51 protein-coding genes, 1 pseudogene and 1 riboswitch (2 of these 53 running past the window's edge) are annotated in these 57,671 nt (G+C 42.6%); of the genes and pseudogenes, 32 read left to right on the plus strand and 20 right to left on the minus strand.

The window, feature by feature from the left end; genetic code table 11:
• The 4 genes from tamA to VRUMOI_RS01650 form a co-directional block, all read left to right on the plus strand.
• Positions 1-784, plus strand: the 3' end of a protein-coding gene (gene tamA / locus VRUMOI_RS01635; RefSeq protein WP_089140034.1) for an autotransporter assembly complex protein TamA. It extends 953 nt beyond the left edge of the window; 784 of the gene's 1,737 nt are visible here — the last part of the coding sequence; its start codon lies off the left edge, out of view; its stop codon occupies positions 782-784.
• On the plus strand, positions 784-4,572 hold the full coding sequence (gene tamB / locus VRUMOI_RS01640) for an autotransporter assembly complex protein TamB (protein WP_089140035.1): 3,789 nt from the start codon (positions 784-786) through the stop codon (positions 4,570-4,572). Before tamA ends, tamB begins: the two co-directional genes overlap by 1 nt.
• A gap of 21 nt (positions 4,573-4,593) precedes the next feature.
• Positions 4,594-4,956, plus strand: coding sequence for a gamma-glutamylcyclotransferase family protein (locus VRUMOI_RS01645; protein WP_089140086.1), 363 nt, complete (start codon positions 4,594-4,596; stop codon positions 4,954-4,956).
• Positions 4,957-5,051: 95 nt separating this feature from the next.
• Positions 5,052-5,429 (plus strand): DUF2799 domain-containing protein, encoded by a 378-nt coding sequence (locus tag VRUMOI_RS01650; RefSeq protein WP_231897473.1) that lies wholly within the window; start codon positions 5,052-5,054, stop codon positions 5,427-5,429.
• Positions 5,430-5,499: 70 nt separating this feature from the next.
• Here VRUMOI_RS01650 and ppa read toward each other — a convergent pair whose 3' ends face one another.
• Together ppa and fbp are read right to left on the minus strand one after the other, a co-directional pair.
• Entirely contained in the window at positions 5,500-6,027 is a 528-nt protein-coding gene (ppa, locus tag VRUMOI_RS01655) for an inorganic diphosphatase (protein WP_089140036.1), read from the minus strand.
• A gap of 199 nt (positions 6,028-6,226) precedes the next feature.
• A complete protein-coding gene (gene fbp, locus VRUMOI_RS01660) occupies positions 6,227-7,237 on the minus strand; it encodes a class 1 fructose-bisphosphatase (RefSeq protein WP_089140088.1) in 1,011 nt (336 codons plus the stop codon).
• Positions 7,238-7,515: 278 nt separating this feature from the next.
• Here fbp and mpl point away from each other — a divergent pair, with 278 nt between their 5' ends.
• The 5 genes from mpl (at position 7,516) to thiQ (ending at position 13,247) form a co-directional block, all read left to right on the plus strand.
• Positions 7,516-8,871 (plus strand): UDP-N-acetylmuramate:L-alanyl-gamma-D-glutamyl-meso-diaminopimelate ligase, encoded by a 1,356-nt coding sequence (mpl, locus tag VRUMOI_RS01665; RefSeq protein ID WP_089140037.1) that lies wholly within the window; start codon positions 7,516-7,518, stop codon positions 8,869-8,871.
• A gap of 96 nt (positions 8,872-8,967) precedes the next feature.
• Entirely contained in the window at positions 8,968-9,597 is a 630-nt protein-coding gene (locus VRUMOI_RS01670; protein ID WP_089140038.1) for a flavin prenyltransferase UbiX, read from the plus strand.
• Between the two features lie 109 nt (positions 9,598-9,706).
• Positions 9,707-9,804: riboswitch (TPP riboswitch) on the plus strand.
• Between the two features lie 93 nt (positions 9,805-9,897).
• Positions 9,898-10,860: a thiamine ABC transporter substrate binding subunit gene (thiB, locus tag VRUMOI_RS01675; RefSeq protein ID WP_269459979.1), complete on the plus strand. Its 963-nt coding sequence runs from the start codon at positions 9,898-9,900 to the stop codon at positions 10,858-10,860.
• Positions 10,861-10,918: 58 nt separating this feature from the next.
• A complete protein-coding gene (gene thiP, locus VRUMOI_RS01680) occupies positions 10,919-12,508 on the plus strand; it encodes a thiamine/thiamine pyrophosphate ABC transporter permease ThiP (RefSeq protein ID WP_089140040.1) in 1,590 nt (529 codons plus the stop codon).
• Positions 12,509-12,527: 19 nt separating this feature from the next.
• Positions 12,528-13,247, plus strand: a complete 720-nt coding sequence (gene thiQ, locus VRUMOI_RS01685; RefSeq protein ID WP_089140089.1) for a thiamine ABC transporter ATP-binding protein — start codon at positions 12,528-12,530, stop codon at positions 13,245-13,247.
• Between the two features lie 87 nt (positions 13,248-13,334).
• Here thiQ and VRUMOI_RS01690 read toward each other — a convergent pair whose 3' ends face one another.
• Together VRUMOI_RS01690 and VRUMOI_RS01695 are read right to left on the minus strand one after the other, a co-directional pair.
• A complete protein-coding gene (locus VRUMOI_RS01690) occupies positions 13,335-14,210 on the minus strand; it encodes a hypothetical protein (RefSeq protein WP_197712949.1) in 876 nt (291 codons plus the stop codon).
• Between the two features lie 41 nt (positions 14,211-14,251).
• Positions 14,252-15,667 (minus strand): PhoH family protein, encoded by a 1,416-nt coding sequence (locus tag VRUMOI_RS01695; protein WP_089140041.1) that lies wholly within the window; start codon positions 15,665-15,667, stop codon positions 14,252-14,254.
• Positions 15,668-16,104: 437 nt separating this feature from the next.
• Here VRUMOI_RS01695 and rapA point away from each other — a divergent pair, with 437 nt between their 5' ends.
• From rapA to VRUMOI_RS01710, 3 genes are all read left to right on the plus strand, one after another.
• Positions 16,105-19,029, plus strand: coding sequence for an RNA polymerase-associated protein RapA (gene rapA / locus VRUMOI_RS01700; protein WP_089140042.1), 2,925 nt, complete (start codon positions 16,105-16,107; stop codon positions 19,027-19,029).
• A gap of 217 nt (positions 19,030-19,246) precedes the next feature.
• Positions 19,247-19,984: a bifunctional tRNA pseudouridine(32) synthase/23S rRNA pseudouridine(746) synthase RluA gene (gene rluA, locus VRUMOI_RS01705; RefSeq protein WP_089140043.1), complete on the plus strand. Its 738-nt coding sequence runs from the start codon at positions 19,247-19,249 to the stop codon at positions 19,982-19,984.
• Positions 19,985-20,046: 62 nt separating this feature from the next.
• A complete protein-coding gene (locus VRUMOI_RS01710; protein ID WP_197712955.1) occupies positions 20,047-21,018 on the plus strand; it encodes a D-2-hydroxyacid dehydrogenase in 972 nt (323 codons plus the stop codon).
• A 16-nt stretch (positions 21,019-21,034) separates the two neighbouring features.
• Here VRUMOI_RS01710 and VRUMOI_RS01715 read toward each other — a convergent pair whose 3' ends face one another.
• Both VRUMOI_RS01715 and argR read right to left on the minus strand, forming a co-directional pair.
• Positions 21,035-22,027 (minus strand): TAXI family TRAP transporter solute-binding subunit, encoded by a 993-nt coding sequence (locus VRUMOI_RS01715; RefSeq protein ID WP_089140045.1) that lies wholly within the window; start codon positions 22,025-22,027, stop codon positions 21,035-21,037.
• Positions 22,028-22,266: 239 nt separating this feature from the next.
• Entirely contained in the window at positions 22,267-22,737 is a 471-nt protein-coding gene (argR, locus tag VRUMOI_RS01720; protein ID WP_089140046.1) for a transcriptional regulator ArgR, read from the minus strand.
• 378 nt (positions 22,738-23,115) lie between these two features.
• On the opposite strand from argR, the gene mdh reads away from it, so the two are divergent.
• On the plus strand, positions 23,116-24,051 hold the full coding sequence (mdh, locus tag VRUMOI_RS01725) for a malate dehydrogenase (RefSeq protein WP_089140047.1): 936 nt from the start codon (positions 23,116-23,118) through the stop codon (positions 24,049-24,051).
• Positions 24,052-24,167: 116 nt separating this feature from the next.
• On the opposite strand, the gene ispB is transcribed toward mdh, so the two are convergent.
• Complete coding sequence (gene ispB, locus VRUMOI_RS01730) at positions 24,168-25,139, minus strand: octaprenyl diphosphate synthase (protein WP_089140048.1); 972 nt, start codon at positions 25,137-25,139, stop codon at positions 24,168-24,170.
• Between the two features lie 273 nt (positions 25,140-25,412).
• Between ispB and rplU the strand changes: the two genes are divergently transcribed.
• From rplU to VRUMOI_RS01765, 7 genes are all read left to right on the plus strand, one after another.
• On the plus strand, positions 25,413-25,724 hold the full coding sequence (gene rplU / locus VRUMOI_RS01735; RefSeq protein WP_089122172.1) for a 50S ribosomal protein L21: 312 nt from the start codon (positions 25,413-25,415) through the stop codon (positions 25,722-25,724).
• 21 nt (positions 25,725-25,745) lie between these two features.
• Positions 25,746-26,003, plus strand: a complete 258-nt coding sequence (gene rpmA, locus VRUMOI_RS01740; RefSeq protein WP_017026335.1) for a 50S ribosomal protein L27 — start codon at positions 25,746-25,748, stop codon at positions 26,001-26,003.
• A gap of 202 nt (positions 26,004-26,205) precedes the next feature.
• Entirely contained in the window at positions 26,206-27,375 is a 1,170-nt protein-coding gene (gene cgtA / locus VRUMOI_RS01745; RefSeq protein WP_089140049.1) for an Obg family GTPase CgtA, read from the plus strand.
• A 189-nt stretch (positions 27,376-27,564) separates the two neighbouring features.
• A complete protein-coding gene (locus tag VRUMOI_RS01750) occupies positions 27,565-28,332 on the plus strand; it encodes a threonine/serine exporter family protein (protein ID WP_089140090.1) in 768 nt (255 codons plus the stop codon).
• Positions 28,314-28,796, plus strand: coding sequence for a threonine/serine exporter family protein (locus tag VRUMOI_RS01755; RefSeq protein ID WP_089140050.1), 483 nt, complete (start codon positions 28,314-28,316; stop codon positions 28,794-28,796). Before VRUMOI_RS01750 ends, VRUMOI_RS01755 begins: the two co-directional genes overlap by 19 nt.
• 11 nt (positions 28,797-28,807) lie before the next feature.
• Complete coding sequence (gene folA / locus VRUMOI_RS01760) at positions 28,808-29,293, plus strand: type 3 dihydrofolate reductase (RefSeq protein WP_162598325.1); 486 nt, start codon at positions 28,808-28,810, stop codon at positions 29,291-29,293.
• A 4-nt stretch (positions 29,294-29,297) separates the two neighbouring features.
• Positions 29,298-30,365, plus strand: a complete 1,068-nt coding sequence (locus tag VRUMOI_RS01765) for an FUSC family protein (protein WP_089140051.1) — start codon at positions 29,298-29,300, stop codon at positions 30,363-30,365.
• Positions 30,366-30,378: 13 nt separating this feature from the next.
• Here the strand turns inward: VRUMOI_RS01765 and VRUMOI_RS01770 are convergent, their stop codons facing one another.
• The 6 genes from VRUMOI_RS01770 to lptD form a co-directional block, all read right to left on the minus strand.
• Positions 30,379-31,191 carry a symmetrical bis(5'-nucleosyl)-tetraphosphatase gene (locus VRUMOI_RS01770; RefSeq protein WP_089140052.1) on the minus strand — a complete coding sequence of 271 codons (813 nt, stop codon included), beginning with the start codon at positions 31,189-31,191 and terminating at the stop codon, positions 30,379-30,381.
• A gap of 10 nt (positions 31,192-31,201) precedes the next feature.
• Positions 31,202-31,582 (minus strand): Co2+/Mg2+ efflux protein ApaG, encoded by a 381-nt coding sequence (gene apaG, locus VRUMOI_RS01775; protein ID WP_089140092.1) that lies wholly within the window; start codon positions 31,580-31,582, stop codon positions 31,202-31,204.
• 97 nt (positions 31,583-31,679) lie between these two features.
• Positions 31,680-32,486: a 16S rRNA (adenine(1518)-N(6)/adenine(1519)-N(6))-dimethyltransferase RsmA gene (gene rsmA, locus VRUMOI_RS01780; RefSeq protein WP_089140053.1), complete on the minus strand. Its 807-nt coding sequence runs from the start codon at positions 32,484-32,486 to the stop codon at positions 31,680-31,682.
• The gene (pdxA, locus tag VRUMOI_RS01785) at positions 32,483-33,523 is read right to left on the minus strand and encodes a 4-hydroxythreonine-4-phosphate dehydrogenase PdxA (protein ID WP_089140054.1); all 1,041 of its coding nucleotides are present in this window, start codon (positions 33,521-33,523) and stop codon (positions 32,483-32,485) included. The genes rsmA and pdxA overlap by 4 nt, the downstream gene beginning before the upstream one ends.
• Positions 33,520-34,815, minus strand: coding sequence for a peptidylprolyl isomerase SurA (gene surA, locus VRUMOI_RS01790; RefSeq protein WP_089140055.1), 1,296 nt, complete (start codon positions 34,813-34,815; stop codon positions 33,520-33,522). Before surA ends, pdxA begins: the two co-directional genes overlap by 4 nt.
• Positions 34,816-34,901: 86 nt before the next feature.
• The gene (lptD, locus tag VRUMOI_RS01795) at positions 34,902-37,208 is read right to left on the minus strand and encodes an LPS assembly protein LptD (RefSeq protein ID WP_089140056.1); all 2,307 of its coding nucleotides are present in this window, start codon (positions 37,206-37,208) and stop codon (positions 34,902-34,904) included.
• 190 nt (positions 37,209-37,398) lie between these two features.
• Here lptD and djlA point away from each other — a divergent pair, with 190 nt between their 5' ends.
• Positions 37,399-38,241 (plus strand): co-chaperone DjlA, encoded by an 843-nt coding sequence (djlA, locus tag VRUMOI_RS01800; protein WP_089140057.1) that lies wholly within the window; start codon positions 37,399-37,401, stop codon positions 38,239-38,241.
• 15 nt (positions 38,242-38,256) lie between these two features.
• Here the strand turns inward: djlA and VRUMOI_RS01805 are convergent, their stop codons facing one another.
• The 5 genes from VRUMOI_RS01805 to leuA all read right to left on the minus strand — a co-directional run bounded on the left by VRUMOI_RS01805 (position 38,257) and on the right by leuA (position 43,963).
• Positions 38,257-39,036 (minus strand): DUF547 domain-containing protein, encoded by a 780-nt coding sequence (locus tag VRUMOI_RS01805; protein WP_089140093.1) that lies wholly within the window; start codon positions 39,034-39,036, stop codon positions 38,257-38,259.
• 138 nt (positions 39,037-39,174) lie between these two features.
• Positions 39,175-39,795, minus strand: coding sequence for a 3-isopropylmalate dehydratase small subunit (leuD, locus tag VRUMOI_RS01810; RefSeq protein WP_089140058.1), 621 nt, complete (start codon positions 39,793-39,795; stop codon positions 39,175-39,177).
• 10 nt (positions 39,796-39,805) lie between these two features.
• Complete coding sequence (gene leuC / locus VRUMOI_RS01815; RefSeq protein WP_089140059.1) at positions 39,806-41,212, minus strand: 3-isopropylmalate dehydratase large subunit; 1,407 nt, start codon at positions 41,210-41,212, stop codon at positions 39,806-39,808.
• A gap of 20 nt (positions 41,213-41,232) precedes the next feature.
• On the minus strand, positions 41,233-42,327 hold the full coding sequence (gene leuB / locus VRUMOI_RS01820; protein ID WP_089140060.1) for a 3-isopropylmalate dehydrogenase: 1,095 nt from the start codon (positions 42,325-42,327) through the stop codon (positions 41,233-41,235).
• 85 nt (positions 42,328-42,412) lie between these two features.
• Complete coding sequence (gene leuA, locus VRUMOI_RS01825; RefSeq protein ID WP_089140061.1) at positions 42,413-43,963, minus strand: 2-isopropylmalate synthase; 1,551 nt, start codon at positions 43,961-43,963, stop codon at positions 42,413-42,415.
• Positions 43,964-44,469: 506 nt separating this feature from the next.
• Between leuA and VRUMOI_RS01830 the strand changes: the two genes are divergently transcribed.
• From VRUMOI_RS01830 to VRUMOI_RS19570, 6 genes are all read left to right on the plus strand, one after another.
• The gene (locus tag VRUMOI_RS01830) at positions 44,470-45,003 is read left to right on the plus strand and encodes a phosphatase PAP2 family protein (RefSeq protein ID WP_089140062.1); all 534 of its coding nucleotides are present in this window, start codon (positions 44,470-44,472) and stop codon (positions 45,001-45,003) included.
• On the plus strand, positions 45,004-46,059 hold the full coding sequence (locus tag VRUMOI_RS01835) for an MJ1255/VC2487 family glycosyltransferase (protein WP_089140063.1): 1,056 nt from the start codon (positions 45,004-45,006) through the stop codon (positions 46,057-46,059).
• A 273-nt stretch (positions 46,060-46,332) separates the two neighbouring features.
• Complete coding sequence (gene leuO / locus VRUMOI_RS01840; RefSeq protein ID WP_089140064.1) at positions 46,333-47,298, plus strand: transcriptional regulator LeuO; 966 nt, start codon at positions 46,333-46,335, stop codon at positions 47,296-47,298.
• A gap of 498 nt (positions 47,299-47,796) precedes the next feature.
• Positions 47,797-49,515, plus strand: a complete 1,719-nt coding sequence (locus tag VRUMOI_RS01845) for an acetolactate synthase 3 large subunit (protein WP_089140065.1) — start codon at positions 47,797-47,799, stop codon at positions 49,513-49,515.
• A 1-nt stretch (position 49,516) separates the two neighbouring features.
• Positions 49,517-50,011 carry an acetolactate synthase small subunit gene (gene ilvN, locus VRUMOI_RS01850; protein WP_089140066.1) on the plus strand — a complete coding sequence of 165 codons (495 nt, stop codon included), beginning with the start codon at positions 49,517-49,519 and terminating at the stop codon, positions 50,009-50,011.
• A gap of 162 nt (positions 50,012-50,173) precedes the next feature.
• Positions 50,174-50,305 carry a hypothetical protein gene (locus VRUMOI_RS19570; RefSeq protein WP_089140094.1) on the plus strand — a complete coding sequence of 44 codons (132 nt, stop codon included), beginning with the start codon at positions 50,174-50,176 and terminating at the stop codon, positions 50,303-50,305.
• 94 nt (positions 50,306-50,399) lie between these two features.
• Here the strand turns inward: VRUMOI_RS19570 and pykF are convergent, their stop codons facing one another.
• Positions 50,400-51,812, minus strand: a complete 1,413-nt coding sequence (gene pykF, locus VRUMOI_RS01855) for a pyruvate kinase PykF (protein WP_089140067.1) — start codon at positions 51,810-51,812, stop codon at positions 50,400-50,402.
• 400 nt (positions 51,813-52,212) lie between these two features.
• On the opposite strand from pykF, the gene VRUMOI_RS01860 reads away from it, so the two are divergent.
• The 5 genes from VRUMOI_RS01860 (at position 52,213) to VRUMOI_RS01880 (ending at position 56,675) form a co-directional block, all read left to right on the plus strand.
• Positions 52,213-52,974 carry a DeoR/GlpR family DNA-binding transcription regulator gene (locus VRUMOI_RS01860; protein WP_089140068.1) on the plus strand — a complete coding sequence of 254 codons (762 nt, stop codon included), beginning with the start codon at positions 52,213-52,215 and terminating at the stop codon, positions 52,972-52,974.
• A gap of 76 nt (positions 52,975-53,050) precedes the next feature.
• Positions 53,051-54,883, plus strand: coding sequence for a glutamine--fructose-6-phosphate transaminase (isomerizing) (gene glmS / locus VRUMOI_RS01865; protein WP_089140069.1), 1,833 nt, complete (start codon positions 53,051-53,053; stop codon positions 54,881-54,883).
• An 824-nt stretch (positions 54,884-55,707) separates the two neighbouring features.
• Entirely contained in the window at positions 55,708-56,148 is a 441-nt protein-coding gene (locus VRUMOI_RS01870; protein WP_089140070.1) for a PTS sugar transporter subunit IIA, read from the plus strand.
• Positions 56,149-56,160: 12 nt separating this feature from the next.
• Entirely contained in the window at positions 56,161-56,433 is a 273-nt protein-coding gene (locus tag VRUMOI_RS01875; protein WP_089140071.1) for a PTS sugar transporter subunit IIB, read from the plus strand.
• A gap of 14 nt (positions 56,434-56,447) precedes the next feature.
• Entirely contained in the window at positions 56,448-56,675 is a 228-nt protein-coding gene (locus VRUMOI_RS01880; RefSeq protein WP_231897474.1) for a PTS transporter subunit IIC, read from the plus strand.
• A 6-nt stretch (positions 56,676-56,681) separates the two neighbouring features.
• Here the strand turns inward: VRUMOI_RS01880 and VRUMOI_RS01885 are convergent.
• A pseudogene (locus tag VRUMOI_RS01885) lies at positions 56,682-57,671 on the minus strand (IS256 family transposase); it runs 212 nt beyond the window's last position.

The following is a 57,671-nucleotide window of genomic DNA, read 5'->3' on the forward strand; positions in this document are numbered from 1 at the left end:
CTATAAAATCCCATTAGACGATGTCCTAAAAGATTACTATTTAGTGCAATACGGATTTAAAGATGAAAATGATAATGACACCGATAGCCAAGAGCAAAATTTGTCATTTGAAAGGCATTGGCTCTACGATAATGGTTGGCATCGAACCATTTATTTACGCTTATTGTATGAAGACTATATTCAAGCATCTGAATCTGGGCATTCATTATTTGCCTTGCCGGGGATTTCTTTTTCGCGGGTAAGATCGCGCGGTAACACCATGCCAATGTGGGGCGATAAACAAAGCATTAGTTTTGAATATGGTGACCCCACCTTGTTTTCCGATACTCGCATTATTCGTGTGCTCGGTCATACTGGCTGGATTCGAGGTATTGGCCGTAACCATCGCTTTTTAACTCGAGTGGATGCGGGAGGTGCCTTTGCCGATAATTGGTCGGAAGTCCCACCGTCCTTGCGTTTCTTTGTAGGGGGGATTAACTCGCTAAGAGGTTATGGTTACGAAGAAATTTCACCTAGAGATGAAAATAATGAATTAGAAGGCGGTGCCTATATGGCGACGTCGAGTTTCGAATATCAATATCGAGTCACTGGCAATTGGTGGGGGGCGGCATTTTTGGATGTTGGTGATGCTTGGACCGATACTCCAAATTGGAAAAAAGGGGTTGGCTTAGGCATTCGTTGGGGATCGCCCGTTGGTCCGGTTCGTCTTGATTTTGCTTATGGACTAGATGCCGATAGCGGTGATGAATTCCGTATCCACTTTACTTTAGGTCCAGAGTTGTAATGAAACGATTACTCAAATGGCTACTTGGTATTATTTTGTTGATACCGACAACGGTGCTGATTGCGCTTTTATTGGTGGCGGTGCTGCTGTTTACCAATGTGGGTTTAAACAGTGGTTTATGGGTTGCGCAGAAATTGGTACCAGAGTTTAAAGTCGGTTCAACTGAAGGGAGCTTATTACCGGCTTTTACGTTGCACGATCTTGAATATAAAAGCCCTGACTTAGGTATTGCCACTGAGCTGAAACGCTTTGATTTTTCAACCTCATTGGATTGCTTATTCGAACATTCGGTATGTCTTGATACTATCGCGATCAACGGGTTAACGTTTGATATGCCAAACTTGCCCGCGTCTGAAGGCGAAGAGGTCGATGAGGGGAGTTCGAGCATGCCGACGATTTTTATGCCTATTCCTGTGTCACTGACTCATCTCGCTCTTAACGATATCGATCTTAATATCTTAGGTTATAAAGCCTCTTGGCATCAGTTCTCAACAGGATTGTATATGCAAGGTCGCACATTGACATTGCGACCAACACATTGGCAAAAAATTCGCCTAACGCTCGCCCCTGATGATGGTCAAAAGAGATCAGAACCCGTCGATAATACGCCATTGGCTCAACGACCAGATATTACCCTTCCCACTGTTACGCTTCCGATCAATTTGAAAGTCGAGCAATTTGATGTTGACGATTTTATTTTGCAGCAAACCGCTCCGATTAAGGTGAATCATTTGGGTTTTAAAGGCTCACTGATGGGGAGCCAGTTAACTATTCCAGAACTCAAACTTGATATGCCAGAGGCCGATTTAGACTTAAAGACTAAACTAACGATGTCTGGTGACTACCCGTTAACGCTTCAAGCAAAAGGACTGGTTAAAATGCCGGACTATTCTGGTCAAGCGATTCATCTTGATGCCAAGGGTAGTGTGGCTAACCTCAATATGACCGCAGCGCTTTCTGGTGGTGTTGAGGCAAAAATCAAAGCGAATCTTAAGCCTTTGAAAGCGACGTTACCTTTTGGTTTGTCATTGCAAAATGGTAAAGCTCAATGGCCGCTTAAAGGTCAATCTGACTACAAAGTGAATATCGAGCACCTAGATGGTCATGGTTCATTAGAGGGTTATCAGTTTACTTTGGAGTCGCAAGTTTCAGGGGCTGATATACCTGCGTCAGATATTGTTCTTGATGCCCAAGGAAACCTTGATCAGATTGATTTTCATAAACTGAATATCGATACCTTAGGCGGTAATGTAACTGGCCAGGCGATGGTCAATTGGAAAGCGCCATTAAATTGGAAAGCCACTTTGGGGTTAACGGATATTCAACCGGGTTTGCAATGGCCGCAAGCGGAAGGGATGTTAAATGGCAGTTTAATCACAACTGGAAATTTGACCTCACAAGGTGGCTGGGTTGTGCATTTCCCTAGCCTTGCCATTGATGGGAAACTGCGGAATTATCCACTGTCGTTAAAAGGGCAACTCAATGCCAGTGATAAAACCGGTAAAGGAAAATATATTGTTCGCACCCGAGGGTTAAGATTATCTCATGCGGCAAATAGTCTAAAAATAAAGGGCAAGTTAGATCAGCAATGGGATATGGATATTGCTGTTAATATGCCGAAATTATCAGAAACGATTCCCGACCTTAAAGGCCAAGCGATAGGGGATATTCAGCTGCGTGGTGAACAACGGTCTCCGCAGGTTTTAACGGACTTATCCTTAAGTGACATCGATTGGAATCAAGGTGAAGCCAAACTTCAATCTTTGCTATTAAAAGGACAAGTCTCGCCATTGCCGGCACCGAGTGGCGATATTCGCTTGAGTGCACAAGGTGGCTTATATCAAAACCATCAACTGAAAGATTTAACCTTAGCATTCAAAGGCAATGAAAAGTCGCATCAACTTGATCTTGATATGATGACGGACTTATTTTCAACCACCATGGCAGTACAAGGTGGCATGGTCAATAAGCCTAAACAAGCTTGGAAAGGGCAATTAACGTCGGCTCAGGTTACTTTAATGGAACCGAATACCAATAAAAAAACCAACCCTATGTGGCAGATTGATCACGCCGTTGCGATTGGCTATCAATTGGCCTCTCAACGTGTCGATGTTCAAGCGCATTGTTGGCAGCACCTCCCCTCGAAAATTTGTTTAGATAAGGATCTTTCAGCAGGCAGTGATGGCGAAGCGACATTGTCGGTGCAACAATTTTCATTTGATGAATTGGCGATATTTCTTCCACAAGATACTGAGATTAACGGTGAGCTAAACGTGAATGCTTGGTTGAAATGGGCGAATAATCAAGCCCCTCAAGTCAAAGTGAAAGTGGATATTTCCTCAGGCAATATTGTGCAGAAGCTGGATACACCACTCACCATTCCTTGGGACAAGATTCAATTATCGGCTAATTTGCAGAAAAATAAGCTCGATATGAGTTGGCTATTGGCATTAACCAATAATGGTCAAATTAAAGGCCAAGCCACCATTCCTAATGTTCAAGCTCAGCAGATGTCGATTGATGGTGACAATACTATCGAAGGCATTCATTTAGGTTTTTTACGACCTTTACTCGGAGAGCAAAACCGTCTTAATGCCAATGTGAATTCTAACCTTGATTTTAATGGGCCGATTTTAAACCCTAAAGTGTTGGGTAATTTTGATATTGAAGATTTCCAATTAGAAGGTCCGATGTTCCCTGTAGATATTCACCAAGGGGAAGTCAAAACGAAGTTTAGTGGCTATTCGGCGACCTTGAGTAGTGTATTAGAAACTGATGATGGTGATTTACAGTTACAAGGGGATGCTAATTGGGCGCAACGTGATAATTGGAATGCCCATTTAAGAGTTTTTGGGGATGAACTGAAAGTCGAATCTCCACCAATGGTGGCACTGAAGGTGAAGCCTGATTTAACCATTTCGATAACCCCTCAATTAGCCAAGATAACCGGTAATATTGATATCCCTTGGGGAAGGATATTGGTTGAAGATTTACCCGAGAGTGCGATAGGTGTATCCAAAGATGAAGTGATTCTTGATGAGAATTTAGAACCAGTAGAGGAGAATAATGGTCTTCCAATGGCATTGGAGAGCGATGTCACTATCAATATTGGTGATGATGTGAGCTTGTCCGCTTTTGGCTTAAAAGGTTATTTGGTGGGAAGTTTGAAAGTCTCTCAGAAAGATAAAGGTCCCTTTATTCTAGGCGAAGTGAGGATCGAAAAAGGCTACTACCAATCCTTTGGTCAAGATTTGATTATCCAAGAAGGTAAGATCTTGATGAATGGCCCTGCTGATCAACCTTATGTGGCGATTAAGGCGATCCGTAATCCAGAGAATACGCAAGACGATGTGATCGCTGGGATCCAAGTGAGTGGCCCTGCTGATGCACCTGAAGTGACGGTGTTCTCTGAGCCATCAATGTCACAAACGAATGCGCTATCTTATTTATTACGAGGCCGAGGGATTGAAGATGGGGCCGGAGGCAGTACCATGACGACGGCTTTAATTGGTTTGAGTTTAGCGAAAAGCGGTAAGTTAGTCGGGGAGTTGGGCGAAGCTTTTGGGGTTCAAGATTTACAATTAGGTACGGCTGGTTCTGGTGATGATTCTCAAGTAACCGTAAGTGGGTATATCGCTCCTGGCTTGCAAGTGAAATATGGTGTTGGGATCTTTAATGCGTTAGGGGAGTTTACCGTGCGTTATGAGTTACTCACCGATTTCTATGTCGAAGCGGTGACGGGGGTAGATAGTGCCGTCGATTTCCTTTACCAGTTTAGTTTTAATTGATGTCCTTAGGAAAGGAAGATGATGCAACATCAAGTGTTGGTTTACGGGACATTACGTCAAGGTGAGTCGAATCACCATTTATTATCTCACAGCCAATTTTTAGGCAAAGTTATCACGCAAGCGCAATTTCAATTATTTGATTTAGGGCCTTATCCTGCGGCGATAAAAGGTGAGCAAGCTTTAGTCGCAGAAGTTTATTTGGTTGATGACGAGACTATGAAGCAATTGGATATATTGGAAGATTATCCCCATGAATATGATCGAGAGTTAATCAATACGCCATACGGACACGCTTGGATATATCTATATCAAAACAAAAGCTTATTGAAGAAAGTGCTGCATTCTGGTGATTGGTGTCAACGTGGTGACCATTCTTTTGGCTAAAAAAGTGAACTGTCTTGTCGTTCAAGCGTATTTAACAGTACAGCAAATACGTTGTTATACTTAACAAGTCACCTTTATTGCTAATGGAGACAGACATGAAACAGATAAATGTAATGAAACAAGCCCTCGCAATATTTGCGCTATTGGTTGTGGCGGGTTGTGCATCTCATCATAGCGACACCCCAAACACTGCCGATAGTCAAGCATGGCAAAGTTATGGTGAGCAAACTGCCGCGAAAGGTTTGGTTGAACATAGCCAACATCAGCTTGCTAAAAGCTCGGCGAATTTAACGGATGAAGCTTATATGGCTTACCAAGAAGGTTATGCGACCGGACAAAAACAATATTGTAGCCAGAATGCTTCTTGGCTAGGTTCGACCGGACAGGCGTATCGAGGTATTTGCGATAATATCGATCCGTTTTTCCGCCAAGATTATATGGCAGGAGTTCAGTCTCATGCCGGAGGAATGTAGTGTTACTACTCGCTATTCATCCATAAAAAAAGAGCCCAGGACGGGCTCTTTTTTCATCATGAAAAAACGCTTATTTTTGTGCGCGTTGGTGAGATTCTAGAATCTCTTTACGTGCTGATGCAACATCTTCCCAGCCATCGACTTTGACCCACTTACCTTCTTCAAGGTCTTTGTAACGCTCAAAGAAATGAGTGATTTGAGATTTTAATAACTCAGGTACATCGTTGATGTCTTGAATATGATCGTATTCTTTAGACAACTTGCTGTGCGGTACCGCAATTACTTTCGCGTCTTCACCTGACTCATCGGTCATTTTAAGTACGCCAACCGGACGGCAACGAATCACAGAACCTGGCATGAGTGGAAAAGGTGTCGGAACCAATACATCTACTGGGTCACCATCTAGAGATAATGTGTCGTTCACATAACCATAGTTGCATGGGTAGAACATTGGTGCAGACATAAAGCGGTCAACAAACACTGCGCCGCTGTCTTTATCAACTTCATATTTAATTGGATCGGCATTCGCAGGGATTTCGATTACTACATATAAATCGTCTGGTAGTGATTTACCCGCAGGTACATTATTCAAGCTCATTGGGCTTCCTTTCTCGGTTTCGCTATCTTGGGATAACTTAGATTTAAAATTAACGTTTTGATTATACCGTGACTTGTAATGGACTTGTAAAGAACTTGGGTAAAATATGCGAAGGAAATTATGGCTAGCTAGGGCGACAAGAAGCAAAAGATAAGAGAAATAGGTTCCTCTTATCTTTATCCCTTACAAAGGCAAGCGGTTATTCTGGATATTGCTCTAAAAAGCTTTCCACTTTATTTACCATCAGTGGTGAGCCAACCACAAAAGGAACCCGTTGGTGCAATTCGGTGGGTTTTAAATCTAGGATGCGGTTTTTACCGTCGGTTGCTTTACCGCCAGCTTGCTCCATCAAAAAAGCCATCGGGTTACATTCATACAATAAACGCAGTTTACCATTTGGGTGACTTTCCGTGCTTGGGTAAAGATACACCCCGCCTTTTAATAAATTGCGATGAAAATCGGCTACCAAAGAACCAATATAACGCGAGGTATAAGGGCGATTATCTTCAGGCACATTTTCTTGGCAATATTTGATGTATTTTTTGATCCCAGTAGGAAAGCGAATGTAATTGCCTTCATTGATCGAATAGATGGTGCCAGTTTCAGGAATCATCATTTGTTCATGAGACAAACAAAAAACACCTAAGGATGGGTCATACGTAAAACCATGAACGCCATTGCCAGTAGTATAAACCAACATGGTCGATGAGCCGTAAATGATATAACCGGCCGCAACTTGTTTATGGCCAGGTTGTAAGAAATCTTCCTCGGTAGGCGGCGTACCAATTGGAGAGACGCGGCGATAAATAGAGAAGATGGTACCGACTGAAACGTTAACATCAATATTGGAAGAACCATCGAGTGGGTCCATCAATACGACATATTTGGCATTTTTATTGAGATCTTTATTAAAAGCGACCGCTTCATCTTCTTCTTCACTGGCCACGCCACACACCTGATCGCGCGCTTCTAGTGCCGCTTTGAATTTGTCATTGGCATACAGGTCGAGTTTTTGCTGTTCTTCTCCTTGAACATTTTCTGCGCCTACTGAACCGGTAATGTCGACTAATCCCGCTTTATTGATTTCACGGTTGACTATTTTGGCGGCCAATTTTATTGAGCCAAGTAAAGATGATAAATCACCACTTGCATGGGGAAAGTGATGTTGATTTTCTACGATAAATTCACCAAGCGTGCGCATGTTCGACATGATTTGTCCTTTTAAAGTGTCGTTAAGCGTAATAAAGCCTGTAAGGTTTAGGCTTATCGCATTGTAAGGTGGCAAACTTTTTAATGGTAATGAAGTAACTTGTGAAATTTCACAAATGTGACATTTGAAGTTTTCTAAAGGGTTACCTCGAAAATCAACCATACTTTTTCGCTGGTTTGAGGTACTATGCGGAATAATCGTACATTTATTTATAGACCCTATGGGCTGTTGACTTCACAGGAGTCACAGCCCTTAGCATTTAGGTTGGAAACACTGTTATGCATATTCATATTCTTGGTATTTGTGGCACTTTTATGGGTGGCGCTGCGGTTTTAGCTCGTCAGTTAGGGCATAAAGTCACGGGTTGTGATGCCAATGTTTATCCACCCATGAGTACATTGCTTGAATCTCAAGGTATTGAAATTATTGAAGGGTTTGATCCTGAACAACTAAACCCTGCACCTGATTTGGTGGTGATCGGTAATGCGATGAGCCGTGGTAATCCATGTGTTGAATATGTATTGAACAATAACCTTAAATACACGTCTGGACCGCAATGGCTACAAGAGTTTTTACTGCATGATCGTTGGGTTCTGGCGGTTTCTGGCACTCATGGTAAAACCACCGCATCCAGTATGTTGTCTTGGATTTTAGAAGATTGTGGCTACGCACCGGGCTTTTTAGTCGGTGGCGTGTTGGGTAACTTTGGCGTGTCGGCCCGTTTAGGTGAAAGCATGTTCTTTGTGGTGGAAGCCGATGAATATGACAGTGCTTTTTTCGATAAGCGTTCTAAGTTTGTGCATTACCACCCACGTACATTGGTGATGAACAATTTAGAGTTCGATCATGCGGATATCTTCGATGATCTGGAAGCGATTAAGCGCCAATTCCATCATTTAGTGCGTACAGTACCGGGCAATGGCCGAATTCTGTCACCAAGCAATGATGACGGCTTAAAAGATGTTATCAAGCGTGGTTGCTGGAGCGAATTAGAATACATTGGGGACGATGGCCATTGGAAAGCCGAGAAAGTGAAAAAAGATGGCAGTCACTTCCAAGTGTATTTAGATGGACAGCATCATGGCGATGTGGTGTGGGATTTAGTCGGCGATCATAATGTGAATAATGCTTTAATGGCGATTGCCGCCGCGCGTCATGTGGGCGTGACCCCCGATTTGGCTTGTGAAGCATTAGGCAAGTTCATCAATACTAAACGTCGTCTAGAGCTAAAAGGCGAAGTGAAGGGCATTAAGGTCTATGATGACTTTGCTCATCACCCAACCGCGATTGATCTCACTTTAGAAGGTTTACGTAATAAAGTCGGTGATAGCAAAATTATTGCCGTATTTGAGCCTCGTTCAAGTACTATGAAAATGGGCGTGCATAAGAAGACGTTAGCCGCCGCCTTTAAACATGCAGATCAAGTCTGCCTATATCAACCAAGTAACATTCAATGGTCGGTAGAAGAGGTGGCTCAGCAATGCCCACAACCAAGTTATGTCGATGACAATATTGACAGTTTTGTCGAGCATATCGTGGCGCAAGCGCAAACAGGTGATCAGATCTTAGTGATGAGTAACGGTGGCTTTGAAGGGATCCACGCCAAGTTATTACAAGCTTTACAGCAAAAATAGTAAAAAGATCATCATAAGCAAAAAGATCATGGTAGGTATAAAGATCACTATGATCCTTTTGCTTTGAATTTGTCTCTTTTTATTGAGGGAAATATTATGTCTCAATTGGTGGAAAAGAAGATCACGTTGGCGTTTACTGGCGCATCAGGTGCGCCTTATGGGTTGCGTTTGTTAGAGTGTTTGTTAGCCGCAGACTATACCGTTTATTTGCTCATCTCATCGGCTGCCCGTGTCGTGATGGCTACCGAGCATGATTTAAAACTGCCAAGTGGACCGGAAGCTGCGCAAAAAGCGTTGGTTGAACATCTTAATTGTCGCAGTGAGAAATTGGTGGTTTGCGGTAAAGAAGATTGGTTTTCTCCGGTAGCATCAGGATCGGCTGCGCCAAAACAAATGGTGGTCTGTCCGTGCTCTGCGGGGAGTGTGGCTTCGATTGCTCACGGTATGTCGGATAACTTAATTGAACGTGCTGCCGATGTGGTAATGAAAGAGCGTGGGCAGCTTTTGCTGGTGGTACGTGAAACACCATTTTCGACGTTGCATCTAGAAAATATGCACAAGCTTTCGCAAATGGGTGTCACCATTATGCCGGCCGCGCCGGGCTTTTATCATCAGCCGAAAACCATTGAAGATTTAGTCGATTTTATGGTGGCGAGAATTCTTGATCATTTAGGTGTCGAGCAAGGTTTAGTGCCTCGTTGGGGTTATGATCAACGCTCTAGCTAACATTATTGTTATTAATCGCGGAGAACTGCTCGCCTCCTGCTAAGCAACAACTTACAATTTATATGCCCAAGTAACGTCAAGAGACGAGTCCCATAAGATTACTTGGCCATACAACTCATCGGGGTGCTGAATCATGTGATTTGGCTGAGATAACACCCGTGACCTGAACCAGATAATGCTGGCGTAGGAATTGAGTAGGATTTGTTTCCTTTTCTCCTTATTCCCTGTGCCGCTCACTAAATAAGGATTGATCTAGTGAACTTCACATCTAAAGCTATTACTTTTCTTTCGCTCTCTTGTATTGCCGCTTTGTCTTCTTCGGTAATGGCTGATCAAAAGCCTACCTTAACCGTTTATACCTACGATTCTTTTACCTCTGATTGGGGACCCGGTCCTAAAATTAAACAAGCTTTTGAAAGCCAGTGTGGATGCAACTTGAACTTCGTCGCCTTGGATGATGGCGGATCGGTGCTCAGTCGTATTCGTTTAGAGGGTAATAACACTAAGGCGGATGTCGTACTCGGGCTAAATAACAACATTATGGCGCAAGCTCAGCAGACAGGGTTGCTTGCCAAGCATGATGTTGATACCTCTCAAGTGACTATTCCCGGTGGTTGGAATAACCCTTATTTTGTGCCTTTTGATTATGGATATTTCGCGTTTATCTATAACAAAACCAAAATGAACCATCCGCCGAAAAGTTTAAAAGAATTAGTGGAACGTGATGATTTCAATATTATCTATCAAGATCCACGCACCTCGATTACCGGCCAAGGTCTATTACTGTGGGTGAAAGCGGTGTATGGCGATAATGCGGCGCAAGCTTGGCAGAAAATTGCTGACAAAACCGTTACCGTGAGCAAAGGGTGGTCAGATTCTTACCCGATGTTTTTAAAAGGGGAGAGTGACATGGTGTTGTCTTATAGTACCTCTCCGGCTTATCACATTATTGCTGAAAATGATGATCGCTATGCTGCTGCTAATTTTTCAGAAGGCCAATACGCGCAAATAGAATTGGCAGCTAAAGTGGCAAGTACCAAGCATCCTAAGTTGGCCGATGAGTTTATGCACTTTATCTTAACGGATGATTTTCAATCGGTAATGGCAACCGGTAATTGGATGTACCCAGTGACAGACGTTAAATTACCAAAAGGTTATGAGCAATTAACGGTGCCAAACAAGATGTTGTCGTTAGAGCCAGAAGTGGTGGCTAAACAGTTGAAAGGTTGGACGCGAGAATGGCAAATGGCTTTGTCACAATAAAAGCATAATAAGTACATGAATCGATTTTTATTTTTCAAGACGACAACAGGTTGGCAACGTGGTTAATGTTTCTGTTCCTAAGCTCGGTATTGCGGTTGCGCTGACTATCGGTTTGTTTGTCTGCGCAACCATAGGGGCGTTGGTTCAGCACGCCCCTAGCTTGAATATCAGTTGGATTTTATCGGATCCTTATTATCGACATATCACTTTTTTTAGCTTTTATCAGGCGGTGTTTTCTACGTTACTGAGTGTTGGCTTCGCGATACCGGTGGCTCATGCGCTATCTCGACGAGAATTTATAGGTAAGTCGCTGTTATTAAAGCTGTTCGCTTCAACATTGGTATTGCCAGTGTTGGTTGGGGTATTCGGTATTTTAGCGATCTTAGGGAATAGTGGTTTAGTCGCCGAGGTATTTAAAGCCTTCGATGCGCGTTTGCCATTTTCGATTTACGGGCTAAATGGCATTTTAATTGCCCATGTCTTTTTTAACCTGCCTTACGCCTGTCGTTTGTTATTGCATGCCTTAGAGTCGATCCCTAATGAGCAACATAAATTGTGTTCTCATTTGGGAATGAATGGATGGCAGAAGTTTTGCCAAGTTGAATGGCCACGCATGCGGCAGCAATTACCGCATGTTGCTGGCCTAGTGTTTATGTTGTGCTTTACCAGTTTTTCAACCGTCATGGCATTAGGTGGCGGGCCTAAATCCACCACCATTGAGCTGGCCATCTACCAAGCCATAAAGTTTGATTTTGATTTGCAAGCGGGGGCGATTCTGGCGCTATGGCAAATGTTGTTATGTGGTGGGTTAAGTTTATTATTATTGCGTTTGGCCAAGACGTTGCCAGCCTCTACTCAGGCTAGTCAGCAAGTTTTACCACGATGGATAGATTCTCGCTCAGCGAAAATTTGGGATAGCATTTGGATCATGGCGGCAATATTGCTCGTTCTACCACCGTTGTTGATGGTGATATGGCAAGGCTTGAATCCTCAATCATTAATGGTGCTACAAGATGCCAAGTTCTGGCAGGCGTTAATGGCCTCGCTTAAAGTGGCGACGCTAGCCAGTTCGCTTGCTTTAGTCATGGGCATTGCGATTTTATTAACGAGTCGAGCTTGGCACTTGAAAGGACGACGTCAGCGCGCTGGGCGTTTAGAATTGATGGGAACGATTATTTTGGTCACCCCTGGGATTGTAATTAGTACCGGATTATTTTTATTGCTGCGTAATTACGTTGACGTCTTTAGTCTCGCTTTTGTGATGGTGATTTTAGTCAATAGTTTAATGGCGTTGCCTTACATTATTAAAACCTTGTCGCAACCGATGTTGCAAACCGCGCAGCAATATCAATTTTTATGTCAAAGCCTAGGCATGATGGGCTGGACTCGTTTTAAAATGGTCGAGTGGAAAGCGCTTAACAAGCCAATTGCTCACGCCTTTGCGATCAGTTTTATGTTTTCGATGGGGGATTTAAGCGCAGTGGCACTGTTTGGTAATCAATCTTTTACGACTTTGCCTTTGTATTTATTTCAACTGCTTGGTAGTTATCAAATGCCAGCGGCAGCAATGGTGTCACTGTGTTTGTTGGTGTTTAGCGTCATCTGTTTTAGCTTGATTGATGTCGTGTTTAAACGAAGTAGTCGTTAATTAATGAAGAAGAATGACCATGTCTAATCGTGCTATTGAGATCCAAAACATTATTTATGATTATCAAAGCGAAACCTTTTACTTTGATTTACAGGTAGAACGTGGCTCTATTATGGCTTTGATGGGACCTAGTGGCTCAGGGAAATCCACCTTGCTCAGTTTAATTGCAGGTTTTATTGAACCCAAGCAAGGGGAGATTAAAGTCGATGGTTTGTCTGTGCTTGGTTTACAGCCTCATCAAAGGCCATTATCGATGTTGTTTCAAGAGCATAATTTATTCAGCCACTTAACGGTCAGGCAAAATATTGGACTTGGTTTGCATCCGGGTTTGAAATTAACCACTGAACAAAAACAGCAAGTCGAACAAGCGGCGCAGCAAGTCGGGATTGTGGAACTCTTGGATCGTCTACCTGAGCAGTTATCGGGTGGGCAACGGCAGCGGGTTGCGCTAGCAAGGTGCTTTGTTCAGCCCCATTCAATTTGGTTATTGGATGAGCCTTTTTCTGCGTTAGACCCAGTTTTACGTCAAGAGATGTTATCGCTGGTGGCCAGTTTAGCCAAAGAGCGCAATATCACCGTATTGATGGTGACGCATCATTTATCCGATGCCAAAGCGATTAGCAGTCATTTTGCGTTTATGGAGCAAGGTCGAGTGACTGAATGTGCCACCATCGATGCACTGACTCAAACTAGTGAAAATGCCCATCTACGCGCTTTTCTTCAAGCCAGTGGGGCTTAGTGATTTTTCTAAAATTTCTGATGAGTTACTTACCGGGCTCTCTCTTTTTCGTACTTTAGATTCACAGAATATATTTTTTATCTTCTATTATTTGGATAAACGATCTGTGAAAAACTGGTGACTTTTATCGATGTAATCTGAGTATTCTTCACCTTCAAGGCGGTATTTACACCAAGTTAAGTAGTTTTGGAAATAACCCACGGCTGAGTAAAAAATAATGGTGTAGCCTAAAACCTCTACACTTTCTTCTGCTGTTAGCTTTACTAATCTATCGTATCCATCTCCCAGTATTCCTTGCCAAAATGATCCCATGCCGAATAGGCGGGAAAAAACTAATAGCAATGCCATGCCTAAACATAAAGATAGAAAGTGACGGCTTCGGGTAAAATGAGCAAAAGTATGAATGGTTTGTTTGATATTTTTTGATGCGTACGCTATTGCCATCGCGGCAACAAATAAGGCTGGGTAAACCCAAAATCCGTGAACAATAAGATCTAACAATTCATCAAACTCACGAATTAACATACAGGTAAAAAATCCCGTCACTAGTACACAAAAGTGTCGGATTGAAGACTCTTTTATAGCAATATAACCAAAAGATAAAACCGTTAAAAATAGTAAGGTTTCTTGAAAATATTCAGTCAATGAATTTTCAGATAAGCCATTGTGTAGATAGATGAGATCATAAGAAACAGCCAGCACCGGTAGAGCTACAAGTACAGCTAAAAAGAAGAATTGGCCAAAACCTTTGAGAATAAAACGCAGATCAGTAGACATAATCACTCCGAAAATAAAACTGCCGCTTAAAAATTTAATTCCATTTAGATTTGCAGTCCGTGTGTCGGCGGGAAGGGGGGCGATTCTATAAGTGATGGTGCTTGGCGGTCTAATATTTTTTGGTTTTATAAAATAAAGTTTAATAATAATCAGTTCTATTATTATTACTAGACAATGACGGTGCATTGTGTGCACCGTCAGAAGTGTGAGTGGTATTTATTTGATTGTTATAAGTTTTCTTCGGCAAATTCCGCTAAGCGGCTACGGACTACGCCATTTAAGTGGATGTTGGCGCTGCCTTCGAAGTTTTTAAAACGCTCAACCATATAGGTTAAACCAGAGGTCACCGGGGTTAAATAAGTGGAATCTATTTGGGCTAGATTACCTGAACAGACGATTTTGGTGCCTTCACCACAACGTGTGATGATGGTTTTGATTTGTGAGGCGGTTAAGTTTTGGCATTCGTCCAATAAGACAAAAGCATTTTGGATTGAGCGGCCACGCATAAAGTTGATGGATTTAAATTGAATATTGGCTTTATCGCAGATGTATTTTAGCGACCCTTCGGTGCAGTGATCATTTTTATGCAGCGCTTCTAAGGTATCGGTGATCGCCGCAAGCCATGGCATCATTTTCTCTTCTTCAGTGCCGGGTAAGAAGCCGATCGCCTCGCCGATATCAGGGGTGTTACGAGTGACGATGATCTTATCGAACATTTTCTTTTCGATGGTCATTTCTAATGCTGCTGCCATGGCTAACATGGTTTTACCACTCCCTGCAGCGCCGGTTAAAATCACCAGATCGATTTCAGGATCGAGTAAGGCATCCATCGCCATACCTTGATAAATATTTTTCGGGTAAATATCCCAAGCATGACGGTGTAGCAGACGCTCTCGGCTGAGATCTTTGATTTTGGCTTTGGTCGGTTCAAGAGCTTCGACTCTGCCTGCAAAATCGCTATCTTCATCAATTAAATATTGGTTGATAAAGGTCGGTTCTAGCCCTTCACGATCCACGGTATGAAATGTTTTACTGCCACAATTTTGGCTTTCAACTTGTTTAAAGTTATCCCAAAAGTTGCCTTGGTATTCATTAAACCCTTTGGTGAGAAATTGCACATCATCAATTAATTGGTCGGTGCGGTAGTCTTCGACAAATTGGACACCAGCGCCTTTGGCTCGCAAACGCATATTAATGTCTTTGGTGATCAATACGACTTCACGAGGAGCACGGCGGTTTTGCAGCGCAATCACACCATTTAAAATTCGATTATCGCCCGCCTTGTCAGCAAACGCTTTGTCGTTATCGGGGATGTCAAAATCGGCCAGAATCGAAATGGTCCCGGTAGATTGATGCTCTGTGGCTAACGGGATCCCTTGGGAGATTTCTTCAGGCGTCGCATCATGGAAAATCGCTTCCAGAGCTCGGATGGCCACTCGAGCATCGCGCGCGACATCGCGTTTGCTGTCTTTTATGCGATCCAGTTCTTCCAATACGGTCATTGGAATCACGACATCGTGTTCTTGGAAAGAGTATATAGCGTGGGGTTCATGGAGCAGGATGTTGGTATCAAGGACAAAGATTTTTCGCGATGATTTATCGTGTGAGTTACGGCTGGTTAGCGTTCTGTCAGTCGAGCCCATAGCGTCTCCTTGTTCCGCGGTGCGGAAGGCTAGCAATGTTTGATTGCTATAGAGGCAGCTGGGAACATCCTGTTCCTATTTTTCGCTATCGAGAGTGTCGGTAGCGTGCTGCTACATAACGATCAAATCCTTTTCATTGATAAGCAACGATAGTTTTTTTAATCCACAACTATCTGAATGCTTATGTTGAGTATATGAAAGATTTTTACTTTCATCCTTACTTTAGATCTCAAATATTGACAGTTTTATGTCAGTGTTAAATTTTCCCCCGAATCATGGTGATATATCCCTTATCATCAAGTAAGATGTGCGGCTTTTTGTTAATAGGTCTTTTCGCCTATTTAGATCAGGTTTGTGACGAATTTTTCTAAGAAAATAATGTCAGAAACCACTAAAATAGATTTCAATAAAGTTAGATTCATAAGGTAGTCGATTACATGGCATTTGCGTTAGGTCAGCGTTGGATAAGTGATACAGAAAGCGATTTAGGATTAGGGACAGTGGTTGGGCTTGATGCTCGCACTGTGACTTTGATGTTTGCTGCATCAGAAGAAAACCGTTTATATGCCCGTAATGATGCACCGATTACACGTGTTGTATTTAATGTTGGTGATGTGATTGAAAGCCAAGAAGGTTGGACATTAAAAGTTGAGCAAATCGGTGTTAAAGATGATGTGATCAGCTACATCGGAACTCGCCAAGATAATCAAGAAAGCGATGTCGTATTACGTGAGATTTTCTTAAATCACCAAATTCGCTTTAACAAGCCCCAAGACAAATTGTTCGCCGGTCAAATTGATCGCATGGATAACTTTGTATTGCGTTACAACGCACTTTCTAACCAATATCAACAACATAAAAGCCCAATGCGTGGTTTATGTGGTATGCGCGCTGGATTGATTCCTCACCAGCTTTATATCGCTCATGAAGTTGGTCGCCGTCATGCACCTCGTGTTTTGCTTGCCGATGAAGTCGGCCTAGGTAAAACCATTGAAGCGGGCATGATCATTCACCAGCAAGTATTGACTGGACGTTCTGAACGCATTTTGATTGTGGTACCAGAAACACTGCAGCACCAATGGTTAGTGGAGATGATGCGTCGTTTCAACTTACACTTTTCGGTGTTTGATGAAGAGCGCTGCCTAGAATCACAAGCGGATGCTTTGAATCCATTTGATACCCAGCAATATGTGTTATGTTCGTTAGATTTTTTGAAAAAGAATGAAAAACGTTTTAATCAAGCATTGGCTGCAGATTGGGATTTATTGGTCGTCGATGAAGCGCATCACCTAGAGTGGAGTGTCGATGCACCGAGTCGTGAATATCAAATGATAGAAGGCTTAGCGGCGAAAATTGCCGGTGTACTTCTTCTTACTGCAACACCTGAACAGTTGGGCCATGAAAGTCACTTTGCTCGCTTGCGTCTGCTTGATTCTGATCGTTTCTTTGACTACGCCACTTTTGTTAAAGAAGAACAGCAATACGCGCCGGTTGCTGAAGCGGTAGCGAGCTTGGAATCGGGTAAGCCACTTACTAACGATCAAAAAAATAGCATCACTGAATTATTGTCAGAGCAAGATGCCGAGCCATTATTTCGAATTTTAGATGGTTGCAGTTCACAAGCTGAATTTGATGTTGAACAGAAAACCTTAGCGCGCCAAGAATTGATTGATAACTTAATGGATCGCCACGGCACAGGGCGTATTTTGTTCCGTAATACTCGTGCCGCGATTCAAGGTTTCCCTGAGCGTCATGTACACATGTTAGAAATGCCAATGCCTGAGCAGTACACTCGAGCGATGCGCGTGTCTAAAATGATGGATGGCGATCTCCCTGAGCAAACTCAAGCTCTGAAAAACTTATATCCTGAAGAGATCTTGCAAGATCTGGAAGGCGATAAAACGTCATGGTGGACGTTTGATCCTCGCGTTACTTGGCTTATCGATAAAGTGATGGAAAAGCGTTCTGAGAAGATCTTAGTGATCGCCTCTCGCTCTTCTACTGCATTGCAATTAGAACAAGCTTTGCGTGAGCGTGAAGGCATTCGTGCTACCGTCTTCCATGAAGGTATGTCGATTCTAGAGCGTGATAAAGCCGCGGCGTATTTTGCACAAGAAGAAGGTGGAGCACAGGTACTGATTTGTTCGGAAATTGGCTCTGAAGGGCGTAACTTCCAGTTTGCTAATCAGTTAGTGATGTTCGACTTGCCATTCAATCCAGATCTACTCGAGCAACGTATTGGTCGTTTAGACCGGATTGGCCAAACGCGCGATATCGAAATTTTTGTGCCGCATTTAGAAAATTCGGCTCAGTCGATTTTGGCTCATTGGTATCACCAAGGTTTGAACGCATTTGCAGAAACTTGTCCAACTGGCCGTGCCGTGTATGATGAATATTCGGCAGCCTTAATTGCCATGCTAGCGTCTGGTGATATGAGTGAGTTAGAGCATTTAGTTGAGCACTCAGCCGCGCTCAATAAACAGTTGAAATCTAAGCTAGAGCAAGGGCGCGACCGTTTGCTAGAAATTCACTCTAACGGTGGTGAAAAAGCGCAGAAAATCACGGAAACTATCGCCAGCGGTGATAATGATACCAATCTTGTTACTTTTGCCCTTGGTCTATTCGATACCATTGGCTTAAACCAAGACGATAAAGGTGAGAATGCTTTGGTGGTAACGCCATCTGAGCACATGATGGTGCCAAGCTACCCAGGTTTGCCTTATGAAGGGGCGACCATTACGTTTGATCGTGATACGGCGCTGTCGCGTGAAGATATGCACTTTATGAGCTGGGAGCACCCGATGATTCAAGGTGGCATTGATTTGCTGCTCAGTGAGAATGTCGGCACCAATGCGGTTTCTTTACTAAAGAATAAAGCGCTACCCGTTGGCACTATGTTCTTAGAGTTAGTGTACCTAGTGGATGCGCAAGCGCCGAAACGCAGTGGGATTAACCAATTCCTACCGAAAACCCCGATTCGTTTATTGATGGATGCCAAAGGTAATGAGCTTTCAGAGCAAGTACCGTTTGATACCTTTAACCGCCAACTTAGCCCGATTAACCGTCATATGGCGAGTAAAGTGGCCAGTTCGGTGCAAGATCAGATCCATGCGTTAATTGAAAGTGCTGAGCAAGCAGTATTGCCAAAATTGGATGAAGTGCGCCAAAGTGCTAAATCAGAAATGCAGCAAAAGCTTAACTCTGAATTAGAACGTTTACTGGCACTTAAAGCCGTCAATCCAAACATTCGTGATGAAGAAATTAGTGCGATTGAAACGCAAATCGAAACGCTATCAGGTTACATCGAAACCGCGCAATTGCAGCTTGATTCTCTGCGTTTGATCGTCGTTGCTCATCAGTAAAAAAGCAGTCCCTAGTTCCTAGTTTTTAGTCCCTAGAGGTTAACTTCTAGGAGCAGGGATGTTTTTATATATTTTATTTGCTAGCTTTCCATCCTGAATATTATTCCTTGAACTATTTCCTAGAGACTAGAGACTAGAGACTAGAGACTAGAGACTAGAGACTAGAGACTAGAGACTAGGAACCAGGAACTATAACCCAGAAACCAGGAACCTTTTCATGGCTTTACTTGAATACCTCCCACCGACCGATCCTTGGACGGAGATCGTCTATCAAGATGAACATATTTTGGTGGCTAATAAGCCGGCGGGGTTGTTGTCGGTTCCTGGACGCTTGGCAGAGCATTACGACAGTATTTGGAGCCGATTACGTGAGAGCTACCCCAATATTGAAGTGGTGCATCGTTTAGATATGGCGACCTCTGGTTTGATGTTATTTGCATTAACGAAAGAAGCCGAACGACATATTAAAAAGCAGTTCCAATATCGTCTCACCCATAAAATTTATTATGCACGCGTATGGGGACATGTTGAACAAGACCAAGGTGAAATCGATTTACCGTTAATTTGTGATTGGCCGAATCGCCCAAGACAAAAAGTGTGTCATCAAGATGGCAAACCGTCGTTAACCCGTTATCAAGTGGTGGCGCGAGAAGAGCAGACTACCATCGTTCGCTTACTACCGATCACAGGACGATCACACCAGTTACGGGTACACATGATGGCGTTAGGCTACCCAATTGTTGGCGATGAATTCTATGCGACTCAAGAGGCCCTAGAGTATTCCGAACGGCTGCAATTGCATTCTGCTGAGCTGAGTTTCTATCACCCTAAAGATAATCAATTAGCGACGGCGTTTGTTGAGTGTGATTTTTATCCCGATGTGAGCGCGCAAATTTTGCAACACTTTTCGGCTGAACCAGAGTTGCCAGATTATAAAACTTTGGTATCGTCGTAATTTGAACTTGATGGTTTATACCCACTTTTGGCCGAAAAGGACTTCTTATGCCGATAGCCCCAATGCATTTACCCAGTAAACCGACCGTGGTTTTTCTCGACCATGCGACCATTCCTGAGCACATTTCAGTTCCGAACTTAACCTTTGAGCATCAATGGCAGCAGTTTGATTTAACGCCTGCAGATAAAGTCGTGGAACGTATTAAGTCCGCCGATATTGTGATCACCAATAAAGTACAATTGACGGCAGATGTGTTAGCTCAAGCACCTAAATTGAAGATGATTGCGGTCGCGGCAACGGGCACGAATAATGTGGATGTAGACTACTGCCGTGAGCATGGGATTGTGGTGACTAATGTGCAAGGTTACGGTACGCGTTCAGTGCCGGAACATGTGATTGCCATGATGTTTGCTTTAAAGCGAAACCTAGTGGGCTATCATCAAGATATTGCCGCAGGAGAATGGCAAAAGCAGAAGCAATTTTGTTTCTTTACTCATCCTATCACCGATGTCGCCGGCTCAACCCTTGGCATTATTGGCAGTGGCAGTTTAGGGCAAGCAGTGGGCGTATTAGCTAAAGCGATTGGTATGCATGTCGTGTTTGCCGAACGAAAAGGGGTCACTCCGGCTCGTCCCGGTTATATGGCATTTGATAAAGTGATTGAAACTTCGGATGTGCTCACGCTCCATTGCCCATTAACCGCTGACAGTGAAAACTTGATCGCCATGCCACAGTTCCAAGCAATGAAAAGCAGTGCGGTGTTAATCAATGCGGGAAGAGGTGGCTTAGTGAATGAGTCGGACTTGATTGAAGCTTTGAAGACCAAGCAAATCGCTGGCGCAGGATGTGATGTCTTTACTCAAGAGCCTGCTGATGAGTCGAATCCGCTTATTGCTAATATGGACTTACCGAACTTACTTCTCACGCCACATGTTGCGTGGGGGAGCCATTCTTCTATTCAGGCGCTGTGTAATATCTTGATGGATAATATTGAAAAATACCAACAAGGTGTGGAGCAAAATCGAGTTTGCTAACGATTTAGCTTATTCTTTAAGGCAATAATCCGACTTCTTTATAATAACGAATCGCGCCCGGATGGAGTGGCGCAGATATGCCATCTTTAATCATATTTTCTTTTTTTAATGTCGCGAATGCTGGGTGTAAACGCTTAAAGGTATCAAAGTTTTCAAATACCGCTTTAGTGATGTTGTACGCCACATCATCGGGCATACGTTTATCGGTAAACACTACCGATAATGTACCAAAGGTTTTGATATCTTTATCGTTGTTTGGGTAGAGATTGGCCGGAATACTGGTGTTGGCATAATAGGACGTATCATTAACGAGTTGATCGATTTTAGGGCCCGTAACCGGAATCAACCTAGCCTGACAAGCGGTGGTCGCTTCTTTGATCGAGGCATTAGGGTTGCCAAGAATTGAGACAAAGGCATCAATCTGATTATCACATAACGCTTGGGCTCGGCTTGCTCCAGTAAACTCTGTCGCCAAAGAGAAGCTTTTTGACGACCATCCAAACTGCTTCATAATTCGCTCCATCGTGGCGCGATCGCCTGATCCTTTATTACCAATATTGACCCTTTTTCCTGCTAAATCTGCGACGGTTTTGATGTTTGAATCATTACGGACAATTAAATTAAACGGTTCGCTATGTAGAGAGAATAGGGTCCTCATATTGGTATAAGGTGAACTTGGCGTGAATTCACTACTACCTTGATAAGCTAGATATTGCCAGTCTGATTGAGCAATACTGACATCATTTTTGCCAAGCCTAACTTGATTAATATTATCAACAGAACCGGCAGAGGATTCGACGGAGCAACGAATATGATGTTGCAAACGTCCTTTATTGATTAGCTTACAGATGGAGCTCCCCGCCGGATAATAAACGCCCGTTACGGCACCCGTTGCGATGGTAATGTAGGTTTTATTCTCTTCAGCTTGGACTGCTACTGTTGAAGTTATGAGTAAGGTAGCGAGCAGTAATGTATAGATGTGTTGAAAATAGGATGAAGGGGTAAGCATGGCGTATTCCTTAAGGCCAATAATGCGAGAAAATGGCGATCCTTCGCCATTTACTACCTAGACCAGTATAGCCGAGTCTTATTGAGAAGTTGGTAGATTGTGAATAAGCATACTGATAATAAGTGTTTAAAGTATAGGGAATGTTAATTTTTTATATGAAAAGTGAGAAGGCGTTCACGACATCTTCATTTCTATTCGAAATTAGAGCGGAAGAACGCCTTTATAACTGAAGAATGAGCTTAACCCGCGTATTCAAATAGCTCACAAACTGAGTCAAATAATTGCTTGGTGGTAATATTTAATGTTGGCGTAATGAAAATAGTATCATCACCAGCAACGACGCCTAGAATACCTTCCGATTTACCTAGAGAATCAAGTAGACGAGCAATTAACTGTGCGGCACCTGGTCCAGTATGAATGACAACAAGGGCGTCATTATGACCAACATCGAGTACTAATTCACGTAAAGAACTTGAGGCGGTTGGAACACCTAACTCGGCTGGTAAGCAGTACACCATTTCCATTTTTGCATTGCGTGTTCTAACGGCACCAAACTTAGTCAGCATGCGAGAGACTTTAGACTGATTAATATTTTCAAAGCCTTCTTCTCGTAATGCATCAACAATCTCGCCTTGAGATCCAAAGCACTCTTCTTTTAGTAAAGCTTTAAAAGAGCGGACTAAATTATCTTGTTTGTCACTATTTCGCATAATGGATTCTTTTAGTGGTACATATAATTTCAATATTTTCGCATAGATGCTCACTAATCACCAAACGATTAGGTCAAGTTTTCAGTAAAAAAAATTGTGAAACTTATGTTTAAATATTCGCCACAAAATGATGTGAATACCATGTTGCGTTTTGTTTTGTGATTTAATTTAACCATTGATTTTTATTATGATTTAAAACTTGATGAGTGCAGTATCGCAAAGCTGATGTTGAATAATTGTAATTAGAATCGACTTATTGTACTTTCGAAGGCATTAAGATTAGGCACAACTAAATTCTTAGGGTGTGTAGTTCCAACTCTCTAAGCTCAGACCTAAATAATGTAAAAAGATAATTAATTTTTCGAAGGAGAAAGGCTCATGAAAGTAGCTGTAATTGGTGCTGCTGGCGGTATTGGACAAGCACTTGCTTTATTACTGAAAAACGGACTTCCTGCAGGATCTGATCTTGCCTTATACGATATCGCTCCAGTTACACCAGGGGTTGCTGCTGATTTAAGTCATATCCCAACGCCAGTTTCAATTAAAGGTTATGCTGGTGAAGATCCAACACCGGCACTAGAAGGCGCAGATGTCGTATTGATTTCTGCTGGTGTGGCGCGTAAACCAGGTATGGATCGTTCTGATCTTTTCAATGTGAATGCGGGGATCATTAAATCTCTAGCGGAAAAAATTGCTAACACTTGCCCAACTGCATGTGTTGGTATTATTACTAACCCGGTAAATACTACGGTGCCAATTGCTGCTGAAGTACTAAAGAAAGCCGGTGTTTACGATAAGAAGCGTCTGTTTGGTATTACAACACTCGATGTGATTCGTTCTGAAACATTTGTTTCTGAGCTAAAAGGCGTTCCACTTGATGGTTTGGAAGTGCCTGTTATCGGTGGTCACTCTGGGGTAACAATTCTACCTTTGCTTTCTCAAGTTGAAGGTGTGGAGTTCTCTGATGATGAGCTAGCTTCTCTAACGAAACGCATTCAAAACGCGGGTACTGAAGTCGTTGAAGCAAAAGCGGGTGGCGGCTCGGCAACACTTTCGATGGGACAAGCGGCGTATCGCTTTGGTTTATCACTAGTGAAAGCATTGAATGGCGAACAAGGTATTGTTGAATGCGCTTACGTTGAAGGTGATGGCGAGCACGCACGTTTCTTCGCACAACCTATTCGTTTAGGTAAACAAGGCGTAGAAGAAATTTTAAGCTTTGGTGAGCTAAGTGCATTTGAACAACAAGCGTTCGATAGCATGCTAGATACGCTAAAAGGCGATATCGCTTTAGGTGAAGAGTTCGCGAAGTAAAATTAGGCGAATCTCGTTTCTCGAAAGCTCGTTTCTTGAAAAAGAGACGAGCTTTTTTATTTTCGGTAAACGACTAGCGAAGCAAACGAGAAGCTTTGCGTTCGAGCTTCGAAAATCTATTTCGTTCTTCTGACTGCCATATGTGCCAGTGTGATTAAGGCTTGTTTATAGTAGGATTCGGGAATAATCGTCAGTTCAGCAATTGCCTTATCGGCCTCTTCTTCTGCACGTTGAGTGGTGTATTCGAGTGAACCAGTCTCATGCATAGCTGCCATAATGGCATCCAGTTTTTCCATACCATTAGAGTGCTCAATCGCCTCACGAATCATAGCTGCTTGCTCTGGTGTGCCGTTTTGCATGGCATAGAGCAGTGGTAGAGTAGGCTTGCCTTCTGCAAGATCATCGCCGACATTCTTACCCATTTCTTTGCCATCTGAAGTGTAGTCCATCACATCATCAATCAGTTGAAATGCCGTGCCTAGGTACTTGCCATAATTTTGCAGTGCGACTTCCGTTTCTTTAGGCGCATCGACTAATAGTGCGCCAATTTGAGTTGCTGCTTCAAATAGACGAGCCGTTTTCGAGTAAATTACTTGCATGTAGCTTTCTTCGGTCGTATTAGGATCGTTGCAGTTCATTAACTGCTGTACTTCACCTTCTGCGATCACGTTTACCGCGTCACTCATCAACTTGAGGATCTTTAAAGATCCTAAGCTGGTCATCATTTGGAAAGAGCGAGTATAAATGTAGTCGCCAACTAGCACACTAGCGGCATTCCCAAACGCTGCATTAGCGGTTTCTTTACCACGACGCATATCCGATTCATCGACCACATCATCATGCAACAATGTAGCGGTATGAATGAATTCCACAAATGCAGCGGCTGTGATGTGATCTTGACCTTGGTAGCCTAAAGCCTTAGCGGATAGTAATGCTAAAAGAGGGCGTAGGCGTTTGCCTCCACCACTAACAATGTAGAAACCGAGTTGATTAATAAGGCTAACTTCTGAGTTCAATTGTGCATGAATGGTTTCATTCACTTTTACCATGTCGTCGGCAGTGAGTGCCTGGATAGCTTTAAAATCCATTGTTCTTCCAGCTGAGAATAGGGCGTGCTAGGCCTAAATTTAAAAAATAATCATGGATTCTACACTAAAAAACATTGATAAACACGAGTGTAAACGGCATCATTAGCGCACTTTAATCAGGCGATGATCTTTTCGCCATTTTTTTTAATATTTATCTTGTCAAAGGCCAAGCTCTCAAGTAGAATCTGCGCCCTATTGATGACAAGTTTAAGCGCACACCTGATATGTTTAAAATAACTAACATGATGCTGTGCGGAAAAAGCGGAGTAAAATATGTACGCTGTTTTCCAATCTGGTGGTAAACAACACCGTGTAAGCGAAGGTCAAACTCTTCGTTTAGAAAAATTGGACGTAGAAACTGGCGCAAACGTTGAGTTTGATTCAGTTCTTATGGTTGCTAATGGTGAAGAAATCACTATTGGTGCACCTCTGGTTGCTGGCGGTAAAGTAACTGCGGAAGTAGTTAAGCACGGTCGTGGCGATAAAGTAAAAATCGTTAAGTTCCGTCGTCGTAAGCATTCTCGTAAGCAAATGGGCCACCGTCAGTGGTTCACTGAAGTCAAAATTACTGGCATCAGCGCTTAATTTAACTAAGGAGAAGCTAACATGGCACATAAAAAAGCTGGTGGTTCTACTAATAACGGTCGCGACTCAGAAAGCAAACGCCTAGGTGTTAAGCGTTTTGGTGGCGAATCTGTTCTAGCTGGTAACATCATTGTTCGTCAACGTGGTACTAAATTCCACGCTGGAACGAATGTTGGTATCGGTAAAGACCATACTCTATTTGCTTTATCTGAAGGTAAAGTTAAATTTGAAGTTAAAGGTCCTAAGAACCGTAAGTTCGTAAGCATCGAAACTGCATAAGTTTCTGTTTACAATTGAATTCAAAGCCCTGCCTTTATGGCGGGGTTTTTTATTTATAGCAAAGTTATATAATAGACCTTAGACCTTAGACCTTAGACCTTAGACCCTAGACCCTAGACCCTAGACTTCAAATATATACTAGGATTTACAGTCTGTGGTCTACACTCATAATAACTTGCCAATAATGCAGGTGGAGTAGCAAATGAAGTTCGTTGATGAATCAACCATAAAAGTAGAAGCTGGTGATGGCGGTAATGGCGTTGTTAGTTTCTGGCGTGAAAAATTTGTTGAAAAAGGCGGTCCTGACGGCGGTGATGGCGGTGATGGCGGTGATGTTTACATGCAAGCCGACGAGAACCTCAATACGCTCGTTGATTACCGTTTTGAGCGTTTCCATAAAGCGGAGCGTGGTAAAAATGGTAGTGGTGGTAACTGTACTGGTAAACGTGGTGCAGATAAAACCATTAAAGTGCCAGTCGGAACTCGCGCTATTGATATTCATACCAATGAAGTAGTGGCTGAAGTGACTGAACATGGTCAGAAAATCATGATCGCGAAAGGTGGTTGGCATGGTTTAGGTAACCAACGCTTTAAATCTTCGGTTAACCGTGCACCGCGTCAAAAGACCATGGGTACTAAAGGTGAAGTACGTGAGTTACGTCTAGAGCTATTGCTACTTGCAGATGTAGGGATGCTTGGTTTGCCAAATGCTGGTAAATCGACCTTTATTCGCGCTGTATCTGCGGCTAAACCAAAAGTAGCAGATTACCCATTTACAACTTTGATCCCAAGTTTAGGCGTTGTTCGAGCAGGCTCTGAACGCAGTTTTGTTATTGCTGATATTCCTGGCCTCATTGAAGGTGCTGCCGATGGTGCCGGTCTTGGTGTTCGATTCTTAAAACACTTAGAGCGTTGTCGCGTGTTATTGCATATGATCGATTTGTTGCCGATTGACGGTTCAGATCCAATCGAGAATGCATTGACGATCATTGATGAGCTTGAACAGTACAGTGAAAAAGTAGCGGCTAAACCTCGTTGGTTGATCTTTAATAAAGTCGATCTACTTCCTGAAGAAGAAGTGGATGAAAAGATCCAACAGATCATCGATGCATTAGGTTGGGATGGTCATTACGCTAAGATCTCTGCTTCTAATAAATTAGGAACTAAAGAGCTCGCTTACCAATTAGCTGAGTTTATGGAAACACTACCTAAAGAAGAGCAAGTGATTGAAGAAGAAGAGAAAGTCGACTTCAAGTGGGATGATTACCATAAAGATGCCATGAGCGGTAAAGATGTGATTACCGAAGAGTGGGATGATGATGACTGGGATGATGACGAAGATGATGGACATGTCATTTACGTTCGTGACTAGTTCATAGATAACGTTGAATAAATAAGCTGTGATTCTTTGTGAATCGCAGCTTTTTTTTTATCCTAAATCATGCTACTGGGGGGCATTTTAGTGCACACTTTAAGCGCTAACTCCAATTGTCGATAAGGTGATTATTCTTATCAGCAATAGAGGTTAATTAATTATCAATGGATTGATGAGAATATAATGATGGATGAAAAACAACGAATAATTACTCGGATGATTATTCAAGCGGGCCAAATGCTTCTGGCACATGGTGCTGAAAGCACTTTAGTCGGAGATTTAATTCGAAGGTTAGGACTGGCAAGTGGAATGACGGATGTTGAAGTATCAATGTCAGCCAGCTCACTAGTGGTGACCACTGTTATGAATGAGCATTGTATTACTACTGCCCGGCGTTGTCCTGATCGTGGTATCAATATGAAGGTGGTTACGGAAGTTCAGCAAATCTGCATTATGCTCGAGCGACAAATTATTGATTACCGGTTAGCACTCTATAAACTCGAGCAGATTAAACCCATTAGATATAACCGTTGGTTGGTTTTATTTATGATTGGTTTATCTTGTGCCGCGTTTGCTCGTTTAGCGGGTGGGGATGTAACGATATGCGTGATCACCTTTATTGCGTCTTGTTGTGGGATGTTTGTTCGGCAAGAAGTCGGTCATCGTAACTTTAACCCATTAGTCAATTTTGCAGTGACAGCATTTGTAACCACCCTGATTTCTTCTCAAGCGGTTATTCACCAACTCGGCAATGTTCCATTCACCGCTATGGCATCTTCAGTACTGATGCTGGTTCCTGGTTTTCCTTTGATTAATGCGGTTGCAGATATGTTGAAGGGTTATATCAACATGGGAATTGCTCGATTCTTCATGGCAAGTTTATTGACCTTTGCTACTTGCTTAGGGATTGTTGCCGCAATGACAGTAACAGGAACATGGGTATGGGTGAGATAATGGATTTTTTGATTGCTTTACTTACTGATATGTCTCTTGCTGCTATTCCTGCTGTTGGGTTTGCTTTGGTATTTAATGTTCCGGTTAAAGCGCTAAAGTATTGTGCTTTAGGGGGAGCGATAGGGCATGGAATTCGATTTGTACTTATGACGTATAATATTCCTATCGAATGGGCCACATTCTTTGCTGCAACGAGTGTGAGCATGGTTGGGGTTCATTGGTCACATCGTTTTTTAGCGCACCCCAAGGTCTTTACGGTGGCGGCGATGATTCCTATGGTACCGGGAGTTTATGCGTTTAAAGCGATGATCGCTCTAGTTGAAATAAACCAAAATGGCTATGATGCACAATTATTTAGTATTCTTATCGATAACTTTTTACAATCCATGTTTATTATTGCTGGATTAGCAATAGGCCTCGCTATGCCGGGGTTGTTATTTTATCGAAGAAGATCAATTGTTTAAAAGGACGATATGTGAAGATTAGCATGATTGCTGCGATGGCAAACAATCGTATTATCGGTAAAGATAATCAAATGCCGTGGCACTTACCCGCCGATTTTGCTTGGTTTAAACGCTGTACAATGGGAAAGCCAATAGTGATGGGCCGTAAGACCTATGAATCGATTGGTCGTCCACTACCGGGGCGTTTAAATATTGTGATTTCAAGAGATGCTTCACTTTCTATTGAGGGAGTTACTACCGTCACTAGTATTGAACAAGCAAAACAAGTCGTTGGTAATGTTGATGAATTAATGATTATCGGGGGAGGCACTATTTATGATTACTGCTTACCTCTGGCTGATTGTCTGTATTTAACCTTTATTGATGCCGATATTGAGGGTGATACTCAATTTCCAGATTGGGGAGATAATTGGAAAATTGTGGAGCAAGAAGAATATCTTAAAGATGATAAAAATGCCTACAACATGCGCTTTATTTGTTTAGAAAAGATTTGCTGACCCAATGAAACGCTCATCGGCTATTTCTAGTTCGGAACTGTGGTTTTTCAAGTATTACCGCTTGGTGCATAGCGCACGTATTGCAGTGGCTTTCGTGCTGATGTTCGCTGCAACGCGTACTCTCGATCTCCATGACATCACTTGGCCACTCATTACATTGGTTGTTGTGATGGGGCCAATTTCTTATTGGGGAAATGTGTTCCCAAGAGCGATTCAGCGTATTTCAGGAACTTGTATAGGCGCGCTTTCCGGTATCGTAGCTCTTTATCTGGAAACCATTTCTATTCCATTACTGATGGTTTGGTGTAGTGCCGTCATGTTTGTTTGCGGCTATTTAGCATTGGGTAAACAACCTTATGCCGGCTTATTAATTGGTATTACGCTTGCGGTAGTATTAGGGGCTCATGAAGGGAGTTTTACCCAAGCTTTATGGCGCAGTGGTGATGTGGTTTTAGGGTCAGCCGTTGCATTGTTTTTTTGCAGTATTTTTCCTCAAAGAGCTTTTATTCATTGGCGTTTAAAGTTGAGTGATAACTTACTGGAAATCAGTAAGGTTCATCACACGCTGCTTTCTCCTAATATGGTGGAACGACCGAATATTCAATCAAAACAAGATCAGTTACGTAGAAATATTATTGGATCGCGTAGTTTATTGTCCGCCGCCAGTGCTGAGACTAAGTTAAATCTTTCTCTGCTAAGCCGGATTCAAACGGGTATCGTGAATAGTCTCTATGCCATTGAACGTTTATCGGATACTTATTGGAGTGACCGAAAAAGTCATTTTACTCTTTTGAATTCATCGGCATTAAAAGAGTGTCATCAGGCGACCGAGTCGATGATAATTCAACTATCTGAGATGATAAAAACAGGCAAGGTTGAAGCTGATGAGTGGCAGTTTGATAACATTAATGAGGTGATTGAAGAGCTGCAAGTATTAGCGAAAGCCAATCAAGTGCAGTCTCAAGCTTCATTATATGGTTATGTTTGGTTGAGTATTCAGTTAATGGAAGAAATCTCACGCTTACATAAGTTAATTGCTCTGGCTCTAAATTTGACCAGTAAAGCACGATAAGTGAATGAGAGGCTTATTGTAAGCTTGCTTGAGTGAACATTTTTTTGTCTTCCCAGCGCAACATAGACAGATGCTCTCCCCACACACAACCCGTATCCAACCCTATCACATTTGCTTTTTGATCATGGCATCCCATCAAAGCCGCCCAATGGCCAAAAATGACGGTTTTATTTAATGGGATACGCTCGGTTACTTTAAACCAAGGTACTAGACGACTCGTATCGACTTTTGCTGGAGGTAGTTTGCACTCCATTTCTAATTGCCCTTGTTGATCACAAAAGCGCATTCGAGTGAACGCATTGATAATAAAACGGTATCGCTCAATGCCTTGTAAATTAGCATCCCACACTCTTGGTTGGTTAGCGTACATGTTCTTAATTAACCAAGCCCAATCATCACTTTGTAAAATAGCGCTGATTTCTTGGCTCGATTGTCTGGCCGTTGCGAGATCCCAGCTAGGCGCAATGCCTGCATGACACATTACAAACTCTTCATGTTCTGCCATCAAGGGTTGTTGACGTAGCCAGTTGATTAATTCTTGGCGATCAGGTGCTTGCAGGATAGGGAGAGTTTGATCTTTAGGCTTAGCATTGAAGTAGCCTAAATTTACCGCCAGTAGGTGTAGGTCATGATTACCGAGAATGCATTTTGCTGAGTCACCTAAGCTTTTGACAAAGCGTAATGTCTCTAGCGACTTGGGACCTCGAGCAACAAGATCTCCCGCTAACCACAGTTGATCGACTTGAGAGTTGAAGTCGACTTGCTGTAGTAGGGCTTGTAATTCATCAAAGCAACCTTGTATGTCACCAACGATATATGTCGCCACAAAGCCTCACTTAATTCAAAATATTGGGGATCGCCATGCGAAAAGGCGCGACTTCTGCTAAGAATTGCTCACTCCTCTCATCTAGCATGACATAGTGCCCCTGCATGATGCCTAGTGGCGTTTCTAAAGCAGTCCCACTGGTATAAGTATACTCTTGCATAGGTTCAATCACGGGTTGCTCACCGACTACACCATCACCTTCGATGGTTAACTGTTTGCCATTCGCATCGGTGATTAACCAGCGGCGACTGATGAGTTGAACGGATTGTTGGCTTAAGTTACGAATAGTGATGGTGTAGGCAAAAATATAGCGACTCTTCTCGGGTTGAGATTGCTCTTCTATATATCGAGTATGAACTTGGCAAGTAATACTTGGTGATTGTTCTTGAATCACAAATCTCTCCTATCCTTAGAGAATTTATGTATAAGTAAAATAAGAGCACGTTATGGTGCCCTTATTTTTTTAGTGATAACTGAACGTGACTGAGTTATTTATCTTTAGCGTCAAGGTAGTTTGCCAGAGCAACAAATTGCACTAAGGTTAAGTTCTCAGGACGTACGCTTGGTTTAATGTCTAATTGCTCGAGCTCTTCGGCTGACACTAAGCTTTTAAAGCAGTTTCTAACGGTTTTACGGCGTTGGTTAAAACCTTCACGACATACTCTATCTAACCATTTCAGGTTAGTAGCAGGATGAGGTAAAACTTCATAAGGCATCAAACGCACGACAGCAGAATCCACTTTTGGTGGTGGGATAAAGGCGGTCGGCGGTACTTCAAGAACTGGCATCACTTTACAGAAGTATTGAGCCATTACCGTTAAACGGCCGTATGCTTTTGAACCCGGGCCTGCCGCGAGACGATTAACCACTTCCTTTTGCAGCATAAAGTGCATGTCTTGAATGTCTTTATGAAATTCAAACAAGTGGAACATCAATGGTGTTGAGATGTTGTAAGGTAAATTACCGAAAATACGTAACTTATTATTCGGTTTCACTAATTCATTGAAGTCAAAGCGCATGGCATCGCCTTCATGAATCGTTAATTTACTAGATAGCTCTGGATGGTTTCTTAGGCGTTCAGCCAGATCGCGGTCAAGCTCGATAACCGTTAATTTATCAACTTCACGACCAACTGGCTCGGTAATTGCGCCTAGACCAGGACCAATTTCAACCAGATTTTGCCCTGGAAGAGGGTTTATTGCAGAAACAATACCATCAATAATATAGGGATCATTTAAAAAGTTTTGGCCAAAGCGTTTACGGGCTTTATGACCTAGATGGACATCATTACTCATTGATTACTCTCTTGTTGCTTCTTTTCTGGCTGCTTTGAGCTTTCTACCAGTTGTAAAGCATGGGTGATTGCAGTTAAAAAACTGCCTATATCGGCATTCCCTGTGCCAGCTAGATCCAGTGCAGTACCATGATCGACTGAGGTACGAATAAAAGGTAACCCCAAGGTTATATTGACTGAATTACCGAAGCCCTTGTATTTTAGCACGGGTAATCCTTGATCATGATACATTGCCAATACGGTATCGGCTTTTTCTAAATATTTTTGGTTGAAAATGGTATCAGCAGGAAGTGGGCCGACTAAATCCATGCCATCTTGCTGACGCATTTTGTCTAAGGTCGGCGTGATAGTTTCAATCTCTTCACGTCCGAGGCAACCGTCTTCACCTGCATGGGGATTGAGACCACATACGTAGATGTTAGGTTTGTCTATGCCAAATTTATTGACTAAATCGGCATGCAAAATTCGAATGATACTTTCAAGGCGTTCGGCGGTCACGGCTTGACTGACATAGGCCAAAGGAATATGGGTCGTGACAAGTGCAACCCGTAATCCTTCTGTTGCCAGCATCATCACAACTAATGGGGTATTCGAACGTTCCGCAAAAAATTCGGTATGACCACTAAAGGCAACGCCAGCGCGATTGATCACACCTTTATGGACTGGACCGGTCACAATCGCATCAAACTCACCGCTCATACTGCCTTGGCAAGCGCGCTCTAATGTTTGCAGTACATAATGGCCATTAGCTTCGTTAAGTTGGCCTGCCACAACCGGTTGAGAGACCGCAATATGCTCAACGTATAATTGACCTTTTTGTTGTACTTGAGCGGGGAGAGCTGAATCATAATCGAGGACTTGTACCTCAATCCCAAGTTGATGAGCACGTTCAGCTAACATCTCTTTATCCGCACAAATGATCAATTGATGTGGCCAATCATATTGGGATAGAGCTAATACAAGATCAGGGCCAATACCTGCAGGCTCGCCGGCAGTGATCACAAGACGACGAATAGGGTTGATTAGTTGATTACTCATTGGTTATCTTGCTCGTCTTGTTGGTCTAGCATTTCAACATAGGCACTGGCGCGAATTTCTTGTAGCCAAGCGCCGGCTTCTTCATTGAATTTACGTTTGAATAATATTTGATAAGCACGATTTTTCATCGCAGACTCAGTGCGGTCAACCGTGCGGCGTCCAAGTACTTTTACAATATGCCAACCATGAACCGTTTTGAATGGTTCGCTAATTTGCTCAATAGGTAAGGTCTCAATTTGATGCTTAAATTCAGGCACGTAAGAATCGGCTGTTTGGTAACCTAAAATACCGTCAGCCACCGCTGAGCCTGTATCTTGGCTGTATTGTTGAGCAAGTTCACCAAATGTGCGTTTCCCAGATTTAATTTCGTCAATGAATCGGTTGAGCTCTTCTTTCGCACCTTCATCACTTAAGATGATCGAAGGCTTGATCAAAATATGTTGCGCATTAACTTCCGTGACAGCTACTGTTTTTAAGCCTTTAACATCGTCAATCTTCATGATGTGAAAGCCAACACCACTACGGAATGGCCCAATAATCGCGCCTTTGCCTTGGGTGCTGATTTGATCGGCAAAGATAGTCGGCATTTCTTCCTTACGCATCCATCCCCAATCGCCACCTTGTAAGGCTTTTGGGCCTTTTGAGTAGGCATAGGCGAGAGTTGAAAAGTCTTCACCTTGATTCAATCGCTCGAGTAAATCCTGAGCTTCTTTTTCTGTGGCGTCTTTGTCGTCACCAAAACGTAGCTGTATTTGAGATATTTTATATTCAACATTTTGAGTCGTTTGTTCTGCCAACATGGATGCCAGCGTATCGACTTCTGATGGTGAAATATTCACTCGACGACGAACTTGTGCATTACGCGCTTCGCTAATGGCGATTTCCTTGCGGATTTGCTCGCGGAAAACGGGGTAGGTAATGCCTTGTTGTTTGAGTGATGTTCGAAGCTGATCTAATGTTTGTTTATTGTCTTGAGCAATGCCTTCAATCGCTTGATCTAAACGCTGGTCATCAATTTGAATTCCCATACGCTTGGCTTCTTGCAACTGAATTTCATCGAGTATTAACTTTTCAATGACTTGCTCTTTTAACGTATCGGTATCAGGCAAAGATTGATTTTTTTCTTGAGCATTGGCTTGTACCGTTTTGAGTGCGGTATCGATGTCCGTTTGTAAAATGACGCCGTCGTTAACAATGGCAACCACATGGTTGAGTGGTTGAGGTGCGGCTAGAGTAGCCGAGGCTGTAAACAGACTCATTATTCCAAGTAATGCGGGAATCCATGTCTTCATGTTCGATATCCAATTAGTACAACAAATTAAGTATGAGAAATAAGGAAACCAGTCATAAATATTATCATGACTGGTTTTTTGCTTCATTAGTCAGCGAGGCTAAATGGACGGCCATAACCCAGTGAGTTTCCGCCATCACTGTAGGTTACGCCGGCACTTTGGCCTAAGCCTTTAATACCAATGTTGAGGCTCACTTTCGATTCATATTCAGGGCCCGGTTCAGGATACACAGTATCAAGGTAAACATTTCCAGGTGACATTTGGTGACGAGAATAAGTCAAGCCTAAGAACCAACAATCATCGTTATAGGTGACGCCAACTAAACTCTCTAACATGTAGTTTTCAGTTAGATCATGGTAGTAATTTGCTTGTACGCTCCAACGTTGTGCTATGGTAAAGCTGTTAACAATACCGGCTTGAGATATACCGTCACGAGTATACTTATCAATGTTATTACCAATATTCCCTGCATTGTCTTCGATATAGTTTTTAGAGATATAACGATAACTCAACTGAGTATGGCCACCACTTGGCAGTTTGTATTCAAGGGTGCTGTTGGCAAGCTGCAATTCAGAGGCGTCGCCATCGTACTGAATGCCACCTTTAAATAACCATTCATCGTTGATATTCCATTCATTTTCCAAAGCCCAGGCCGACAAATTGGTTTCGCCATTATTTGGATTAATGTAATAAATTTGCCCGAGTGAAATATTAAAACGCTCTTTATAGTTGCCATCGTAAAAACGAGAAGTAGCACCGTAGCTTAACTGGTTAGCGGGTGCAATGTAGTCGACGCTACTGTATCTGGTATCACGGAACAAACCATAATAATCTAACTGCAATTGTGTGGTGTCATAACCTTGGTAGATATCATCTTGATCAACCTCAGGAATGTACAAATATTGCAGACGAGGCTCAAGCGTTTGAGTATAACCACCCAACCATTGCTGGCTGTTGTCTAAAAATAGCGTACCTGTCATTCGATATTCTGGCACGGTACGGCTAGCATTTTTTTCTAGATCTGGATTCGTGACGCTACCATCTTTTAGATCTTGATCATAGTAGGTGTACATCAGCTTAGCTTCAGAGGTTAATTGCCCCCATGGCGCGTAAAATGGTACAACAACGCCAGGCTCTAAATGAACTCGAGTGGCGTCAGGAAGTCGGTCGTCATCGGTTTCAAAACGGCTAATATGGCTATTCCACTCCATATCTATATGTGGTAGCACATCAGGTCGATTATATTCATATTGTAGCTGCGGCATTAAGCGATATGGTTTCGAATTAGACAGAATTTGGAAGTCACGTACTTTTAACGTGGTATCGGAGTAATCCGTACGGTATGACACTTCGCCCGCTTGCATCAATTGGCCATCTTCACGATTACCGATATTGGAATCGAGATCAGCAAAGTAATCGTTGTCACTCACGCGAGAGTAATCGACAGAAAACTTCCAGTGGCGATCATAAATACCATCGTGAGAGACGCTTACTCCCCAACGTGCGCCTTTTTCGGTATACAGATCATCACGGTTTAGATATTCAAAATCGATGGAACCAGCACCGAAGCCATCGGTTAAGTAGCGGAATTCATTTTCAAATTGAACTCCACGACGTTGCATGTAGTTTACCGTGGTGGTGAGATCATATTGTGGCGCTAAGTTGAAATAAATAGGGACATTAATTTCTAGGCCGTTTTTAGAGTCATAGCCACCCGATGGGTATAAGAAACCGGTTTTACGCTTGTCGCCAATTGGAACCGTAATATACGGCCAGTAAAATACAGGGAAGTCTAAAATCTCAAAGCGAGTATTATAAAAGGTCGCTTCTTCTTCGTTATTATCGATATCAATATCTGACGCTTTTACTCGCCATGATTTGTTACCTTCAGGACAGGTGGTTAATGAGCCATCTTCCATGGTATAGATGCTTTGGCCATCTTTTAAGATATAAGTCGCTTCACCACGGGCAGGCTGGCAGAGTAATTTGTATTGCGTGTCATGTAGCTCAACCCGTTCACCTTTTAGGTCGGATTTTACTTTATTTGAATTGGATTTAATTTGGCCATCATTCATCTTCACATTACCATCCGCAGTGATGGAGTTATCACCTTGATTGATGGTCACTTTATCTGCAGTGATTTTTTTGTGGCCTTGAGTGATGATGACATCACCTTGATAAACCGCTTTGTTTTTTCCTTCCGCATTAATGCTATCAGCTTCAATGTTGACCGTTTCTTGTTCTGGATCAGATGCGTTTTTTTCTGGCGCAATACATTGATCTACAGGGACGATTTCCGGCACACTGTCGCTACTACTTTCATCCGCGAAAGCAGTAGGCAGGAAAGCAGCACTTATGAGCGTGGCAAGAAAAGTGCGAGAAATAGGTAGCATGGAATAAATGTGTCCTGTGAAACTGAGTGAGATTATCGTTTTTAATACATGTGTATAAATAAAGGTTATTTACAGAAATAAGACGAAATATACACAGATTTCTATATCATATAAGAATCTTGCAAGAATCGACACTATACAGACAATAGTTAACAATAAAAATTCATAGTTTGGGATTTGGAATCAACATATGTTAGGTAAATTACTGGGTATTTTGTTTGGCTCGATGATTGGGAATATTCCCGGTGCAATCATTGGTTGCTTTATCGGTCATCAATTTGATAAGGCTCGTCGTCGTCAGCAAGGGTTTCAATCTGCCTTTGGCTCTGGTGCTTCTCAGGCAGAGCGTCAAACCGAATTTTTCCAAGCCGCTTATGCGGTAATGGGTCATGTTGCGAAAGCCAAAGGGCAAGTGACCAAAGAAGAAATTCAATTAGCTTCCGTTATGATGGATCGCATGAACTTAACGGGTGAGCAGAAAAAAATCGCACAAGAAGCGTTTCGTCAGGGGAAGGAGTCGAGCTTTCCTTTAGAAGAGACGTTACGTAAAGTACGTTTTTCCGCGGGTCGTCGACGTGATTTGTTACAGTTCTTTTTGGAATTACAAATTTCAGCTGCCTTTGCTGATGGCTCGCTGCATCCTAGCGAAATTAATGTCTTGCAAATTGTCGCAGCAGAGCTTGGTTTTACCGCGCAATATCTGCAACAACGTCTGCGTATGCAAGAAGCGGCGTTTCGTTTTCAACAAGGCGGCGGTTTTGGTGGCTATCAACATCAAGGGCAGCAATCAGGGGGGCAGTGGCAACAAGGGCCGACTCGTTCTCAATTAGATGATGCTTATGAGTTATTGGGAGTGGATAAAAATGCGGATGCCAAAACCATCAAACGAGCTCATCGTAAGTTAATGAATGAGCACCACCCTGACAAATTGGTAGCGAAAGGCTTGCCACCAGAGATGATGGAAGTGGCCAAACAAAAAGCACAAGAAATCCAATCAGCGTATGATTTGGTTAAGAAGGATAAGGGTTTTTAATCGCGCGCGATAAGCCTATTTTTCATTGAGAGCCCAGTTATATTGATAGCTGGGCTTTTTGTTGGTCTGTTTTATTTCTGGCTTAAACTGGCTTAGGTAATTCAGTACACCACCTTCACCACCAAAATCCACTGCATACCAGTCGTAAATGGAAGATAAGATAAGCTTTCCATTGTTAAACTTCACGCCTTTATCACTCTCAATAAAATTCAATTCGGCTTGTTTTAATAGCGCTAGAGTATTCTTTGATGTGAAAGCATTTGTGGATAAATTGGGGCAGCCTAAACTGGCGCAATTGACCGCATAATGGATACGTTTGTCTTGCCAAATCGGGCGCAGGATTCGATGCTCAATGTCGTTTAAGCTCAATTCGTGGTCATTAATGGTGAGGATCTCTTGATCCCAAGGGCCAAACGAAAATAAGCCGCCGAGTTTAGTAATTGAGGTCGTAGGGTAGTTTTCCAAAATAAGCTGAACGGTTGCCGCATTGTATAAGTTTACCCAATAGGCAAATTGTTCACTTTTATTAAATTGACGAGGATCGAGCTTGGTTAGCGTGTTGATATAATGAAGCAAAACTTGACGGTCTTTCGGGTTGATGTGTGCATAATCAAATAGAGTATTGGAACCTTGTTGGATGAGATTGTGATCGAGTACCCGCTGCCATTCACTATGATCAATCACTTGTGAGTTGGTTTCATTGCTCTGATTCCAATAAGGCCACAGTTCGGCTTTAGGGGCTGCATGGGAAAAGAAGCTTAAGCTGGCGAGTAGCATTAACCAAAGGTATTTCATATTCATCACTAACCCTGTTTTTTATCTCTATCAATAGAAAAATAGACCATGGACATGGTGAATAACTTTCACGAGTCATTGGCATAAAAAAAGCCCAAATACCGTTCGCGTATCTGGGCTTGATATTGAACTTGTTTTCTATTTCAAAAAGCTGGGGATGTTATCTTCAAATTCAGTGATTTTATCCGCATGTTGCAGTGTCAAACCAATATTGTCTAAGCCATTAAGCAAACAATGACGACGGAACTCGTCAATTTCAAAGCTATATTGCTTGTCGTTCGCTGACACCGTCATCGCTTCTAAATCTACCGTGATCTGTGCGCCTTGATGGCTATGAACAAATTCAAATAACTCATCGACTTCACTGTCGGTTAAACGCACCGGCACCATTTGGTTGTTTATGGAGTTGCCGTAGAAAATGTCAGCAAAGCTAGGCGCGATCATTACTTGAATGCCGTAATCGGCAAGTGCCCAAGGGGCGTGCTCACGAGACGAACCACAACCGAAGTTTTCTCGAGCCAGTAAAATACTCGCACCTTGATAACGTGGGGCGTTCATTACAAACTCAGGATTAGGCTGCTTCCCCGCATCATCTAAAAAGCGCCAATCATGAAATAAATGCTGACCAAAGCCTAAGCGAGTGACTTTTTGTAGAAACTGCTTAGGAATGATGGCATCAGTATCAATGTTAGCAATATCCAGTGGCACGACTAGGCCTGTATGTTGTTTAAAACCAGTCTGTTTTGGGTCTTGAGACATAGCGTGTTCCTTATGCTTTTTCTAGTGAACGGATATCGACAAAGTGACCGGCAATCGCGGCTGCCGCAGCCATTGCTGGGCTCACTAGATGAGTGCGACCATCACGGCCTTGGCGACCTTCAAAGTTACGGTTGCTGGTAGAGGCGCAGCGCTCTTGTGGGCCTAGGCGGTCATTGTTCATCGCAAGACACATCGAACAACCTGGCAGACGCCATTCAAAACCTGCTTCGATAAAAATTTTATCTAATCCTTCTTGCTCAGCTTGGGCTTTAACTTGTTCAGAACCTGGGACAATTAATGCTTGTACGTTGGCTGCCACTTTACGGCCTTTAGCTACGGCGGCGGCAGCGCGCATGTCTTCAATGCGTGAGTTAGTACAAGAGCCAACAAACACTTTATCAACGCTATAATCAGATAGTTTTTTACCTGCTTCCAATCCCATATAAGCTAAGGCTTTTTCGGCCGATGCTTTTTCCACAGGATCATTAAAGTCTTGTGGGCTTGGAATGATCCCATCAACCGACATTACTTGACCAGGGTTAGTCCCCCAAGTGACTTGCGGGGTGATGTCTGCGGCATTTAGAGTAACTACCGCGTCAAACTCGGCATCCTCATCGGATTTTAAGGTTTTCCAATACTCGACGGCGGCATCAAATTCAGCGCCTTTCGGGGCAAACTTCTTATCTTTAATGTAATCGAAAGTGGTTTGGTCAGGGGCGATTAGGCCCGCTTTAGCACCGAGTTCAATTGCCATGTTACAGACGGTCATGCGACCTTCCATCGAAAGATCGGTGATGGCTTCACCACAAAACTCCACTACATAGCCAGTGCCGCCCGCCGCGGTGGTTTTTCCTATAATCGCCAGTACGATATCTTTGGCTGTGATACCAGGTGCGACTTTGCCTTTAACCTCAATTTTCATGGTTTTGGCTTTGGCTTGTTTAAGGGTTTGAGTGGCCAGTACGTGCTCCACTTCAGACGTACCGATACCAAATGCTAATGAGCCAAAGGCACCATGGGTTGCGGTGTGAGAGTCACCGCAAACAATCGTCATTCCTGGCAAGGTAATACCAAGCTCTGGCCCCATAACATGCACAATACCTTGGTATTTATGATTTAGGTCGTACAGCGTGACGCCAAAATCCAAACAGTTTTTCATCAAGGTTTGCATTTGAATACGCGCCATTTCACCTGAGGCATTAATGTCTTTGGTGGTGGTCGATACATTGTGATCCATCGTGGCAAAAGTTTTGCTAACTTGGCGTACTGGACGACCTTTTTCACGTAAGCCATCAAAGGCTTGTGGGGAAGTGACTTCGTGCACTAGATGGCGGTCGATATATAAAATCGGGTTTTCGCCTTGGGCGGCTACGACAACATGAGCATCGTAGACTTTTTCGTATAATGTTTTTGACATTGCTTGCTACCTGCTCGTATTTATTGATTCGTATCTAGAATGTATTGCGCAATTTTATCGCCCATTTCCGATGTAGTCAGCGCAGGGTTATTCCCTGCAAGATCGGCGGTCAGCTCTCCGGCTGCTAGTGCTTTTGATACGGCTTGTTCAATATCTTGCGCCGCCTGTTCTTCATTTAAGCTGTAACGAAGCATTAAGGCTGCTGATAGAATTTGCGCCACTGGGTTAGCAATATTCTTTCCTGCGATATCTGGCGCACTACCACCTGCGGGTTCATACAAACCAAATTGGCTTTCGTTAAGGCTTGCGGAAGGTAGCATGCCCATTGAACCAGTGATCATGGCGCATTCATCAGAAATGATGTCACCAAAGATGTTGGAGCATAGCATCACGTCAAATTGCGAAGGGTCTTTGATAAGCTGCATGGTGGCGTTATCAATATAGATGTGTGATAGCTCAACATCTGGGTAGTCTTTTGCGATTTCTTCGACCACTTCGCGCCATAAAATTGAGCTCTGTAGTACGTTTGCTTTATCTACTGAACAGACTTTCTTGCCACGTAGACGTGCTGATTCAAATGCAATTTTGGCAATGCGTTCAATTTCATAGCGATGATATACTTCGGTATCAAAGGCTTTTTCCTCTGGGCCTGAACCTTCACGGCCTTTCGGTTGACCAAAATAAATGCCGCCCGTTAATTCACGTACTACCACAATATCGAACCCACGATCGGAAATATCAGCACGTAATGGTGAGAAGCTTTCTAAGCCAGTATGAATTTGCGCTGGACGCAGGTTACAAAATAATTGGAAGTGTTTACGTAATGGAAGTAGTGCGCCACGTTCTGGTTGATCATTGGGTGGTAAATGTTCCCATTTTGGGCCACCTACTGAGCCAAATAGTACCGCATCAGCCTCTTCACAGCCTTTAACTGTTCCCTCTGGTAGCGGTGTGCCGTGATTATCAATGGCGATTCCACCGACATCAAATTCTTGGCGCTCAAATGAAATGTCATGCTTTTTCTCAATCGCATCTAACACTTTTTGTGCTTGTTGCATGACTTCTGGGCCAATGCCATCTCCGGGTAAAACGGCAATTTTATATGTACCTGCCATGGTTCTCTCTTCCTTAAAAATAATGACTAAATTTGTTTATCAAGTAAGCGGTATCGACTACCACTTACCTTTATATTTCAAACGATTATACGGTTGCAATTTTCTTCGATTGCTTAATTTCCGCAATTTGATCGGCGCGATGGATGCTGTTGATCACGTGTAGTAAGGCTTGACCAGAAGCTTCAACGATATCGGTCGCGAGACCTGTGCCGTGGTATTTACGACCTTTGTAGTTGGCGATGATGTCGGCCTGACCTAAGCCATCTTCGCCTTCGCCTTTGGCGGTTAGGTCGAATTTATCTAAGGCGATTTCATAACCCGTTAGCTTATAGATGCATTGGTACAGCGCATCGACGGGACCATTACCGACTGCCGCTTCACATTTTTCTTCTGTGCCACATTGCAATTTAATGCTGGTGGTGGCCATTACGCTGCCAGATTGCACGCTTAGGTAATTTAACTTAAAGAAATCATCTTCTTCGCGCAAGTTGGCAAAGTGCATTAATGATTCTAAATCGTAATCAAATACTTGGCCTTTGCGATCCGCTAGCTTTAAGAAATCATCGTAAAGTGTATTTAGGTCGTAGTCATTTTCACTGTAACCCATGCTATCCATGTGACTTTTCACAGCGGCTCGACCAGAACGACTAGTCAAGTTCAGCGCTTGGTTTTTAAGGCCAATGGTTTCTGGAGTCATAATTTCGTAAGTATTCTTATTTTTCAACATGCCATCTTGGTGAATACCGGATGAGTGACTAAACGCATTCGCGCCGACAATTGCTTTGTTCGATTGAATCGGCATATTACACAATTGGCTGACAAGCTTGCTGGTGCGGTGAATTTCGTCGTATTTAAGGCCCGTACTTACCCCTAGGAATTCACTGCGGGTTTTAATGATCATGGCGATTTCTTCAAGAGCACAGTTACCGGCACGCTCACCGATGCCATTAATGGTGCCTTCGACTTGGCGAGCACCGGCTTGTACTGCTGCCATAGAGGTTGCGACTGACATGCCTAAATCATCATGACAATGCACCGAAATCACTGCTTTATCTATATTTGGAACGCGATTAAATAGGGTTTCGATAATGCCACCAAACTCATTAGGTAGCGTATAGCCAACGGTATCTGGAATATTGACGGTGGTAGCCCCTGCATTGATAGCAGCTTCCACAATACGGCATAGATTGTCGATAGGCGTACGACCGGCATCTTCACAAGAAAACTCGACATCATCTGTGTATTTACGCGCACGTTTAACGGCATTGACCGCCATTTCAACCACATCGTCGTAGCTGCGACGAAGTTTATCTTGCACGTGAATAGTCGAGGTGGAAATAAAGGTATGAATACGAAATGCTTCGGCGACTTTTAGTGCTTCTGCTGCCACGTCGATATCTTTTTCTACCGCGCGGGATAGAGCACAAATGCGGCTGTTTTTGATTTGCTTAGCAATGGTTTGAACCGATTCAAAGTCACCCGGTGATGAAATCGGAAAGCCCGCTTCAATCACATCAACCCCTAAACGCTCAAGAGCATAAGCGATCTGTAGTTTTTCTTTTACTGTTAGGCTAGCTGAAAGTGCTTGTTCACCATCGCGCAATGTCGTATCGAATATAATGACTTGATCGTTCATGTTCTTTTCCTTGTGGTTTGTGCTGCGCTATCCAATGCGGTTTATTCTGTTAGTTGCTTTTTGCAATATTGACGAATAAAAAAGCCCGCATCGGGATGCGGGCTTGTTTGAAATCGTATGTGGTTTTTCGTCCACTGCCTACCCGCGCGATTGAGTCACGATGAGGAGGAGGTTCAGTAGAGTAGAAAATTGTTGAGTCATGCTGGTTACCTTAATTGTTTATTTAAACAGCCTTAGCTTTCGTAAATATGAAGCTTACGCTAAGCATGTTTAATGGGTTAGCAATGTCTACGACCACGTAATAAGTGATTCAATTAGTACCGCACTCAAGGGGGAAGCGTCAACCCTTTCGATGAAAAAATATTCAAATAACTTCGCGTGCTCTCATTTGCCAATTTATATACCGTAATACGCTTTCATCATAAGAACAAAATATCGTCACGCTTTTGTCATTTATCTCCCTTAACTTGTGTGGTGCTGATTAAGCATCGAACAAGGAGCATACGATGAAAACGATACAGCCGATTGCACGATTTGATTTGGCCTTTTCTTTATTTTGCTTACAACACCGCTTTAATTTACCGGTTGCTCGTATTAGTAAAGCTATCTCGCATACCGGAGATGGTCATTTATATGCGGTGATGGGGATATTGGCATGGTTTTTTGATCCTAAAGTCGGGCAATATTTTTTACTTGCGGGGCTTGCCGCTTTTTTAATTGAATTGCCGATTTATTGGTTGCTGAAAAATAGTTTTAAACGTCGGAGGCCAGCTCAAATATCTCATCTATTAACGTCTTATATTACTCCTTCTGATCAATATAGCTTACCTTCGGGCCACACTGCTGCGGCTTTTTTAATGGCGGTATTGTTGCAACAATTTTATCCAGAATTGGGCGTGCTTCCATTTGCTTGGGCAAGCTTGATTGGTCTTTCTCGTATTTTGTTAGGCGTACACTTTCTAACGGATATCGTATTAGGAGCGGCTTTAGGTATCAGTTGTGCTTTGGCGGCAATTAACCTGTTTGTTGGTGGGCAATGAATGAAAATATTATATGGCGTACAAGGAACGGGTAATGGCCACATTGCTCGAGCACGTGCGATGGCATCGGCGTTATCGAAACAACATAATGTCTCGGTTGATTTCTTATTCTCTGGCCGAGAAGCACAATCTTATTTTTCTATGGAAGACTTTGGTGATTACCAAACCCGGCGAGGACTGACTTTTAGTACCGAGAAAGGGAAAGTGAGCCATATGAAAACGGCCTTGAACACCAACCTTAGTCAATTATGGAAAGAAGTCTCTGAGCTAGATTTGGGAGGTTATGATTTGGTGCTCAATGATTTCGAACCTATTACCGCGTGGGCGGCGAAAAAACAAAAAATACCGAGTATTGGAATCAGTCATCAAAATGCGTTTCGCTATTCGGTACCTAAGAAAGGGGCGAGTTGGATAGACCAAACTGTCATTCAACACTTTGCGCCAACTCAGCATTACTTAGGTTTGCATTGGTATCATTTTCAACAACCGATCTTACCGCCGATTGTCCATACTCCGGCGCAGATAGATAATCAAAAGCAACACTTTATTTTGGTGTATTTACCGTTTGAAGACCTGCAAGAGATTAATGGCCTGTTACAGCGCTTTTCTAATCATGATTTTATTTGTTATCACCCGGCAGTTAAAGAGATGAATCAGCAAGAACATTTAACTTTTATGCCACTGTCATACCAACATTTCCAACGGGATTTACACGCCTGTCATGGCGTGATTGCGAATGGCGGTTTTGAATTGCCCTCGGAAGCATTAACGCTAGGGAAAAAGTTACTTTTAAAGCCATTAGATGGGCAGTTTGAACAAATGAGTAATGTCGCCACTCTTGAATCATTAGGCTTAGCCAGTTCGATGCAATGGCTTGATCCTAGTGCTGTGCGATCTTGGTTAGATACCGAGCCTGCCGAATGCGTCATTTATCCGAATGTTGCTGAGTCTATTTCTAATTGGATCGTCCAAGGTGACTGGGGCAACATTTCACCACTATGGAGCCACTTGTGGGAACAGGTGGATTTTCCTCATTACGCACTGATTAATGAATAAACAAAATATCCATCATCAATTTAGTAGCTAAATGTTTTTTAGGTTCTTTTATATTTTGTTTTAAGTTGTTGATAATTTGGTTATTTTAGTGATTTTTAGTAAATAAAAATGATTTAATATCAATAGAGTTGCTTCTGGTATTTGCTTGATGAATAGTAAGTGCAACCCGACATATTGGCGGGGCAAATACCATCATTATTAGATATCTTTTTGTAGTGAATAATCACGTTTGTTATGTGTGATTGAGCTGCAATCAAGAGAGGCGCAACATAAATGACACTTTCTACTGAACCAAAAAATACTGCCCTTAACTTAAGAACGGAATCAACTTTACGTGGCGTAGATCTTAACTTATTGACCGTTTTTGATGCAGTAATGCAAGAGCAAAATATTACTCGTGCAGCACAGTATTTAGGTATGTCACAACCAGCAGTAAGTAATGCGGTTGCTCGCTTAAAAGTGATGTTTAATGACGAATTGTTTATGCGTCATGGTCGTGGTATTCAACCAACACAACGTGCTCGTCAATTGTTTGGCCCAATTCGCCAAGCTTTGCAATTAGTACGCAATGAGTTGCCTCATTCAATCTTTGTGCCTGAAACGTCTGAGCGCGTCTTTAAGTTAGCGGTTTGCAGTCCTTCAGATATCCGTTTCGCACCAAGAATTATGAGCGGGATTGCGGAAAAATCACCAAGTATTCAATTAAGTTTAGATGCTGATTTTGATCGCCAGTTACCAGAAAAGCTTCGTTACCAAGAAGTGGATTTTGTGATTGATTATGCACGTTTTGATCAGCCTGGGTATTCAAGCACAGAAATTTTTAGCGATGAGTTAGTGGTTGTGGTGGCGGCGAATCACCCACGTATTGGCGCTCAGATCAGCCCAGCCGAATTTATGGCTGAAAAGCATGCGACCCTATCAAAAGTAAATGGCGTACGTAGTTTCTATGAGCGTGTTTATACCGGTGATTTTGAATGCCAAGAAGCGTATCAAGGCACAGGACTTAGCAACATTTTATACGTTGTGGGCCAATCGGAGTTAGTTACTGTGGTTCCTCGCTGGTTAATTGAATCAATACCTAACCGTGCAACTTATAAAGTTCTGCCTTATCCATTTGCCGATAATAAAGTGGCGGGTTACTTAAGCTGGCATGAATCAAGTGAAAAAGATAAAGGTCATATCTGGATGCGCGATCAGTTAATGCTGATTTGTGGTGAAACACTCGCCGCAAGCCTATAATTCCTTTCCTTCTGATTTTTTAAACGCAGCCTTCATAAGAGGCTGCGTTTTTTGTGCCTATCAATACCTTTGGATGTGGAATGTTTTTCATCATGAGCACTGAATAAAAGTGAGATTCGCTTCTCATTATTAATATTATTATCTGCTGTATTTTTAAAGCAAACTACTCAATATGATTAGTGGTTAGTCAACTAACTAGAGAGTTTCACTATTTATTGTCGATTAGTGCTGGTTTGTATAAGTTTTATCTTATTGAGTGCGTAGACAAGCTTCTGTTTATGGCGTTAAAGTGAACAAATTCGGAGTCATTATTTCGAATGTATGCACCCTATTTGGTTGTTATGACAATGCAAATAGGTACATAGAAAGGTTGCTGAACTTTTGAAAGTATCAGCACCTTAATATTTCTTAGGCTAAAAATAAGCCCTAACTATGTAGCACCGAATCGATTTCACTCTTCTTATTGTAAGGTGAAAGGTTTGGTTAAAAGGAGGCAACATGGAAATGTTATCTGGCGCGGATATGATCGTCCGCTCCTTAATTGATGAAGGCGTTGAACACATTTTTGGTTATCCTGGCGGTTCAGTTTTGGATATCTACGATGCCTTGCATGAGAAAAGCGATATTGAACACGTATTAGTGCGCCATGAACAAGCTGCGGTTCATATGGCCGATGGTTATGCTCGCGGAACAGGCAAAGTCGGGGTTGTACTCGTTACTTCAGGTCCAGGTGCCACTAATGCCATTACTGGTATTGCGACTGCTTATATGGACTCAGCACCAATGGTCGTGTTGTCGGGCCAAGTACCAAGTAGCTTAATTGGTAATGATGCATTCCAAGAGTGTGACATGGTGGGGATCTCCCGCCCTGTGGTTAAACACAGCTTTTTAGTGACTAAAGCTGAAGATATTCCTGAGACCATTAAAAAAGCGTTTTATCTTGCTTCGACAGGTCGTCCTGGTCCTGTGGTTGTGGACTTACCGAAAAACGTATTGAACCCGCTCGAAACTTTCCCATACCAATATCCTGATGAAGTGAAAATGCGTTCTTATAACCCGACCACATCGGGGCATAAAGGTCAGATTAAAAAAGGGTTAAAAGCGTTATTAGCAGCGAAAAAACCAGTTCTTTATGTCGGTGGTGGGGCCATTATTGCCGAAGCCAGTGAGCAACTTATTAAACTTGCAGAAGCACTTAACTTGCCAGTTGTTAGTACTTTGATGGGGCTAGGTGCTTTTCCTGCAACACACCACAATTCACTTGGTATGTTAGGCATGCACGGCACTTATGAAGCGAATATGGCGATGCATAATGCCGATTTGATTTTTGGTGTCGGCGTTCGTTTCGATGATCGTACCACCAATAATGTCGAAAAATACTGCCCTAATGCCAAGATTATGCATATCGATATCGATCCTTCTTCGATTTCTAAAACCATTCAAGCGGATTTACCGATCGTCGGCTCTGCTGATGAAGTGCTAGATAGCATGTTGAAACTGCTTGAAGATCAAGGTGAAGATCAAGATACGGTAGCAATTGAAACCTGGTGGCAAGAGCTACAAAGTTGGCGAAATCGTAAGTGTTTAGAGTTTGATCGCACTTCAGATCGTATTAAACCCCAGCAGGTCGTTGAAACGCTTTATAAGCTAACCAAAGGTGAAGCTTACGTTGCGTCGGATGTAGGACAGCATCAAATGTTTGCTGCTCTTTATTACCCATTTGATAAGCCGCGTCGTTGGATTAACTCGGGTGGGTTAGGCACCATGGGCTTTGGTTTACCGGCCGCGATGGGGGTTAAATTTGCCATGCCACAAGAAGAGGTGGTGTGTATTACCGGTGATGGCAGTATTCAAATGAATATTCAAGAGCTATCGACCTGTATGCAATACGATATTCCTGTCAAAATAATCAACTTGAATAATCGTTTCTTAGGCATGGTAAAACAATGGCAAGATATGATTTATCAAGGTCGCCACTCCCATTCTTATATGGACTCTGTGCCAGACTTTGCCGCGATCGCTGAAGCGTATGGGCATGTTGGCATTCGCATTAATCACCCAGACGAGCTTGAAGCTGGCCTGAAAAAAGCATTGGATATGAAAGATCGCTTAGTGTTTGTTGATATCAATGTGGATGAAACAGAGCATGTTTATCCTATGCAAATTAAAGGTGAAGGCATGGATAAAATGTGGTTAAGCAAGACGGAGAGAACCTAATATGAGACATATCATTTCATTACTATTAGAAAACCAACCGGGTTCTTTGTCGCGTGTTGTTGGCTTATTTTCACAGCGTGGTTATAACATTGAGTCATTAACCGTTTCACCAACCGATGATGAGACGTTATCGCGTATCAATATCACCACCGCGACAGATGCATTGCAACTTGAACAAATCGAAAAAAATCTACATAAGTTAGTGGACGTACTTAAAGTTCAGGAAGTCACTGAATACGATTATGTAGAGCGTGAGTTGATGTTAGTCAAAGTGAAAGCCAGTGGGTTTTCTCGTGCTGAAGTGCATCGTTTGGCGGATGTGTTCCGAGGGCAGATTGTTGATGTCACCGCTTCATTGTTTACCATTCAATTGGCTGGTGATAGTGCTAAATTAGATGCTTTTATTAAAGCGGTTTCTGAAATGACCGATGTGATTGAAGTCGCACGAAGTGGCGTGGTGGGGATTGCGCGTGGAGAGAGAGCGTTAAAAGCGTAAAGGTTCATACACTGCTAAATAAACATAATAACGCAGCCTACGGGTTGCGTTTTTTATGCCTTAACTTTTTATGAAAAAAAGATCTAAGACTTTAGTCTAATAAATCGACAAAACTTCACTAAACTTATTGGATGAACATTGAGTGATTTGGGTGAGTCGGTTATGTCTAATGTCGTGGTTGTGAGGGTGACGATTGCTAGTTTGTTAGTACTTGCTATCAGTACGAGTGCTTTATATTTCTTGTTGTTAGTGGTGTTGTTGAATACCCATCATCAAGAGTTCTTTGGCTGGTAGGTTTCGATTTAACGATAAAGCTAAGGTATAAGAATCAAGGTATAAAAAAGGAGGCCAATCGGCCTCCTTTTGCATTTCTAACTGTCCGTTTTAATTAAAGAACGTGAACAGAAGAAGTATTGGTTGTACCTGATGGTACTAGAGCACCAGAAACCATAACGGTTACATCGCCTTTTTCGCCGTAGCCTATTTCTAGAGCTAAAGCCATACCTTGACGGTAGAAGTCTTCAGTATCATTGATAGACTCAACAACGATTGGTGTTACACCTTTAGACAAGCAAAGTTGTGCTGCAGTCTTAGTGTTAGTTGTCACGGCAATGATTTTTGCAGTTGGGAAGTATTTACGCACTGAACGAGCAGATTTACCTGCTTCAGTTGCCACAACGATAACTGGAGCCGCTAGTTTCTCAGCCGTTTCTACTGCTGATTTACATACTGCTTCAGTGATACGTAGACGAGGGCTGTCTAGGCGAGAGCTTAACTCTGCTTTTAAAGCACGGTCCGTACGAGCACAGATTTGCGCCATGATAGTTACCGCTTCAACAGGGTATTTACCTTTCGCAGACTCACCAGAAAGCATGACTGCATCAGTACCATCCATGATTGCGTTAGCAACGTCGCCCGCTTCTGCGCGAGTTGGACGTGGGTTTTTGATCATAGAATCAAGCATTTGAGTTGCAGTGATAACTACTTTACGTGCGCGGTTACATTTCTCGATCATCATTTTCTGAGCGAAGATTACTTCTTCAACTGGGATTTCAACACCTAGGTCACCACGAGCAACCATGATGCCGTCAGACGCTTCTAAAATCTCATCGAAGTTATCAACACCTTCTTGGTTTTCGATTTTAGAGATGATTTGGATGTTCTCGCCACCGTTTGCACATAGCAATTCACGAATTTCTTTTACGTCGTCAGCTTTACGGATGAAAGATGCCGCAACGAAATCAACACCTTGCTCACAACCAAATTTAAGGTCAGCTTTATCTTTTTCAGCTAATGCAGGAAGTTTTACAGAAACGCCAGGAAGGTTAACACCTTTGTTTTCACCTAGGTCACCGTTGTTTAATACTTTACATTTAACTTCAGTGTCAGTCGTTGCAACCACTTCCATTTCGATAAGACCATCATCGACTAGGATAGTATCGCCAGCTTTAAGGTCTTGAGCGAAACCAGGGTAGGTTACCGCTACAGTGTTTTTGTTACCCACAACAGAAGTATCGGTTGTGAATGTGAAATCTTGACCTGCAACTAGAGCAACATCATCGCCGTTTTCTAGTTTGATAGTGCGGATTTCTGGACCTTTAGTATCTAAAAGGATCGCAAGTTGTTTACCTGTGTTTTTCATTACTTGGCGAAGGTTAGCAATACGATTGCCGTGTTCTTCAAAATCACCGTGTGAGAAGTTTAAACGCATTACGTTCATACCAGCGTTTGCTAGTTCAGTTAGTTTCTCAACAGATTCAGTTTTCGGGCCAATCGTACATACGATTTTGGTCTTTTTCATGAGTAGATACTCTCCGGTAAGTAATATTACATTTTTCAATTTTTACACGTTTTAATGGCAAGCAACTGGATTGGCTGGGTACATTAAAACAGAAATTCTTTGCTACAGATTTTATTGCCTGACCTACATTGTAGTCATTATTCCCATTCTCGCATGGCCACACTTCATTTTCGTTGCAACCATTCTTTCATTTTGCAGTTTGCGAGGAGACTGCGCTGTAATTTTGTTTCTTAAATGGGGTAAGAATTTTACCAGTCTTTGTGGGGAAGATCACGATACTTACTTGTCTTAGAACAAGGTTTCTGTAAAAAACATTTATTTTTCATAGTAAAAAAAATAGACAAAAAAGTTTCGATTGTGTTTAATGTGTTTCGTTTCGAAACTTAACTTGGTTTTACTTATGTCAAAACGAAATACCCAGCAGCGACGTCACCTTATTGTTCAACAAGTTAATGAGTTTGGTGAAGTCAGCGTTGAAGCGTTAAATAAACAATTTAATATTTCAGAAGTCACGATAAGAAAGGATCTTTCTGCATTAGAAGCCAGTGGTTTGCTGCTGCGTCGTTATGGTGGTGCGATTGCTTTGCCAAAAGAAATTATCAATGAAGAGTTTTCTGAGGAGGTTTCGAAACGAAAGGTAGAGTTAGCAAGAGCCGCTGCCTCTCTGATTAAAGATCACCATAGAATTATTATTGATAGCGGTAGTACCACGGGAGCCTTGATCGAACAGCTCAATCACAAACGTGGTTTAGTGGTGATGACTAATTCATTGAATGTTGCCAATGCACTGAATGCCTTAGAAAGTGAACCAACGCTGTTGATGACGGGGGGAACTTGGGATACCCATTCCGAGTCCTTTCAAGGCCAGGTTGCCGAACAAGTACTGCGTTCTTATGATTTTGACCAGCTTTTCATTGGTGCCGATGGTATCGACTTAGCACGCGGAACCACCACATTCAATGAACTGTTAGGTTTAAGCCAGGTAATGTCGGAAGTGGCGCGCCGTGTCGTGGTGATGGTTGAATCTGACAAAATTGGTCGAAAAATTCCAAATTTAGAACTGGCATGGGACAAAATTGATGTACTTGTGACAGACAAAGGCATCAGCCATGAACAACAAGCGCAAATACAACAACATAATGTGCAAGTTCTGATTGCCTAAAACTTAACTAATTGATTAAACGTCGCTTTACCACCTTTTGCTTGCTGCTGGTAAAGGAATAAAAAAGGATAACAATATGTGTGGAATCGTGGGTGCTGTTGCGCAGCGTGATGTAGCGGAAATTCTGGTCGAAGGACTGCGTCGTCTTGAATATCGTGGTTATGACTCTGCCGGTGTTGCGGTTGTCGATGCCAATTCAAACATGACGCGCGTGCGCCGTTTAGGCAAAGTTCAAGAGTTGGCGGATGCGGTTGAATCTGCTGATGTATTTGGCGGAACCGGTATTGCCCATACCCGCTGGGCGACTCATGGAGAACCTTCCGAAATTAATGCTCACCCACATGTCTCTCATGATATTGCGGTAGTGCATAACGGCATCATTGAAAACCATCAAGCATTACGAGAAATCTTACGCGAACGTGGTTATGTGTTTGAGTCTCAAACCGATACCGAAGTGATTGCCCATTTGGTTGAATGGGAACGTCGTAGCTCTGAAACCTTAATCGAAGCGCTGCAAAAAGCCGTGAAGCAACTCGATGGTGCTTATGGCACTGTGGTATTTGATCGTACCGATCCAAGCCGAGTGGTTGTGGCGCGCTCAGGTAGCCCGATTGTGATCGGCTTAGGGGTAGGAGAGAACTTTATCGCCTCGGATCAATTGGCTCTATTAAATGTCACTCGTCGTTTTATGTACCTTGAAGAGGGGGATGTTGCGGAAGTGACTCGTCGTGAAGTGATGGTATTTGATCAGCAAGGCGAACAAGTTGAGCGTGTGGTGACAGAATCAAATGCAGAGCATGATGCCGCCGATAAAGGGCAGTATCGTCACTTTATGCAAAAAGAAATCTTTGAGCAGCCTACGGCATTGATTAATACCATGGAAGCGCGTTTAACCAAAGATACTGTGGTAACAGAAAGCATCGGTGTCAATGCTGCCGAAATTCTGTCTAAAGTCGAACATGTGCAAATTATCGCTTGTGGCACTTCTTACAATGCCGGTATGACCGCGCGTTATTGGTTTGAATCACTTGCCGGTGTGAGTTGTGACGTTGAGATAGCATCCGAATTCCGCTATCGCCAATTTGTCACTCGTCCAAATAGCTTGTTGATCACCTTATCTCAATCTGGTGAAACCGCCGACACCCTAGCCGCATTGCGTCTTGCCAAAGAGAAAGGTTATATGTCGGCAATGACCATTTGTAATGTTGCGGGCTCTTCATTGGTTCGTGAATCAGACTTTGCCTTTATGACTCGCGCCGGCACAGAAATTGGCGTGGCATCGACCAAAGCTTTTACCACTCAACTGGCGGCGTTATTAATGCTCGTGACCGCAATGGGTAAACAACAACAACGTATCGATAGTGTAAAAGAAGCGGAAATTGTGGAAGCTTTGCATTTACTGCCTTCTCAAATTGAAAAAGCATTGGCATACGATAAAGAGATTGAAGCATTAGCCGAAGATTTTGCTGATAAGCATCACACACTGTTTTTAGGTCGTGGTGAATTCTACCCAATTGCATTAGAGGCCTCGTTAAAGCTCAAAGAGATCTCTTATATTCATGCGGAAGCTTATGCGGCTGGTGAATTAAAACATGGCCCATTAGCCTTAATTGATGCTGATATGCCGGTGGTCGTGGTCGCACCGAATAATGATTTACTTGAAAAACTTAAGTCGAACATTGAAGAAGTTCGGGCTCGTGGCGGTTTGTTGTATGTGTTTGCCGATGCCGGTGCAGGATTTGAAGCCGATGAAAGCATGAAGATCATTAATCTTCCACACGTTAGCGAGATCACCGCGCCAATTTATTACACCATTCCAATGCAGTTGCTTTCTTATCATGTTGCTTTGATTAAAGGGACTGACGTTGATCAGCCGCGGAATCTTGCGAAGGCTGTGACGGTCGAATAATCAGGGATGGCTGAATAAGCAACGTGTGGTTGAATAATAAAGTTTGATCGAAGTTAATAAAGTCTGATCAAAAGTAATAAAGTCTGATCATAAAAAGCCTCTTGGTGTATGCTGAATACATCAGGAGGTATTTTTTATGCCAGACTCAAATAAACCAGTTCATCCCGCCGATTGTACAAGAGTAATAAAGACTCACGCTGAGTATTAAAGTTTCATACTAAGGAATAAAGTACCATACTAGAAAGGCAGTGAAGATTCGATCTCGCTGCCTTTTTGCTATTTGCCCTAGCGCATTTTTGCCCCGTTATGAGTTGGCGAGATTTTAGGCGGATAATTTCTGTCCCTAGCTTATCGGCACAGTCTCAATGATCGGGAGCTAAAGAACGGAGAAAGGAACCCCTCAAATATTAAGAAACGGCGTTTTGAAACAGTAATTGTCACCTGCATTATTATGCAAGTTTGCTGAAAGGCAAATGTCACAACTGGCCTTTATTTACTAGATGTATCCAGCGCCAGGCAATCCTCATCATCGCTCTGAGTACGCCTGAGCCCCTCTACGGCGACCATACCTGACTATTCAGCTGTGAATACTGTGGTGATGCAGAGAAGCCCGGTGCATACAAACCACCCCCTAATTTATTACTGCCTAATATGTGAACACTCAGTAATAAATAACATGCGAGTCATCACAATCCCTCCCTGAAATCCTACGTATATCACAGAGTACAATTCGGCCCCCGATTCAGTAATTTCATTTGGACTGTCTTGGACTGTAGTAAATCTCTATTATTTATACATCGAAAAGACATCGAGTGATAATAAATATGAGCAAAGAGATAATTGAAAAAAGAAATATATTTCTGGATGCAGTTGCCAATGACTGGAAAGAAGCTATTAGTGTTTCAGGGAAGCTATTAGAAGATAGTAAATATATTACTAAAGAATATACAAAAGAAATGATTCAGGCCGTAGAAGATATTGGCCCTTATATTGTTGTCGCACCATATATTGCATTTGCTCATTCCAGACCTAGTAAAAGTGTACTGAAAACAGGAATAAGTATTGCCACTCTTAAAGAGCCTGTCGTATTCGGTCATGAGGAGAATGATCCGGTAAAAATTATATTTGGATTATGTGCTACAGATAAAACGGCACATATTGATATGTTGTCTGACCTCTGTGAATTTTTAGATGATGAAAGTGCAGTAGATACTATATGTGCTTGTAAAACTGTTGATGAACTATACAACAAAATAAATAACTAGAAGGAATACCCTATGAAAATTGTGTGTGTTTGCGGAATGGGACTTGGTTCTAGCGTAATCGCTAAGATGAATATTGAGCAAGTGTTGTCAAACATTGGTGTAGACGGAAGCGTGGAAGCGTGTGATGTTGGTAGTATTCGCTCTATGCATGCTGACCTTTATGTAACTACTCGTGAACTGGCAGCAACTATGCCAAAAGAGTACGAAGATAAAACATTAGTTCTTACAAACTTTGTTAGAAAACCAGAGATTGAAAAAGCAATAACTGAATTCATGTCTAAATAACTGAGGACTAAATGATGCAAGATTTTCTTTATTTCTTTGTATTTCAGATTTTAGATAAAGCTCCGTTGTTTTTAGGTCTTATTGCTTTGGTGGGTTTGTTACTTCAGAAGAAAAAACCTACTGATATTGCCGATGGCGTAATTAAAACAATTGTTGGTATTCTGGTTCTTTCTACTGGGGCCGGGGTCTTAATGAAGACGCTGTTCCCAATAAGAGGGCGTTCAGAATTCTGTGTCAGTTAATTTTGACTAAATATCTAAGACGTCATCCAAACGACCTTCAAAATGAATCGCCAGTTGAGACAATGTCATATTCCAGTTCTGGATTGGCATTGTCCACTTCTTAGACGCATTCAATATCCCAGCATACAACAGCTTAAGCAAGCTGTTTTCATTTGGAAAACCACCTTTAGTTTTGGTCAGCTTTCGAAACTGACGATGTACCGCCTCAATAGCATTGGTGGTATATATGGCTTTCCGAACATACTCTGGATATTTAAAGTAAACCGACAGGTTTACCCATTTATTACGCCATGAGCGTAATACTATTGGATATTGTTGGCCCCACTTAGCTTCTAATCGGTCTAACTCTATTTCAGCTGCTTCCTTAGTTACCGCTCGATAAACTGGTTTCAGATCTGCCATAAACTCTTTTTGGTGCTTAGATGCGACATATTTTATTGAGTTCCGAATTTGATGGACGATGCACAATTGAACTTCAGTATTTGGATAATTGTGGCAATGGCTTCAGGGAAGCCAACCAAGCCATCTACGCAACTGATTAAAATATCCTCAACCCCTCGATTATGTAAATCAGTTAAAACTGATAGCCAATAATTTGCGCCTTCAGACTCTGATAGGTATAACCCAAGTAGTTCTTTTTTACCGTCGATATTCAAGCCTAAGATTGTGTATATCGCTTTACTGACATAACGACCATCCTCTCTAATTTTATAGTGGATGGCATCAAGCCAAATGAACGGGTATATAGCGTCTAATGGACGCTGCTGCCATTCTTTAAGCTCTGGTATTAAGCGGTCTGTGACAGCAGTAATTGTGGCCTCAGAGACGTCGATACCATACATATCTTCAACATGTCCTCGAATATCACGATAGCTCATTCCTAACGAGAACATAGAAAGGATTTTACGATCAATTTCATCAGTCAGCTTGGTTTGATTTTTCTTGATAAGTTGAGGTTCAAAAGAGCCTGAACGGTCGCGAGGAGTATCAAGTTCA

Source organism: Vibrio rumoiensis, assembly GCF_002218045.2.
In the GTDB taxonomy this organism is placed as follows: domain Bacteria; phylum Pseudomonadota; class Gammaproteobacteria; order Enterobacterales; family Vibrionaceae; genus Vibrio; species Vibrio rumoiensis.

What these genes read in the sequence shown, in the direction of transcription:
- tamB (WP_089140035.1), top strand. Translation starts at nt 784, where the DNA reads ATGAAACGATTACTCAAATGGCTACTTGGTATTATTTTGTTGATACCG.
- VRUMOI_RS01645 (WP_089140086.1), top strand. Translation starts at nt 4,594, where the DNA reads ATGCAACATCAAGTGTTGGTTTACGGGACATTACGTCAAGGTGAGTCG.
- VRUMOI_RS01650 (WP_231897473.1), top strand. Translation starts at nt 5,052, where the DNA reads ATGAAACAGATAAATGTAATGAAACAAGCCCTCGCAATATTTGCGCTA.
- ppa (WP_089140036.1), bottom strand. Translation starts at nt 6,027, where the DNA reads ATGAGCTTGAATAATGTACCTGCGGGTAAATCACTACCAGACGATTTA.
- fbp (WP_089140088.1), bottom strand. Translation starts at nt 7,237, where the DNA reads ATGTCGAACATGCGCACGCTTGGTGAATTTATCGTAGAAAATCAACAT.
- mpl (WP_089140037.1), top strand. Translation starts at nt 7,516, where the DNA reads ATGCATATTCATATTCTTGGTATTTGTGGCACTTTTATGGGTGGCGCT.
- VRUMOI_RS01670 (WP_089140038.1), top strand. Translation starts at nt 8,968, where the DNA reads ATGTCTCAATTGGTGGAAAAGAAGATCACGTTGGCGTTTACTGGCGCA.
- thiQ (WP_089140089.1), top strand. Translation starts at nt 12,528, where the DNA reads ATGTCTAATCGTGCTATTGAGATCCAAAACATTATTTATGATTATCAA.
- VRUMOI_RS01690 (WP_197712949.1), bottom strand. Translation starts at nt 14,210, where the DNA reads ATGCACCGTCATTGTCTAGTAATAATAATAGAACTGATTATTATTAAA.
- VRUMOI_RS01695 (WP_089140041.1), bottom strand. Translation starts at nt 15,667, where the DNA reads ATGGGCTCGACTGACAGAACGCTAACCAGCCGTAACTCACACGATAAA.
- rapA (WP_089140042.1), top strand. Translation starts at nt 16,105, where the DNA reads ATGGCATTTGCGTTAGGTCAGCGTTGGATAAGTGATACAGAAAGCGAT.
- rluA (WP_089140043.1), top strand. Translation starts at nt 19,247, where the DNA reads ATGGCTTTACTTGAATACCTCCCACCGACCGATCCTTGGACGGAGATC.
- VRUMOI_RS01710 (WP_197712955.1), top strand. Translation starts at nt 20,047, where the DNA reads ATGCATTTACCCAGTAAACCGACCGTGGTTTTTCTCGACCATGCGACC.
- VRUMOI_RS01715 (WP_089140045.1), bottom strand. Translation starts at nt 22,027, where the DNA reads ATGCTTACCCCTTCATCCTATTTTCAACACATCTATACATTACTGCTC.
- argR (WP_089140046.1), bottom strand. Translation starts at nt 22,737, where the DNA reads ATGCGAAATAGTGACAAACAAGATAATTTAGTCCGCTCTTTTAAAGCT.
- mdh (WP_089140047.1), top strand. Translation starts at nt 23,116, where the DNA reads ATGAAAGTAGCTGTAATTGGTGCTGCTGGCGGTATTGGACAAGCACTT.
- ispB (WP_089140048.1), bottom strand. Translation starts at nt 25,139, where the DNA reads ATGGATTTTAAAGCTATCCAGGCACTCACTGCCGACGACATGGTAAAA.
- rplU (WP_089122172.1), top strand. Translation starts at nt 25,413, where the DNA reads ATGTACGCTGTTTTCCAATCTGGTGGTAAACAACACCGTGTAAGCGAA.
- rpmA (WP_017026335.1), top strand. Translation starts at nt 25,746, where the DNA reads ATGGCACATAAAAAAGCTGGTGGTTCTACTAATAACGGTCGCGACTCA.
- cgtA (WP_089140049.1), top strand. Translation starts at nt 26,206, where the DNA reads ATGAAGTTCGTTGATGAATCAACCATAAAAGTAGAAGCTGGTGATGGC.
- VRUMOI_RS01750 (WP_089140090.1), top strand. Translation starts at nt 27,565, where the DNA reads ATGGATGAAAAACAACGAATAATTACTCGGATGATTATTCAAGCGGGC.
- VRUMOI_RS01755 (WP_089140050.1), top strand. Translation starts at nt 28,314, where the DNA reads ATGGGTATGGGTGAGATAATGGATTTTTTGATTGCTTTACTTACTGAT.
- VRUMOI_RS01765 (WP_089140051.1), top strand. Translation starts at nt 29,298, where the DNA reads ATGAAACGCTCATCGGCTATTTCTAGTTCGGAACTGTGGTTTTTCAAG.
- rsmA (WP_089140053.1), bottom strand. Translation starts at nt 32,486, where the DNA reads ATGAGTAATGATGTCCATCTAGGTCATAAAGCCCGTAAACGCTTTGGC.
- pdxA (WP_089140054.1), bottom strand. Translation starts at nt 33,523, where the DNA reads ATGAGTAATCAACTAATCAACCCTATTCGTCGTCTTGTGATCACTGCC.
- surA (WP_089140055.1), bottom strand. Translation starts at nt 34,815, where the DNA reads ATGAAGACATGGATTCCCGCATTACTTGGAATAATGAGTCTGTTTACA.
- lptD (WP_089140056.1), bottom strand. Translation starts at nt 37,208, where the DNA reads ATGCTACCTATTTCTCGCACTTTTCTTGCCACGCTCATAAGTGCTGCT.
- djlA (WP_089140057.1), top strand. Translation starts at nt 37,399, where the DNA reads ATGTTAGGTAAATTACTGGGTATTTTGTTTGGCTCGATGATTGGGAAT.
- VRUMOI_RS01805 (WP_089140093.1), bottom strand. Translation starts at nt 39,036, where the DNA reads ATGAAATACCTTTGGTTAATGCTACTCGCCAGCTTAAGCTTCTTTTCC.
- leuD (WP_089140058.1), bottom strand. Translation starts at nt 39,795, where the DNA reads ATGTCTCAAGACCCAAAACAGACTGGTTTTAAACAACATACAGGCCTA.
- leuC (WP_089140059.1), bottom strand. Translation starts at nt 41,212, where the DNA reads ATGTCAAAAACATTATACGAAAAAGTCTACGATGCTCATGTTGTCGTA.
- leuB (WP_089140060.1), bottom strand. Translation starts at nt 42,327, where the DNA reads ATGGCAGGTACATATAAAATTGCCGTTTTACCCGGAGATGGCATTGGC.
- leuA (WP_089140061.1), bottom strand. Translation starts at nt 43,963, where the DNA reads ATGAACGATCAAGTCATTATATTCGATACGACATTGCGCGATGGTGAA.
- VRUMOI_RS01830 (WP_089140062.1), top strand. Translation starts at nt 44,470, where the DNA reads ATGAAAACGATACAGCCGATTGCACGATTTGATTTGGCCTTTTCTTTA.
- VRUMOI_RS01835 (WP_089140063.1), top strand. Translation starts at nt 45,004, where the DNA reads ATGAAAATATTATATGGCGTACAAGGAACGGGTAATGGCCACATTGCT.
- leuO (WP_089140064.1), top strand. Translation starts at nt 46,333, where the DNA reads ATGACACTTTCTACTGAACCAAAAAATACTGCCCTTAACTTAAGAACG.
- VRUMOI_RS01845 (WP_089140065.1), top strand. Translation starts at nt 47,797, where the DNA reads ATGGAAATGTTATCTGGCGCGGATATGATCGTCCGCTCCTTAATTGAT.
- ilvN (WP_089140066.1), top strand. Translation starts at nt 49,517, where the DNA reads ATGAGACATATCATTTCATTACTATTAGAAAACCAACCGGGTTCTTTG.
- VRUMOI_RS19570 (WP_089140094.1), top strand. Translation starts at nt 50,174, where the DNA reads ATGTCTAATGTCGTGGTTGTGAGGGTGACGATTGCTAGTTTGTTAGTA.
- pykF (WP_089140067.1), bottom strand. Translation starts at nt 51,812, where the DNA reads ATGAAAAAGACCAAAATCGTATGTACGATTGGCCCGAAAACTGAATCT.
- VRUMOI_RS01860 (WP_089140068.1), top strand. Translation starts at nt 52,213, where the DNA reads ATGTCAAAACGAAATACCCAGCAGCGACGTCACCTTATTGTTCAACAA.
- glmS (WP_089140069.1), top strand. Translation starts at nt 53,051, where the DNA reads ATGTGTGGAATCGTGGGTGCTGTTGCGCAGCGTGATGTAGCGGAAATT.
- VRUMOI_RS01870 (WP_089140070.1), top strand. Translation starts at nt 55,708, where the DNA reads ATGAGCAAAGAGATAATTGAAAAAAGAAATATATTTCTGGATGCAGTT.
- VRUMOI_RS01875 (WP_089140071.1), top strand. Translation starts at nt 56,161, where the DNA reads ATGAAAATTGTGTGTGTTTGCGGAATGGGACTTGGTTCTAGCGTAATC.
- VRUMOI_RS01880 (WP_231897474.1), top strand. Translation starts at nt 56,448, where the DNA reads ATGCAAGATTTTCTTTATTTCTTTGTATTTCAGATTTTAGATAAAGCT.